General features: G+C 73.4%; 46 protein-coding genes (1 of these 46 running past the window's edge). 6 read left to right on the top strand and 40 right to left on the bottom strand.

The genetic code is table 11. The annotated features are described in order from the left end of the window. The 25 genes from ppdK to dnaK all read right to left on the bottom strand — a co-directional run. Window positions 1-1,467: the 5' portion of a pyruvate, phosphate dikinase gene (gene ppdK, locus ACFZBU_RS17435; protein ID WP_391584457.1), read on the bottom strand. 1,224 nt of this gene lie to the left of the window's left edge; the window shows 1,467 of its 2,691 coding nt (coding positions 1-1,467); its start codon is at window positions 1,465-1,467; its stop codon lies off the left edge, out of view. A gap of 316 nt (window positions 1,468-1,783) precedes the next feature. After that, a complete protein-coding gene (locus ACFZBU_RS17430; protein WP_391584456.1) occupies window positions 1,784-2,938 on the bottom strand; it encodes a hypothetical protein in 1,155 nt (384 codons plus the stop codon). 118 nt (window positions 2,939-3,056) lie between these two features. Beyond that, window positions 3,057-5,015: a hypothetical protein gene (locus ACFZBU_RS17425; RefSeq protein WP_391584455.1), complete on the bottom strand. Its 1,959-nt coding sequence runs from the start codon at window positions 5,013-5,015 to the stop codon at window positions 3,057-3,059. A gap of 6 nt (window positions 5,016-5,021) precedes the next feature. Further along, entirely contained in the window at window positions 5,022-6,953 is a 1,932-nt protein-coding gene (locus ACFZBU_RS17420) for a hypothetical protein (RefSeq protein ID WP_391584454.1), read from the bottom strand. Continuing rightward, entirely contained in the window at window positions 6,950-7,918 is a 969-nt protein-coding gene (locus ACFZBU_RS17415) for a hypothetical protein (protein WP_391584453.1), read from the bottom strand. Before ACFZBU_RS17415 ends, ACFZBU_RS17420 begins: the two co-directional genes overlap by 4 nt. A gap of 115 nt (window positions 7,919-8,033) precedes the next feature. Continuing rightward, on the bottom strand, window positions 8,034-8,978 hold the full coding sequence (locus tag ACFZBU_RS17410) for a hypothetical protein (RefSeq protein WP_391584452.1): 945 nt from the start codon (window positions 8,976-8,978) through the stop codon (window positions 8,034-8,036). A 229-nt stretch (window positions 8,979-9,207) separates the two neighbouring features. Next, on the bottom strand, window positions 9,208-11,475 hold the full coding sequence (locus ACFZBU_RS17405; protein ID WP_391584451.1) for a hypothetical protein: 2,268 nt from the start codon (window positions 11,473-11,475) through the stop codon (window positions 9,208-9,210). A gap of 3 nt (window positions 11,476-11,478) precedes the next feature. Next, a complete protein-coding gene (locus ACFZBU_RS17400) occupies window positions 11,479-15,759 on the bottom strand; it encodes a hypothetical protein (protein ID WP_391584450.1) in 4,281 nt (1,426 codons plus the stop codon). Beyond that, window positions 15,756-16,208 carry a GPW/gp25 family protein gene (locus ACFZBU_RS17395; protein WP_391584449.1) on the bottom strand — a complete coding sequence of 151 codons (453 nt, stop codon included), beginning with the start codon at window positions 16,206-16,208 and terminating at the stop codon, window positions 15,756-15,758. Before ACFZBU_RS17395 ends, ACFZBU_RS17400 begins: the two co-directional genes overlap by 4 nt. A gap of 2 nt (window positions 16,209-16,210) precedes the next feature. Beyond that, window positions 16,211-16,489 carry a PAAR domain-containing protein gene (locus tag ACFZBU_RS17390; protein ID WP_391584448.1) on the bottom strand — a complete coding sequence of 93 codons (279 nt, stop codon included), beginning with the start codon at window positions 16,487-16,489 and terminating at the stop codon, window positions 16,211-16,213. Window positions 16,490-16,571: 82 nt separating this feature from the next. Continuing rightward, entirely contained in the window at window positions 16,572-17,225 is a 654-nt protein-coding gene (locus ACFZBU_RS17385) for a phage baseplate assembly protein V (RefSeq protein WP_391584447.1), read from the bottom strand. A gap of 98 nt (window positions 17,226-17,323) precedes the next feature. Further along, window positions 17,324-18,559: a phage late control D family protein gene (locus tag ACFZBU_RS17380; protein WP_391584446.1), complete on the bottom strand. Its 1,236-nt coding sequence runs from the start codon at window positions 18,557-18,559 to the stop codon at window positions 17,324-17,326. Further along, window positions 18,556-19,254 (bottom strand): peptigoglycan-binding protein LysM, encoded by a 699-nt coding sequence (locus ACFZBU_RS17375; protein ID WP_391584445.1) that lies wholly within the window; start codon window positions 19,252-19,254, stop codon window positions 18,556-18,558. Before ACFZBU_RS17375 ends, ACFZBU_RS17380 begins: the two co-directional genes overlap by 4 nt. Beyond that, window positions 19,251-20,015 (bottom strand): hypothetical protein, encoded by a 765-nt coding sequence (locus ACFZBU_RS17370; protein ID WP_391584444.1) that lies wholly within the window; start codon window positions 20,013-20,015, stop codon window positions 19,251-19,253. Before ACFZBU_RS17370 ends, ACFZBU_RS17375 begins: the two co-directional genes overlap by 4 nt. A 235-nt stretch (window positions 20,016-20,250) precedes the next feature. Further along, the gene (locus ACFZBU_RS17365) at window positions 20,251-20,334 is read right to left on the bottom strand and encodes a hypothetical protein (RefSeq protein ID WP_391584742.1); all 84 of its coding nucleotides are present in this window, start codon (window positions 20,332-20,334) and stop codon (window positions 20,251-20,253) included. A gap of 50 nt (window positions 20,335-20,384) precedes the next feature. Then, window positions 20,385-20,777 (bottom strand): hypothetical protein, encoded by a 393-nt coding sequence (locus tag ACFZBU_RS17360; protein ID WP_391584443.1) that lies wholly within the window; start codon window positions 20,775-20,777, stop codon window positions 20,385-20,387. A 2-nt stretch (window positions 20,778-20,779) separates the two neighbouring features. Then, window positions 20,780-21,217: a phage tail protein gene (locus tag ACFZBU_RS17355; protein WP_391584442.1), complete on the bottom strand. Its 438-nt coding sequence runs from the start codon at window positions 21,215-21,217 to the stop codon at window positions 20,780-20,782. Between the two features lie 91 nt (window positions 21,218-21,308). After that, window positions 21,309-23,276, bottom strand: a complete 1,968-nt coding sequence (locus ACFZBU_RS17350; protein ID WP_391584441.1) for a phage tail sheath family protein — start codon at window positions 23,274-23,276, stop codon at window positions 21,309-21,311. A 13-nt stretch (window positions 23,277-23,289) separates the two neighbouring features. Next, window positions 23,290-24,240 (bottom strand): Pvc16 family protein, encoded by a 951-nt coding sequence (locus ACFZBU_RS17345; protein ID WP_391584440.1) that lies wholly within the window; start codon window positions 24,238-24,240, stop codon window positions 23,290-23,292. Continuing rightward, window positions 24,237-27,032, bottom strand: a complete 2,796-nt coding sequence (locus ACFZBU_RS17340) for a DUF4157 domain-containing protein (protein ID WP_391584439.1) — start codon at window positions 27,030-27,032, stop codon at window positions 24,237-24,239. The genes ACFZBU_RS17345 and ACFZBU_RS17340 overlap by 4 nt, the downstream gene beginning before the upstream one ends. After that, window positions 27,032-29,074: an AAA family ATPase gene (locus ACFZBU_RS17335; protein ID WP_391584438.1), complete on the bottom strand. Its 2,043-nt coding sequence runs from the start codon at window positions 29,072-29,074 to the stop codon at window positions 27,032-27,034. Before ACFZBU_RS17335 ends, ACFZBU_RS17340 begins: the two co-directional genes overlap by 1 nt. Before the next feature lie 358 nt (window positions 29,075-29,432). Next, window positions 29,433-30,119 (bottom strand): LuxR C-terminal-related transcriptional regulator, encoded by a 687-nt coding sequence (locus tag ACFZBU_RS17330; RefSeq protein ID WP_391584437.1) that lies wholly within the window; start codon window positions 30,117-30,119, stop codon window positions 29,433-29,435. A 277-nt stretch (window positions 30,120-30,396) separates the two neighbouring features. Next, on the bottom strand, window positions 30,397-30,663 hold the full coding sequence (locus tag ACFZBU_RS17325) for a DUF1876 domain-containing protein (protein ID WP_040876035.1): 267 nt from the start codon (window positions 30,661-30,663) through the stop codon (window positions 30,397-30,399). A gap of 98 nt (window positions 30,664-30,761) precedes the next feature. Next, complete coding sequence (gene grpE, locus ACFZBU_RS17320; RefSeq protein WP_391584436.1) at window positions 30,762-31,349, bottom strand: nucleotide exchange factor GrpE; 588 nt, start codon at window positions 31,347-31,349, stop codon at window positions 30,762-30,764. Continuing rightward, window positions 31,346-33,208 (bottom strand): molecular chaperone DnaK, encoded by a 1,863-nt coding sequence (dnaK, locus tag ACFZBU_RS17315; protein WP_391584435.1) that lies wholly within the window; start codon window positions 33,206-33,208, stop codon window positions 31,346-31,348. Before dnaK ends, grpE begins: the two co-directional genes overlap by 4 nt. An 801-nt stretch (window positions 33,209-34,009) precedes the next feature. Here dnaK and ACFZBU_RS17310 point away from each other — a divergent pair. Further along, window positions 34,010-34,837 (top strand): inositol monophosphatase family protein, encoded by an 828-nt coding sequence (locus tag ACFZBU_RS17310; RefSeq protein ID WP_391584434.1) that lies wholly within the window; start codon window positions 34,010-34,012, stop codon window positions 34,835-34,837. Window positions 34,838-34,909: 72 nt separating this feature from the next. Here ACFZBU_RS17310 and iolD read toward each other — a convergent pair whose 3' ends face one another. The 9 genes from iolD to ACFZBU_RS17265 form a co-directional block, all read right to left on the bottom strand. Next, complete coding sequence (iolD, locus tag ACFZBU_RS17305; RefSeq protein WP_391584433.1) at window positions 34,910-36,811, bottom strand: 3D-(3,5/4)-trihydroxycyclohexane-1,2-dione acylhydrolase (decyclizing); 1,902 nt, start codon at window positions 36,809-36,811, stop codon at window positions 34,910-34,912. Beyond that, the gene (iolB, locus tag ACFZBU_RS17300; protein WP_391584432.1) at window positions 36,808-37,710 is read right to left on the bottom strand and encodes a 5-deoxy-glucuronate isomerase; all 903 of its coding nucleotides are present in this window, start codon (window positions 37,708-37,710) and stop codon (window positions 36,808-36,810) included. The genes iolD and iolB overlap by 4 nt, the downstream gene beginning before the upstream one ends. Beyond that, window positions 37,707-38,624, bottom strand: coding sequence for an aldolase (locus ACFZBU_RS17295; protein ID WP_391584431.1), 918 nt, complete (start codon window positions 38,622-38,624; stop codon window positions 37,707-37,709). Before ACFZBU_RS17295 ends, iolB begins: the two co-directional genes overlap by 4 nt. Continuing rightward, window positions 38,621-39,652: a 5-dehydro-2-deoxygluconokinase gene (gene iolC / locus ACFZBU_RS17290; protein WP_391584430.1), complete on the bottom strand. Its 1,032-nt coding sequence runs from the start codon at window positions 39,650-39,652 to the stop codon at window positions 38,621-38,623. The genes ACFZBU_RS17295 and iolC overlap by 4 nt, the downstream gene beginning before the upstream one ends. Continuing rightward, window positions 39,649-40,539 carry an ATP-binding cassette domain-containing protein gene (locus ACFZBU_RS17285; protein WP_391584429.1) on the bottom strand — a complete coding sequence of 297 codons (891 nt, stop codon included), beginning with the start codon at window positions 40,537-40,539 and terminating at the stop codon, window positions 39,649-39,651. Before ACFZBU_RS17285 ends, iolC begins: the two co-directional genes overlap by 4 nt. Beyond that, on the bottom strand, window positions 40,536-41,648 hold the full coding sequence (locus tag ACFZBU_RS17280) for an ABC transporter permease (RefSeq protein ID WP_391584428.1): 1,113 nt from the start codon (window positions 41,646-41,648) through the stop codon (window positions 40,536-40,538). The genes ACFZBU_RS17285 and ACFZBU_RS17280 overlap by 4 nt, the downstream gene beginning before the upstream one ends. Beyond that, the gene (locus tag ACFZBU_RS17275; RefSeq protein WP_391584427.1) at window positions 41,645-42,640 is read right to left on the bottom strand and encodes a sugar ABC transporter substrate-binding protein; all 996 of its coding nucleotides are present in this window, start codon (window positions 42,638-42,640) and stop codon (window positions 41,645-41,647) included. The genes ACFZBU_RS17280 and ACFZBU_RS17275 overlap by 4 nt, the downstream gene beginning before the upstream one ends. Window positions 42,641-42,838: 198 nt before the next feature. Beyond that, the gene (locus tag ACFZBU_RS17270; protein ID WP_391584426.1) at window positions 42,839-43,834 is read right to left on the bottom strand and encodes a TIM barrel protein; all 996 of its coding nucleotides are present in this window, start codon (window positions 43,832-43,834) and stop codon (window positions 42,839-42,841) included. Then, on the bottom strand, window positions 43,834-44,880 hold the full coding sequence (locus ACFZBU_RS17265) for a Gfo/Idh/MocA family oxidoreductase (RefSeq protein WP_391584425.1): 1,047 nt from the start codon (window positions 44,878-44,880) through the stop codon (window positions 43,834-43,836). The genes ACFZBU_RS17270 and ACFZBU_RS17265 overlap by 1 nt, the downstream gene beginning before the upstream one ends. A gap of 663 nt (window positions 44,881-45,543) precedes the next feature. On the opposite strand from ACFZBU_RS17265, the gene ACFZBU_RS17260 reads away from it, so the two are divergent. Both ACFZBU_RS17260 and ACFZBU_RS17255 read left to right on the top strand, forming a co-directional pair. Continuing rightward, window positions 45,544-46,545 (top strand): LacI family DNA-binding transcriptional regulator, encoded by a 1,002-nt coding sequence (locus tag ACFZBU_RS17260; RefSeq protein WP_391584424.1) that lies wholly within the window; start codon window positions 45,544-45,546, stop codon window positions 46,543-46,545. Between the two features lie 693 nt (window positions 46,546-47,238). Next, the gene (locus ACFZBU_RS17255) at window positions 47,239-47,916 is read left to right on the top strand and encodes a transglycosylase family protein (RefSeq protein ID WP_391584423.1); all 678 of its coding nucleotides are present in this window, start codon (window positions 47,239-47,241) and stop codon (window positions 47,914-47,916) included. Between the two features lie 122 nt (window positions 47,917-48,038). On the opposite strand, the gene ACFZBU_RS17250 is transcribed toward ACFZBU_RS17255, so the two are convergent. From ACFZBU_RS17250 to ACFZBU_RS17240, 3 genes are read right to left on the bottom strand one after another with little or no spacing between them, the layout of a single operon-like run. Beyond that, window positions 48,039-48,824, bottom strand: a complete 786-nt coding sequence (locus ACFZBU_RS17250; protein WP_391584422.1) for a 3-oxoacyl-ACP reductase — start codon at window positions 48,822-48,824, stop codon at window positions 48,039-48,041. Beyond that, window positions 48,825-50,282: an aldehyde dehydrogenase family protein gene (locus tag ACFZBU_RS17245; protein WP_391584421.1), complete on the bottom strand. Its 1,458-nt coding sequence runs from the start codon at window positions 50,280-50,282 to the stop codon at window positions 48,825-48,827. A gap of 11 nt (window positions 50,283-50,293) precedes the next feature. Further along, complete coding sequence (locus ACFZBU_RS17240; RefSeq protein WP_391584420.1) at window positions 50,294-51,661, bottom strand: glutamine synthetase family protein; 1,368 nt, start codon at window positions 51,659-51,661, stop codon at window positions 50,294-50,296. An 83-nt stretch (window positions 51,662-51,744) separates the two neighbouring features. Between ACFZBU_RS17240 and ACFZBU_RS17235 the strand changes: the two genes are divergently transcribed. The 3 genes from ACFZBU_RS17235 to ACFZBU_RS17225 all read left to right on the top strand — a co-directional run bounded on the left by ACFZBU_RS17235 (window position 51,745) and on the right by ACFZBU_RS17225 (window position 55,018). After that, on the top strand, window positions 51,745-52,488 hold the full coding sequence (locus ACFZBU_RS17235) for a FadR/GntR family transcriptional regulator (protein ID WP_391584419.1): 744 nt from the start codon (window positions 51,745-51,747) through the stop codon (window positions 52,486-52,488). A gap of 232 nt (window positions 52,489-52,720) precedes the next feature. Next, on the top strand, window positions 52,721-54,184 hold the full coding sequence (gene eat / locus ACFZBU_RS17230; protein WP_391584418.1) for an ethanolamine permease: 1,464 nt from the start codon (window positions 52,721-52,723) through the stop codon (window positions 54,182-54,184). A gap of 105 nt (window positions 54,185-54,289) precedes the next feature. Continuing rightward, window positions 54,290-55,018 (top strand): gamma-glutamyl-gamma-aminobutyrate hydrolase family protein, encoded by a 729-nt coding sequence (locus ACFZBU_RS17225; protein WP_391584417.1) that lies wholly within the window; start codon window positions 54,290-54,292, stop codon window positions 55,016-55,018. A 66-nt stretch (window positions 55,019-55,084) separates the two neighbouring features. On the opposite strand, the gene hypE is transcribed toward ACFZBU_RS17225, so the two are convergent. Genes hypE through ACFZBU_RS17210 form a run of 3 tightly spaced genes read right to left on the bottom strand, consistent with a single transcriptional unit; the run spans window position 55,085 to window position 57,640 of the window. Then, window positions 55,085-56,176 (bottom strand): hydrogenase expression/formation protein HypE, encoded by a 1,092-nt coding sequence (gene hypE / locus ACFZBU_RS17220; protein WP_391584416.1) that lies wholly within the window; start codon window positions 56,174-56,176, stop codon window positions 55,085-55,087. Beyond that, window positions 56,169-57,296, bottom strand: a complete 1,128-nt coding sequence (gene hypD, locus ACFZBU_RS17215; protein WP_391584415.1) for a hydrogenase formation protein HypD — start codon at window positions 57,294-57,296, stop codon at window positions 56,169-56,171. The genes hypE and hypD overlap by 8 nt, the downstream gene beginning before the upstream one ends. Then, on the bottom strand, window positions 57,293-57,640 hold the full coding sequence (locus ACFZBU_RS17210) for a HypC/HybG/HupF family hydrogenase formation chaperone (RefSeq protein ID WP_391584414.1): 348 nt from the start codon (window positions 57,638-57,640) through the stop codon (window positions 57,293-57,295). The genes hypD and ACFZBU_RS17210 overlap by 4 nt, the downstream gene beginning before the upstream one ends. Window positions 57,641-57,671 lie beyond the last annotated feature (31 nt).

Raw genomic sequence — 57,671 nt, 5'->3', positions numbered from 1 at the left:
TTCGAGCACTCTCCCGTCGGCGCCGGTGCAGCGTCCGCCCTCGACGTCGATGTCCAGGTCGGCCGCGCCGCACACGCAGACCTTGCCCATGCCCCGGGCCACCACCGCCGCGTGGCTGGTCTTGCCGCCCCGACCGGTCACCACGGCCTCGGCGGCGATCATCCCGGGCAGGTCGTCCGGGCTGGTCTCCGGGCGCACCAGCACGACCCGTTCGCCGCTCGCGGCCCGCCGGGTGGCCTCGGCCATGTCGAACACCGCCGCGCCGACCGCGGCACCGGGGGAGGCGGGAACCCCGTGCGCCAGCGGTGCGGCGTCCGCGTCCGCGTCGAAGCGCGGGAACGTCAGCTGGTCCAGTTGTCGGCCGTCCACCCGGGACAGCGCCTGCGGCCAGGTGATCGTGCCCTCGTCCACGAGTGCACAGGCGATCCGGAAGGCGGCCTCGGCGGTCCGTTTGCCGACCCGGGTCTGCAGGATCCACAACCGGCCGCGCTCGATGGTGAACTCGACGTCGCAGAGGTCGCGATAGTGCCCTTCGAGCAGCCGCAGCACCTCGGTCAGACTCGCGTACGAGCCCGGATCCAGCTCCTCGAGGTCCTGGAGCGGCAGCGCGTCCCGGACCCCGGAGACCACGTCCTCGCCCTGCGCGTCGGGCAGGTAGTCGCCGTACACGCCCGCCCGCCCCGTGCCGGGGTCGCGGGTGAAGGCGACGCCGGTCCCCGAGTCCGGTCCCGAGTTGCCGAACACCATCGCCTGCACGGTCACCGCCGTGCCCAGGTCGTCCGGGATGTGCTCGCGCCGGCGATAGACCCGGGCCCGCTCGCCGTTCCACGATCGAAAGACCGCCAGGACGGCGCCGGCGAGTTGTTCGCGCGGGTCCTGCGGAAACTCCTCGCCCGCCTCCTCGCGCACGATGCCCCGGAACTCCCGGACGATCTCCGTCAACTCGCCCACGCCCAGCCCGAGATCGTCGGCCACTCCCGCGCGCAGCCGATACCGGGTGAGCACCTCCTCGAAGCGCGCCGCGGGCACGCCCAGCACGGTGGCCCCGTACATCTGCACCAGTCGGCGATAGGAATCCCACGCGAAGCGCTCCCGGCCGCTCGCCGCGGCCAGGCCGAGCACCGAGGCGTCGTTGAGGCCGACGTCGAGGATCGTGTCCATCATGCCGGGCATGGAGAACCGGGCGCCGGAGCGCACCGAGACCAGCAGCGGGTCGTCGGCCCCGCCCAGTCGCCGCCCGATCGAGTGTTCCAGGCGGGCGAGGTGTTCGGTGATCTCCTCGGGCAGTCCGCTCGGCGGCGCGCCCGTGCGCAGGAAGGCCCGGCACGCGTCCGTGCCGATCGTGAATCCCGGCGGCACGGGCAGCCCCAACCGGGTCATCTCGGCGAGGTTCGCGCCTTTGCCGCCGAGCAGGTCGGCCTGATCCCGGGAACCTTCGCCGAACTCGTACACGTACGCGGTCGCCATGGGGCATCCCTTCCCGCGCGGTGGGCCCGCGACGAACGGCCCGTACCGACGCGTGCCGCCGGGCGCGACCGGCGCGGCTGCCCGTCCGGTCCGCCGAGAAGGTCCGCCGGCATCCGGGCCGGGCTCGGGACGCGCCCGTCCGCGGCCGACCCGTCGCGATCGTCACGACGTCGACACCGGCTGTCTTTCAGGGTAACGCCGTGTCGGATCGACGCCGAGCCGTCCCGTCCCGGCGGCCGTCCGGGACGATCCGCGACGGGCGGCGGGCGCCGCGCGGCGGGATTCCCGGCCCGGCCGGGGACCGTGCCGACGTCGGTCAGCCGGCGGTCAGTCGCAGCACCAGGTCGGCCCGGTCGACGACCTCGCGGACCGGGTCGGGCGCGACCTCGGCGGCGCGGGCGGCCTCGGCCAGGTCGTCGGGATCGCTCCGGGCGAGGTCGGCCACCGTACGATCGCCGAGCAGGTCGGCCAGTCGCGCGGTGCGGGAGACGCCGAGGAGGTGCCGCGCGGGCATGGCCCGGACCTCCTCCGGCCCGCCGGCGGCCAGGATCTCCCGGGTGTGGGTCGAGGCGAAGGCGTGCGCGATGGCCTGCCGGGTGACGTCGGTCCAGCCGGCGGCTCCCCGCGAGTCGGTGGGCTGCCCGCAGTAGAACCCGAATCCGCCGAACGAGGCGGTGAAGCGGCGGTTGCGCAGTTGGTCGACGCTCAACGTGCCGTCGGCGGCGGCGGTGAAGTCGGCCAGCACGACCCAGGGTTGGGTGGGGCACGGCGGGCACGGGCGGGTGCCGGTCTCCGAGATCCGGGACGAACAACCGGTGGTCTCCTGACGGGGGTCGTCCTCCCCCTCCACGTACACGTCGGGCAGGGTGTCCAGCACACCGAGCGTGAAGCCCTCGCGGACCCGGCTGTACTCGCACGCGGTGTCCTCGCAGCCGCAGCCGGCCGCCGCCACGGGCGCGGTGAGGCACTCGTCGTAGCGCACCGCGAGGTAATACGTACGCCCGGGTTCGCGGCGCCCGCGCACCGGCGCGCACCACGGGTCGGTCGGCGGCGGGCAGCCGTCGGTGCCGCCCGGCAGCGCGTCGCGCACGTCCACCCTGATCCGGTGGTCGACCACGATCTCGTCCCCGTACGGGCCCAGCACGTAGCCGGGCGAGACGTCCAGCAGCCAGGGCAACCGACCCCCGTCGCCGTAGCGCACGGTACGCACCCCCACCCCGCACACCACACCCCACCCGTGCAGCAACCGGTTGTGCCGGCGCATGCGCTCCAGCAGCCAGACACCGGTCTGGGCGAGATCCTCCGGGCCGACGAGTTGGCCGCCGAACCAGCGCGGGCGCAGCCGCCCGGCCGCGTTCCCGGCCAGGCAGTCACCGCATCCGCAGGACGAGGTGCCCCCGCCGCCTCCCCCTCCGCAGCCGCAGCCGCCCTGCCCGGCGACCGCGATGGGCCGGATCGTTTGCTCGTGCACGCTCAACGTCCCTCAGCTCCTCGATATGCGTCGTCTCGATGGCGCCCCGCGCCCCATTCCCCCGGCCGACACCCTCCGGGCGATCGCGCACGCCGGCGCCGCGCGCCCGGGTCGGCGCTCACTCGGGCGCCACCTCGAACGCGAGGTGCACGAACCCGCCGGGGTCGCCGTCGAACAGTTCGACATCGACGCTCGACCGGGCACCGAGCGCGGTGATCGGCGGCGCCGGCAGCAGGCTCTGCTGCCCCGACCAGATCGAGAACAGCGTCTGGTTGTCCAACCCCGTCCCCGGGAAGTCCGCGTCCAGCGGCAGGGCCGGCTCGTCGGCGCCCACCGCGGGCACCGCGATCGCGGCCGACGAGCGCACCTGGAGCAGGAACGCGGCAGCCGGTTCGCCCGCGACCGGGAGCCGTGCCCCCGCTGCCTCGAACACGTACGTCACCGACTCCGGATGCTCCTCGGACCGCTTCGCCGTACCGGGCCCCAGAGCCAGCCGGCGGAACCCGGCGAGCCGGTCCCCCTCGCGCACCGCCTGGAACAACCGGACCCAGCCGTCCGGTTCGGCCGTCGCGGCGTCGGCGAGCGCCCGGTCCACGGTGAGTTCGACGTGCGGGGTGCGCACGAAACGGGCCCGGTCCCGGCGCAGCGGCCCGTCGGCGCCCAGACGCGATCCGCCATGCGGCCACACCCGCACCAGTCGCGGCGCGACCGCGGCCTTCGCGGTCGGCGGGGGCGGCGGCGTGAACACGTGCAACTCGCCGCCCTGCGTGCCGTTTCCGGACGGGAACGGCGGCACCGCCGGGAGCGGGGCCCGGTCCACCAGGGCGGCCAGGCCGGTGTCCTTGGCGTTGCCGGGGACCAGCGCCCACAGCGCGTCGCGGTCGGCCGCGGTGAGCGCGGTGCCCACCAGGTCCGGGTCCAGGGCCAGACCGTCCGGGTCCTGCGCCTTCGGCGGCCCGGCGACGGGCACCCGGGCGCCGACCACGAACACGGTCGAGGTGAGCAGGCCGTTCCCCTCCACCTCGACCGCGTACGCCACCCCCTCGCCACCGGACGGCACGGTGACCCGGGTGAGGGCGCCGCCGGTACGGGTCAACCGCAGCCGCCGCACGCCGGTGTGGTCGAGCTGCCACAGGCCCAGCCACGGATTCGGCGCGTCGAACGCCGCGTCGGCGAGCGGCCGGTCGAAGGCGATCTCCAGGCGCTTGTCGGCCACGAACGCCCGCCACGTGGCAGCCGTCGCGGCGGCGCCGACCTGCGGCCACAGTGCGGTGATCCGGGGCGGGAGGGTGGGCCCGGCGCAGCACCGGTCCACCCGCTCGGCCAGGCACATCAGCAGGTCGAACAACACCCGGTTGGAGTACACGACCGGCCGCGCGGTCACCGCGTCCAGGTCCGGCGCGCGTTCCGGCTCGTAGGTCACGGTCGCCAGGACCAGACAGTCGTCCTCGCACCCGCATTCGTGCTCGACCGTGTCGGCGACCGACTCGCGTCGATCGAAGTCCGCGCCGTGCCGGGCGGGGAAGATCGCCGCGCACTGCTCCTCGGTCAGCCCGACCGGATCCGGCTCCCCCGCGGTGATCCGGATCCGGAAGCGCTCCAGGGTGAGCGAGGGCACGCACTCCTCGCGCACCTCGCAGTCCACCACCGGCATCCGGACGAACTCGGTCCCGCATTCGTGCCGGCACAGCCGCACCGCGACGATGCCGTCCCGGACCGGTTCGCCGTGCGGTGCGCCGGCGCAGTCGGTGGGTTGGTACGGCTCGTCGATGCGCACCGGGCGGTCCACCACGACCAGCCGGCCGTGCCCATCCACCGCGACGCCGGGGAAGACGGTCAACGCGCCGTCGTCGTGCAACTCCGCGTCCAGCCCGCACAACACGCCGGGGCCCAGGCCCAGCCGGGCCGACGTGGCGGCGATCCGTCGGTGGTAGTCCTGTTCGAGCTTCCAGTGCCGGACGTCCATCAGCTTGCCCGGGTGGAAGCGGTTGCGTACCGGCGGCGCGGGCGCCGCGTCCGCGCCCCCGTCGCAGCCGCATCCCGTGTCCGCCGCGTGGTCCTGACGGTGCTGACTCACTTGTGCTCAACCCCTCGGAGATGGTCCGGTGGTCGACCCGCGACCGCCTGGTGTGGGAAGCGTCGTGTCGAGGCGTGCCCCGAGCGGACCGCCGACGTGCGCCGCGGCCGGTCCGGGCAACCGGATCCCGGTGCCGAGCGCGGTGCCGGCGCCCGCGGCCCGGGCCGGCGGCGAGCCGGCGACCCGGGTGTCGATGCCGACCAACCCCGGGATGGCGCCGGGCCGTTCGACCCGCACCCGGGCGAACACGTGGGCCGGGCGCTCCCGTTCGACCACATGGGCGATCTCGGGCAGCGCGTCGGCGTGCTCCGGCGGGACGTGCACGCACACCCGGTGGGCGAACGCTGCGTACAGCGGCAGTCCGCGCTCCTGCGCCGAAACCAGGTGGGCGCCGTCGAGCACGGCGGTGGCGTCCAGGACCGGCGGGCCCGGATCCGCGACGTGCACCGCGGTGTCCCGGCCGAGTCCGCCGCTGCCCAACCGCCAGATCCCGGCCTCGAGCAACGGTTCGGACAGCCGCACGCGGACGCCGGTCTCCCGGGCGACCGCCGCGATCAGCCCGGCGGGTGTGCCGCGGCGGCCGTGCGCGGCGTACGCCCCGGCGACGTCCGCACGGCGCGTGGCCGGATCGGCGGAGCGGGACGGCGCGGCGTCCACCCAGCCGGCGAGCCGCTCCAGCCACGGGTCGTCCGGGCGGTCCGGGGCCGAGCCCGGGTCGAGCGAGGCGGGCAGTTCCTCCAACGCGCGCACCGACGCCTCGTGTGCGCCGGCCAGCAGGCCCAGCAGCCGGCCCAGCGTGCCCGAACCGTCGTCGTCGCCGGTGTACGCGGCGGGCAGCGCGTCCAGCAGACCCCGACCCACGTGTTCGACGCGCACGTCGTCCACGCGTGGTGTACCGCTCCCGTCGCCGAGCAGTTCGACCGCGATCCACAACCGGGCCCCGGGCGCGGCCGGAGCGCTCAGCACGCGCACGTCGAGGCCGTCGAGCGGGCCGGCCCGCCAGCGGCCCGGGGCGGTCGGCACGGGCGCGTCGTCCGCGTCGGCGCTCGCCGCATCGGGCGGCTCGGGTGGCTCGGGCGGGCCGCCGGTCGGTGCGCGCATCGTCCACAGCCGTACGTGCGTGCCGGGCGGCGCGGGCTCCGCGAGCAACACCCGGACCCGATCCCAGTGTTCGATGCCGGGCGGCTCGATCGGCGCGGGCAGCACGACGATGCCGCGGGTACCGGTGCGCCGGGCACCCAGGCGGGCGATCCCGCCCGGGCCCGCCACGAACACGCGCCCGCATCGGTCGACGGCGATCCCGGCGAGGTCGCCGACGGCCAGGACCCGGGCCGGTGAGCCGTCGTCCGGAACCAGGACGAGCCCCGGTCCCGGCCGCTGCCCGGCGCCGCCGACCACGAGCACCCCTTCGGGCCCCCGGATTGCCGCCGACCCGCCGATCCGCTCGCGGGCCGCGCGCAGCGCCGGGTCCTCGGCGGGCGGCGGATCGGTCCACGGGGCGAGGTACTCGCCGGTGTCGGCACGCACGACCATGCCCCGCGCTCGCCCCGCCCGGACCGGCCGCCCGTCCCCGGGCTCGTCCCCCACCACCAGCAGCCGGCCGCCGTCGAGCAGCCACAGCCCACGCGGCCTGCGCAGCGCCGCGGGGTCGCCGGTCGCCACGTCCAGGCAACCCAGTACGCACACCGTGTGATCGCAGCCGTCCACCCGCAGCACCCGGCCGTGCCCCGGATCGGCGACCAGGACCGTGCCGTCGCCCGAGACGACCAGTCCCAGCGGCCCGCCGGCGGGATCGAGGTCGGCGACGGCGAGCGGTTCGAGGGCCGCCGTGCCCGGACCCAGCACCACCCGCTCGCCGTCCGCGCGCACCCCCTCGAAGCGGGCTCCTGGCCAGCGCCCCAGCGCATTGACCCAGCGGTAGCCGGTCGCGCCGCTCACGACCCCTCCACCCCCATCCACGCGATGTGCCAGCCCAGTTCGGTGCGCACCAGGTTCGGCGTCTCCGGATCCGCGAGCACCTGCGCCGGATTCAGCGGCAACGTCGTGGTGCCGCCGGCGGCACCGCCGATCCGCCCGGCGGGCAGCGGCACCACCACGGTCAGCCGTCCCGGTTCCGCGCCGTCCACGTACGGCGTCCCGTCGAGCACACACGCCTGGCCCCCGGGTGCGGCGGACCCGCTCAACTCCCGGTCGCCGTCGAGCCGGACCGTGTAGGCGGGCGTGTCCTCGAAGCCCGCCGCGCCGGTGTCCACCACGGTGCGCAGCCCGATCACCACGCCCGAGGCCGGGTCCTGGACGGCCGACCACACGGTGCCGAACGCACTCGTCGCGCCGCCGGCCACGTACGGCGTCGGGAGCACCGCCAGGATCCGGCGCCCGGCCGAGTCCGGCGGCGCGGTCAGCGCGCAGCCGCGCACGGCCACCGTCGCAAGCAACACGTCCAGCCCTTCGCGCAGTTCGGCCGGGGTACGCCAGCCGACCGTCGGCCCGTCGGCGAACCGCACCGCCCCGACCACGCCGCAGGCCCCGGCCCGGGTGCGCACGTCCGCCTCGTCGTCCTCGGTCCAGCGCAGCGTCAGGCAGAACGGCACGTCGCCGCCGTCCGGCCCGGCGGCCACCGCCGGCACGTCCAACTCGGCGCCGTCCGGCAGGATCAGGTCGCGCCCGAACGCGTCCAGCGCGTAGCCCGCACCGATCCCGACGCGCTTGGCGCCGCGGGCACCGGTGACCTCCAGGCCGAGCGCCACGCCCCACCCGTGCAGGACCCGGTTGTGCAGCCAGCGCCGCGAACGCTCCACCGTGACCGTGTCGTTCAGGTCGGCGGCGGAAAGCACCTGACCGCCGAAGAAGCTCGGTCGATACGTCGGCGGCAACGCCGCCCCACTCGTGGTCGGGCCGCTCATCCGGACTCCCCCCTCACTCGCCGACCCGGCCGAACACCGACCGCGCCACCGGCCACACCAACGGCGTCGAGCCCGGCACGGCCTTCGGCCACCGCCCCGCTCGCAGTCGGGCCGCTCATCCGGGCTCTCCTCTCTCTCGCCGACCCGGCCCGACACCGGGCGAATCGGCGGCCGTGGCAACGGGGCCGGGTGTGGGCGCGTCTCGGCCTTCGGATGAGGCCGCGGCCTGCAGGTCGCGCGGCACGTGGATCACCGGTCGTGTGCACGGCACCGGGCACGGTGGGTCGGCCGGCCCGGACAGCGCCGGCACCGGTCGCGCGCCCAGCACTGCCGTCCAGGCGAGCGCCATCGGCACGGCCGACACCCTCGGCTGCTCGTCGACGTCGCCGGACTCGGGCAGCGGGTGCCGCACGGTGATCCGGAACCCGGCCGGGTCGACCTCCGCGACCTGCACGGTGGTGCCGGCGGTCCCGGCCGGCGGCGGCCCCTCGGCGCCCACGAAGACCTGCGGCACGTCAGCGAACGCACGCACGAAGTCGACCCGCGCCGACCACCGCACACGCGAACCCTCCGCGGCGACGGCACCCCGGGCCAGCCGACCCGCGAGCAGCACGGTCGGGCCGGGCCGGCGCGCGCTGCGCCGGGCCCCGTCGCCGACGTCCAGCCCGCGCACGTCGGTCCGGTAGACCGCGAGCGGCACATCACCCGGCCCGGCGAGCTCGCCGGCCGCCAGCAGACGCGGTCGGCCACGCGGCCCGCCGCACTCGCGGCGCAGCACCACCGACAGCGAGCCGGTGGCGGCGTCCGGCACCGCGAGCACGTCGTCGCCGCCGAGCACGATCAGGTCGCCGTCGCGGGTGAGGGCCACCCCCGGTTCGACCAGGAGGCGCCCGCCGCCGAGCGTCCACACCGCAAGGCCCACCGCCACGCCCCACGTGCGATGCGCGGCGCGGGTGTGCCGGGCCGACTGCCCGGCCTCGTTCGCGGTGAGGTCGCGCAGATCGGCCGCGGCCAACCGCACGCCGGCTTCCTCCACCACCCGGTCGGGGATCGCGGTCATCGGGGTGCCTCCGCTCGGACACCGGCTTCCGAACCACCCGGCCCCGACCACGAGGCCGCGGTCACGCCCACCGCGCAGCCCCTCGCCGAACCGCACGCACGACATGCCCTCCCGGCGACGCTCACCGCGCAGCCCCCGCCCGAACCGCACGCACGACATGCCCTCCCGGCGACGCTCACCGCGCAGCCCCCGCCCGAACCACACGCACCACATGCCCTCCCGGCGACGCTCACCGCGCAGCCCCCGCCCGAACCGCGCGCACGACGTGCTCGCCCGGCACCACCAGTGCCGTCGGCGGCACGCACAGACCGCCGCAGCCCGCCGGGCCGCCGTCGGCCCGCAGCGCGAGCGCGGTGACGTGGTCCACGCCGGCGGCCTCGTCCACCACGCGCAGCACCTCGCTGCGGTGCACGTCACGGCCGAACGGCCAACCGGTGCCGCGTGGTCCGCCGGTGATCGGATGCAGGAACGTCTCCAGCGCGGCCCGTACCGCCGCGGCCGTCACGCTCGGGTCGGCGCCCGGGAGCAGCGCCACGGTCACCTCGGCCGCGACCACGACGTAGCGCGGCCCGGTGACGAACAGCCGGGTGCCGGTCGTACGCAGCCCGGCCAGGTGCCGGCGCACCGCGCGCAGCAGGCCCGCGGTGGGCTCGGGTCGGCCCCGCGGGAGCGACGGCACCACGACCACGCTCACACAGCCCGCGGCGACCAGGCCCGGCAGTCGCGGGTCGGTGTCGGCGAATGCGCGGACCCGGGCGATCCGGGTGCCGGGGGTGGCCAGGGCGCAGCGCTCGACACCGGCCAGGGTCACCGCGCGTTCGGGCGCGGCGAGCCGGAGCACCGCCGCGCGGGGCAGTTCGTCGAGGGAGTGTGCGTCGGCCGCGGCGAGGGCGTCCACGAGGCGTTCGTGCGCCCACAACCCGCGTTCGGCCCGGGCCGCGGCGGCGGCCGTGTCCTCGGCGTCGGTGCCGCCCGTCGCCGGGCCGACCAGGGTGACGGTGAGCGCGCCGGGGGCGGGTGGCCCGGCCGGCAGCACGCGGGTGCGCGCGTCGGGCGCTACCCGCACGGGTGCGGGTGGGGCCAGGGCCGCGCCGCGGGCTCCGGAGGTGGTGCGGTAGGCGGCGAGCACGGTGCGACCCGACTCGGGCACCCGGCCGGCACGGCCGTCGCCGAAGGTGAGCGTGCCGGTCGCGGCGTCGAGCACGGCATGCAGGTCGGTACGGCCGGCGGCGTCCAGGTCCGGGACGAGCCGGACCGGTTCGACGCCGCCCGCCGGATCGGCCAGCCACACCCGGTGCGGGCCGGGCGTCGGGCCGTCCGGCGCGATCGCGCCGCCGGGCAGGGTGAAGGTCTGCTCCGGGGCGCCGTCGCCGACGCCTGCCGCGACGAGTTCGGCCACCAGCCGTCCGTGCGCGGCCGGGGTGGGTGCGATCCAGCGCAGGATGCGCACCACCGGCGCCGCCGGGTCGTCGGTGCGCAGGGTCCGCACCACGCGCGCGCCGTCCACGGTGATCGCCAGCGCCATCCGGGCGCCCTCGACCGGGGTCGCCGCACCGGCCGGCACGGCCGTCGAGGCGACCTCGTAGGCGCCGACGGCCGCCGTGGCCTGGACCGCCTCGACCGCGTCGGCCAGCACCCGGCGCACCCGCGGCGGCGCGTCGTGCCGGCCCCGGTCGAGCCGGCAGCGCAGCCACGCCCGGGTCCCGGCCGCGCCGAGCGGCTCGACCGGCAGCGCCGCCGGCCCGATCCGCAGTCGCACCGCGGCGGATCGGGTCAATGCCCCGGTCCGGTCCACGACGTCGGCGAGCGGCTGCCAGGCACCGCCCGCGCGGGCCTCCCAGACGGTGCGTGCGTCGTGGTGCGGCCCCGTGTCGGCGGCCTCGCCCGGGTCCGGTCCGCCGGTGGTGGCGGTGTCGGCGTCCAGGTACAGCGCGAGCACGGTGCCCGCGGGCAGCGCCCGATCCAGGCCCAGGACCAGCGCGGCGCCCGCCCGCGGGTCGGGGCCGAGCGCGTCCACCGCGGTGCCGGCGAGCAGCGTGGGGGTGTGATCGGTCCAGCCCAGGGTGTGGCCGAACCGTTCGGCTGTGCCGTCGTCGGTGCCCGCCGCGACCACCGACGCGCCGGTCAGCGGCACCGCCTCCGACGTCTCCAGGCCGATCGGGGCGTCTGCTCCGTGCGCGACGAAGCCCAGCCGGGCGGGCAGTTCGGGCGGCGCGCCCGGGCCGGTCCGGACCGCGAGCACCACCCGCGCCGCGCTCGGCGGGGCGGGGTGCACGCCGAGCAGGGCGAGCAGTTTGCGCCGGTGCCGGTCGGTGACCCGCGAGGCCCGGTAGACGTCGGTGTCCACGAGCCACGCCAGCATCTCGAGCACCGCGATGCCGGGATCGGAGTGATTGTGGTCGGTCCACTGCGGGCTCTCCAGCGGCAACAACGCCCGCGCCTCGGCGACCAGATCCGGCCAGCGTCGAGTGTCCAGGCTCGGAGGGAACAGGGGCATGGTTCACAACTCCCTTCGGGGTGATCCCGGCGACCGGGACGACCCCGATTCCGCCGCGCCGGCGAGCCGCACCACGAGCGGGCCCGCGCACACCACCGCGTCCGCGGCCACCGGCACCGCGTCGCCGGCCGGCACCCCGTCCACGGTCAGGTCGAGCGCGGTCACCACGTCCACCCCGGGCACCGCCTCCAGCCGCCGGGCCAGATCGGACAGGTACACACCGCGGCCGAACGGCCAACCGGTCCCGTGCGGGCCGCCGTCGAGCGGATGCAGGAAGCGGCCCAGATCGGCGAGCACCGCGCCGCGTACCCGCCCGGCGTCGCCGGCCCGGGTCGGTCGCACGGTGGCGGCGACCCCGACCGGGAAGTAGCGCGCGCCCTCGACCACCAGCCGGGCCGCCGCCGGCATCCGCGCGCGGACCGCGTCGCGCACCCGGCGCAGCAGTTCGCCGCCGGCCTGCGGCCGGTCACTGCCGTCCCGCGGCACCACGACCAACCGGACCACGCCCGGCAGTACGCGCCCGTGCCGGTCGCGCGCACCCAGCGCGCGGGCCGCCGCGATCGCCGGGACGGTCTCCCGGGCCAGCGCGGCCACGTCGGCCTCGGTCAGCGCCAGCCGGCGGTGCCGCAGCAGCGTGGGGCCGCGGCGCAGCACGTCCGGAAAGCGCTCGGCGTCGGTGCCGCCGCTCGCGCCGCGCGGGTTGCTCACCCCGCCCACGGCCACCGCGCCGACCGCCTGGGTGATCGCCCCGGCGGGCACGTTGCCGGCCGCGCCGCCGCCGGAGCGGTACACCCGCAACCGCACGTTGTCCGGGCCCACCGCGGGCACCCGCCCGTGTCCGTTCCCGCCGAACACCACCCGTCCGCTCGCGTGGTCGCACACGTAGACCCGGTCGGCCGGGCCGGCCAGGCCCAGCGAGGTCACTTCGTCCCAGCGCACCCACACCTCGGTGACCCGGCCGGTGCGCGGATCGGCCACGGTGCGCAGCGCCGCGTCCGCCCGCTCGGCCAACTCCCGTCGCAGCAGGGGCAGGTCGACCGACGCGCGGTCGCCGTCGAGTTCGCGCACCTCCAGCACGGCGCCCTCCAGCACCGGCGTGCGCAGCGCCCGGAAGACCTGGCCGGCGCTGCCGTCGGCGGAGCCGAGCAGTTCGTCGGTGATCGTCTCCACCTGCCGCACCCGTGCCGCGTTGGGCACCAGTGCGTTCAGAGTCGGCCGCGGGGGGTCGGCCTCGGCCGGGAAGCGGGCCCGGATCCAGGTGCGCGGTGTGCCGAACCGGGCGGGTGGCGCGTCGCGCAGTTCACCGCCGGCGTAGGCGCGGGAGAGCCGGTCGCGCACGGTGAGCCTCTCGCCGTCGGCGGCGGCCACGATCACCGCTTCACCGCCGCGCAGGTCGGTGAGCAACAGCCGGTCGCCGGGCGCGAATCGCGCGGCGGCACCGCGGCCGAGCAGGGTGACCGTGCGGTCGGCGGCGCCGGTGACCGGCGCCCCGGGCGGGCCGCCCGCCCCGGGCCAGATCAGGCCGATCACGCCGGCGCGGGTCAAGCCCTCGGTGCCGTCGTCGGTGGCCAGCGCGACCCAGCCGGTGCCGTCGTGGCCCTCCCAGACGGGCCGCGCCGGTACCGCGTCGGGGTCCTCGTCGGCGGGCTCGACGTACAGGCCCAGGCGGTCGGCGGGCAGTTCGCCGTCGAAACCCAGGTACAGCGTCGGGGCGGTCTCGGCCATCGGCCGGAATGGGGTCGCGCCGGTTCCCGGGAAGGCGAGGGCGGCGGTCAGGTCGGCCCACGCGTGGTCGTCGAGTGCGAGGGTGTGCCGCGGGTCCTCCGGCCCGGCGACGTGGCGGTAGAACACCTCGAACCGGTCCAGCACCGGCGGCCGGGGTTCCACCACGGGCAGGAAGTTGAGCACGCCGGACTTGTCGGTCCAGCTCACCTGGCGCAGGAACGAGAAGCTGCCGCGTTCCAGGCGGGCCCGCAACCAGCGGCGTTCGTCGCCGGTGACCGACGCCGGCGCCCAGTCGTCCGGCACGGTGAAGTGCAGGGCTCCCGAGCGTTGCAGGGCCAGGACGGCGGGGGCGCCGGCCGCGCCGATCGCCCGCCAGCGGGTGCCGTCGAAGTACTCCCAGGTCACCTCCGGGGCGGTGAGCTGGTTCGGGGTCTGCGCCCCGGCCACGGCCTTGAGCAGGTCCTCCGGGGCCAGGTTCTCCAGCGCCCCGGCGATCGCGCGGGCCTTCGCCACCTGGGTGTCCACCGCGGCCTTGGCCGCGTCGATGCGCGCGGTGACGTCGGTGACGAACACCTGCGGGTCGGCGTCGAGGAAGGACGGCAGCGGAGTGTCCGCCAGGTAGGGGGTGGGCGTGGCCAGGACGGTGCCCAGTGCGGAGGCGAGCGCGCCGTGCGCGGCGACCACCTGCGCGTCGGTGCCGCCCGCGAGAGCCTGGGCCAGCGCGGCCCGGGGCGCGGTCAACGTGCCCGCGCCGGCCGAGAGTTGCCCGGCCACGTCGGCGGTGGCCAGCAGCAGTGCGGCGCTCGCGCGCGGGGCGCCGCCGAGTGCGGCCAGCGCGGCGGCCAGGTCGGCGGCCGGATCGGCGGCGGTCTGCGCGGACTTGACGTGGTCGCGGGCGGAGCCGACGTCGGTGAACAGGCCCGGTTCGGCCTGCGCGGCGCCGCGCAACGAGGTCAGTGCGTCCCGCAGATGCGCCTTGACCTGGGTGTACCACGTGGTGGGGTCCTCGCCGGACAGCGGCGAGACCACCGCTCGTCCCAGGTCTCCGCTGACCGCGGTCAGTGCGGCCAGCCTGGTCGCCACGGTGCGGATGTCGGCGACCGTCTTGTCCCGGAACTCCTTGGCGTTCTGCACCCCCCCGGTCAGTTCGCCGGTGCGCTGGTCGGCTTCCTCCGCCGCGGTGCGCGGCCGGCCGACCACCACGGTCACCCGGGCACCGGGCTTGGCGAACGCGGCATCGCAGGCCACGTGGAAGGTGCTGCCGCGGACCGGAGCCGGGCCCAGCGGGGTGAACGCCCGGGTGAGGTCCACCGCTTGGGCGTCGGCGACCGCCTTGTCCGGCACCAGGCCGGTCCGCAGGGTCAGGTCCAGGTGCGCGGGTGCGTCCAGGGCCGACGGCGCGGTCAGGTCGTCGGGGTCGTCCAGCGGGAAGTAGTCCACGCCCGGCTGCGGGGCGCCCGTGCCCGCGGTGAAGGTGTCGGCGGCGGTGGGCGGCACGGTGACGCCGAACCGTACGGTGTGGCCCAGGTGTTCGGCCGCGAGCGCGATCGGGGTGCCGGGCTTCGCGGCCTGGTTCTCCTTGCCGCCGGCGGTGGTGTCCACGACGTGCACGGTGGCTGCGGCCGGCGCGGTCGTACCGTGCGCGGCGTGCAGGGTGAGGGTCGTGTCCGTGCCGGTCGGCGGGCCCGCGAACAGGGCCAGCCGGGCATGCGTGCCGACCACCGCCAGCCGCAGGTGCGCCACTTCGGGCACCACGAAGTCCGGTCGGCCGCCGAGTTCCGAGTCCAGCCGGGCGCGCAGCCAGTACGACTCGATGCCCGAGACGGTGGTGGCCACCGCCGTCGCACAGGGCGCGACCAGCCGCACGGTGCCGGAGCGGGTCAGTCCCGCGGTCCCGTCCCGGGAGGTGTCGTCGCCGTCGCCCCAGGGTGCGAACGGCCGCCAGGCCGCGCCGTCCCACCACGTCCAGGTGATCTGCAGCGGAGCCGACGCGGACCGGCGCAGGGCCACGGTGACCCGCACGTCGGCCCGCCCGGCGAACGCCAGGAGCGTGTCGTGTGCGAGGTACAACTCCCGTACCGCGGGCCGCAGTCCGGTGAACAGCGTGACCGGTCGGCGGGCCGGCACGTCGGCCGAGTGGTCGGCGGCGGCGTCCGCGCCCGGGTCCAGACTCCACACCTCCACCAGCGGCGCGCCCGCCGGCGCCACCGTCTCGCGGGTCTCGAAGATCAACGGCGCGTCCTGCCCGGGCACGGTGGCGCCGAGCCGCGTTCCGGCACTCACCCGCGCCCCGCCGATCCCGGGCAGCGCCTGGAGCAGCACCGTGCCGACCGCACCCTGGGCGGGCAGCAGCGACACGCCCACCATGTCCAGGAGCGCGGCCAGTTGCCGATCGGGCAGCGCGGCCAGCCGCTCCTCCAACGCGGCCAGCAACGCGCCGAGTCCGTGCGCCACGCCCAGCGACGCTCCGCCCGGGGTGGGATGCCAGTCGGGCACCCAGCCCGTGCGGGCGGCCAGCAGCGCGGCGACCACCTCGGCCCGACTGCGCGGCGCGCTCACGTGGCCGCTCCCTCGTGCAGGTGGAACGGGTAGACGAGGTTGTAGAAGGTGTTGGTGGCCCGGATCCGGTAGTCGATGCGCACGTCGAGCCGACCCGCCGCACGATCGGCCACCGACACGTCCACGGCCAGCACGTCGATCCGCGGCTCCCACGCGGTCAAGCCCTGTTCCACCCGCAGCCGCACCAGCGCGGCGGTGGCCGCGGTGACCGGCTCGAACAACATGTCCTCCAGTCCCGCACCGAAGTCCGGGCGCATCACCCGCTCACCGCGCCGCGTGCCCAGGATCAGCAGTACGGACTGCCGGACCTTCTCCGGCCCGGCCGCCTGCGCCGCCTCGCCGAGGGGGTCGAGCCGGGCCGGCGCGGCCCAGCCGCGACCGAGCACGGCGGCATCGTCGGGGGTGCGCCGCACGGGGTCGGGATCGAGCGGCGCATTCGGTTCGGCCACCGTCAGCCTCCGATCAACACGGTCGGGACGCCCGCCACCACCGGCGCACCGCAACCCGCCGGGTCGCCCTGGCGCAGCGCGCCGCGCCCCCCGACGAGCACCGTCGCGGAGCCCTTGGTGAACGGCGACGGCGGATGCGCGGCGGGCGGCGGGAAGGCGCACGCGTGCATGTCGCCCTGCACCGCGGCGGGCAGCCCACCGATCAACACGGTGGGCACGCCGGGTCCCGCGACCATGCCGGGATGGCCGGTGGGATCGGTGACGCGTGCTGCTGCGGGCACGGCTGCCTCCTTGGCGGGTGGTTCGGTGTACTCGGGATGCGGGAGCACGGGGAGTTCGGCGACGAAAGCAAGGCGGGCGCGGTCAGTTGATCTTCACCAGCGCACCCTGGATGCTGCACGTGGCGGCGGCCCGCACGTCCGCGCGCGTCGCGTTCACCGCCAGGCCGTTGCCGGCCTTGACGCTCACGTCCAGGCCGCTCACGTCCACCGAGCGGGTGCCGGCGACGGTCACCGCGCCGGACGCGGTCAGCGAGATCTTCGCGGCGCCGCCGGCCACGGACAGGGTGATCCCGTCGACCGCGATCTCGATCGAGTGGCCCAGCGCGTGGGACAGGGTGATCGACTGCACGAGGTCGTCGATGACCACCTCGTGACCCACCGGGGTGCGGATGACCCGCTTGCTCACCGAGTCGATGGGCAGATCCACCGGAGGACGCGAGGTCATCGTCCACAACCCGCCCAGCACGTACGGCTCGCGTACGTCGCCGTTGCGAAACGCCACGAGCACCTCGTCGTCCGGCTGTGGCATGAACCACACCCCCGAGCCGTCGCCCGCCACCGTCGCGCACACCCGCGCCCACGGCTCGACCCCCGGCAACCACGCGTACTTGACCTGCACCCGCCCGGCTCCGGTCAGGTCCAGGTTGTCCACCACCGTGGCGGGCGCCACGCCGGTCACCCGCGGACTGTCGGACTCGTGGATGTCGTCGAGGGCGTCGAAGAGCGGTTCGAACATGCCGGTCCTCCCAGGGATCGAGCGGTGCGTCGAAAACGGATCGGGGCAAGGACGAACGGGCCGCTCGGCGCAGGCGACACGCAAGCGGCCCCATCGGCTCACGAGTTGGGCGCCGGGAGCGACAACAGCCCGCCCTGGACCCGCACCGCGCCCTGCGACGCGGGCGGGACGGCGCCGAACCAGATCTCCTTGCGCAGGTCGAACGAGGTGCGATAGCCACCGCCGTCGAGGGTGTGCTGTGCCGACACCACCCGCCACAGGCCGCCGAACGTCTCCCCGACGCCCTCGATCCGCAACACCCGCCCGGCGCTGATCCGCGGGTCGCCCACGCACGAACCACTCGCGGTGGTACGCCGGTTCAGCCTCGGCAGCAGCTTGGACACGATCAGCCGCGGGGCGGTGGCGATGGTCACCGGCTCGTCCACCAGGAGCACCTCGCGGGCCGCCGCCTTGCCCGCGACGGGCAACCCGAATCCCGGGGTCACCTCGATGGTGAGCGCCTGCCGGTCCCAGTCGTAGCCGACCGAGACGGTCAGTTCCAGCCGCACCTCGGGCCGCCACACCCGCACCGACACCCGGGCGACTTGGCCGACCGTACTGATCCGCGGGGTGAACTCCATCAGCGAACGCCCATGACGCAACGTCACATCGGAGGAGAGGTTGCCGGCGGGCGACATCAACCGGAGTACGAAACCGGACGGCTCGCCGTCGTGCTCGACGATCAGCTCCCACGCGTTCTCCAGGGCGATCTTCTTCAGGAAGTCCAGCGTGGTCTCCGACTGTTGCCGACGCACCACGCGCTGACGCATGCTCGGGTCCTCCGCCGAGGCCACCACGTCCACCACACCCAGCGCGGCGGACAGGAACGCGCCCAGCGGATCGAGCAGCGGGATCATGCCGTGCTCGACCGCGAGCACCGGCGCCACCACCGGATCCGGCAACGGAAACACCCCCAGCTTGGGCACCGGCACACCGAACCAGCGCGCGGGCGAGGCGGTGGCGAGCCGGGTGCGCCGGTCCTGCGCGACCACCCGCAACATCGGCATCCCGTCGGACGGGAAGCTCGCCTCGGTGCCGACCACTTCGCCGGTGAACAACCGACGCGGCTCGTCCGGCGCGTAGCCCAGCGCGATGCCCACCTCGGTGTCCAGGCGGAACAGCGGGTCGTCGAGCCAGCGCAGACCCTCGTTGGCAAGCGAGATCTCCAGGCGGTCGGCGTCGCCCATGCCGGTCTGGCACGTCACACCGGTGACCGAGCCGCGCAACGCCGCCGGCGCCGGTCGGCCGGCGAAGCGCAGCCGCATCTCCGGGGCGTACTGCGGAAATGCGCTCATGCCGGCACCTCCCGGGGCGGCGCGTCGAAGACCTCGTTCGTGGCCGGATCCCGATACGGCAGGCGGGGCAGGTGCAGCGTCGCGCCGACCGGCAACACCCGCGGATCGTCCAGGCCGTTGTGCAGCGCGATCGGCCGCCACGCGGACGCCGACCCGTACTCGCGCCAGGCGATCAGTTGCAGACTCTCCCCGGCCACCACGGTATGCGCCTTGGTGTAGTCCGAGGTCTGCCGCTTGACCTCCTTCGCCTCCATGTCCACGTTGCGGAACTCGCCGAAGGAGACCGTCAGTCGGGCCCGCACCGGGGTGCCGTCCGGCTTGAACATCACGAACTTCTGCGCGACCCGGGTCAGCACACACGTGAAGGTCAGACTCGACCACGCGAACACCAGCGGCGGTGGCGCGTGCAGCGTGGGATCGATGTCCATCAGATCCACGATCCGGCGGACCAGGATCCGCACATCGCTGCCCGCACCCGCCTGGTCGTTCGCCTCCAACGCGTCGAGGAACAGCTCCATCTCCAGCGTCTGCGCGTTGCCGTGCACGAACTGCACGACCGGCGCGGACAGTCCCGGCACCGGGAGTTGGGCGTAGGTGGTCTCCCGGTTGACCGTGTAGTCCTCCGGGTTGAACAACACGCGGGTACGCGCACCGGTGACGGTGTTGGTGATCGTCGCGCGTTCCATCACGGTCATCGGCTCCACCCCCGACGTTCCCGGCGGGCGAGCACCCGGCGGTCGATCTCCCGGACCACCCCGTCCACCAGGCGCGGCAGGTCGGCCGAGGTGAGCGCGGGCGCCGCCGTGCCGTGGGCGGATGTCGGCTCGGACCGGCCGCGCACCGATCCGTCGGCCGGCGCGGGCCGCCGCTCGGCCGCGTCCGGGGCCGACAGCGGGCGGCCGGGCAGCACGAACGTCAATCCGCCGCGGGGCCCGCCGATCCGGCCGGGCAGGGCGGCCGGCGCCCCAGCACGCGCCGGCGCGCCGGGATGCCCCGGCTCCTCGATCCGTCGACCGTGGCCGGCCCCCTGCTCGTACAACTCCCGCGTCACGCGCGCACGTTCGGCAACCGCCCGGCCGGTTCCGGCGAAGGCGGTACGCAACACCGGCGCGGGCAACCGGCCCGACCCGCCGGGCGGCGACCCGGACCACCCACCGCCCGGCGGCCCGGCCAGGGCGATCATCCGCGGCACGCTCACCCGCACGTCCAGTCGTACGTGTGCGCAGCGCCGGATGTCCGGAGCGGGCACGGACGCCGGGCGCGGTGCGCGCTGGGGCACCGGGCGCGGCGGCGTGTGCAGCACGAGAGCGATCCCGGGCAACCGGGCCTCGTCCCGGCCCGCCGCACGGCGACCGGCGATCGCCTCGGCCCGGGCCCGGATGCCGGCGAGCATCGACGCCGCGGCCGATCGCACCGGCCAACGGGTCGAGGGTGCGCGCGCTCCCGTGAGGGTCACGGTCCTCTCCTCTCGCGATGTGGTCTCGCGGTGTGCGGTGTGAGTGCTTGGTGGGGGGCTTCGAGTTGCTTGGTTGGGGCGCCTGGTGTGGACGCTCGGTGTGGGCGCTCGGTTGGCGTGCTTGCCGGGATGCCTGATGTGCGGTGCCCGGTGTGCGGTGTGCGGTGTGCGGTGTCGGGTGTCGGGTGTCGGGCGCTCGATGCCCGGCGGGTGCTGCCCCACGCGTTCCGCGCCGCTACGGTGCCTCGTTCAGTCGTTGGTTGATGGCCGACACCCGTTCCACCCACCGCCTGCGTTCGGCGTGGTCGAGGCCCATCAGCTCGGCGTGCGACCAGTGCAGGTGGTAGGCGACGAAGGCGATCTCCTCCCTCAGCCGATCGACCGGATATCCACGGATCCCCCCAGGCGCTCGTGGCCCGTGCGGACCTCCTCGCCGCAGTTCGGACAGCTCCCGTCCGCCGAACCGACCGGCTCGTCCACGGTGTTGATCCGGTTGTAGAGCTCCTGGAGATGCGCCAGGTCGGCGGCGAACAGGGTCTCGATGGTGCGCGGCGTCACCGTCTCGACGCCGCCCACCCGGGTGACGACCCGGCTGAGCAGGATCACCGAGAGGTACGCCGGGTTGCGCTGCACACGCGGGTCGGCCAACGGCAGGATCTCGTCGGCGGCGGTGGCGAGCCGCATCGTGCCGTCGCGATGCAGCGCGCCGTCCTCGCCGAGCAGCCCGATCGGCAGGGTGAAGTCGTGTTCGATCTGAAGCATGCTCACTGCACCCGCACCAGGCCCTCGTGGACCAGTTCGAGGGTCTCGATCGCGATGTCGTCCGACTCGGCGGTCAACGCCGGTGCCATGTACTTGGTCGGCCAGGCCCGGACGAAGTTCCACCGCGACGTGACCACACCGCGCCGGTCCAGCAGCAACACCGCGCCGTTGCGCCGCAGGATGTCGCCCTCGACGATCTGCTGATGCCACTCGTACAACTCGGTGTCGGTGGTCATGCCCCACTTGAGCACGATGTTGGCGTACTTCGCCTGACCGGGGAACTTGTACGGCGTGATGTTCCAACCGCCCTCGCGGTGTTCCAGCACCTCCACCGTCGCGTCGAGGCCGCTCACCTCGTGGAACCCGACCCGGATGATGCCGTCGAGTTCGACCTTGAAGTTGAAATTGACAAAGGGATCCTGAATATCGCCCGTGCTCACGGCGTCCTCCGCTGCCTGTCCGTTGCCGATCGTGGGTCCCCCGGGCGCGCCTGCCCGCGGGCCCGGGTACGCGCCGCCGCGCGGCCTGCCGCTACGGTTCGCTCACCTCCGCACCGCCGTCCCAGATGCCGATCCGGACCACGATGAACTCCGCGGGATACACCGGCTGTACACCGATCTCCAGGTAGAGCAGCCCGAGCTTGCGGGTGCTCGGCGGATTCAACGCCTCGTCGATACGGACGAAGAAGGCGTCCTTGGCCTTGGCCCCGAAGAGCGCGCCGTCCCGCCAGACCCGGGTGAGGAACTCGGTGAGCGTGTGCCTGAGCCGGCCCCACAACTCCAGGTCGTTGGGCTCGAACACGGCGCCGCGCAGGCCCTCCTGGATCGACTCCTCCAGGAACAGGAACAACCGCCGCACGTTGATGTACTGCCAGTTGCGGTCCCCCGTCGTGGTCCGCGCACCCCACACCACCGGCGATCCGCGCCCGGGCAGAATCCGCAGCGCATTGACGCCGTCCGGATTGAGCAGGCCCTGATCGGCGTCCCCGAGCCGGCGTTCGAGCCCGAGCGCACCCGCGATGCCGACATTGGCCGGGGCCTTGTGCACGCCGCGAGTCGCGTCGGTGTGCGCATAGATCCCGGCGATGTGGCCGGACGGCGGCTGAAGCACCACCGCCGCCTTGGCCGGATCGCGAAGCTGGATCCACGGGTAGTACAGCGCCGCGAAACCCTTGTCCAACGCCCCGGTGAGCTGCGCGCGTTGCGCCTTGACGGTGACCACGTCGATGCCCGGCGCACTGTCCAGGATCGCGAACCGGTCGTGGAGCGACTCGCAGTGCTCCACGATCGCCCGCTGCGCGCCGACATCGGTACACCCCGGGGCCAGCACGAGCGAGATCTCGTCGATCGGCCGCAACAGCCTCAGGTGCTCGTCGATCCGGCCCGCCACATCCGCCCAGGACGTGGCCGGATCGTCGGCGACCGCACCCGCCAACACGTACGTCCCGGCCCCGGGCCGCGGATCGCCCGCCGGCGTCGGGGCGTTCGGGGAGAGCACGATCCGCAGGTAGCCCTTGGGCACCACCGGGCCGCCCCACCAGCGCGGATGCGACGGTGTCGTGGACAGGTTCGGGTACGTGGCCGCGCTGCCGTCGCGGTCGGTGACGGTGAGGTCGAACTCGGCCGTGGCCACCCGGGTGGGCGCGGCCAGCTTGTACACCTTGGTGAGCGGCCGGCGCAGGGTCAGCGCGTCGTTGCCGACCGCGGCGACGACGCCCCACTCGGTGTTGGTGCCGTCGCCGATCCGCACCGACGAGCCGACCGGGACCAATGGACGCAACGCGATGCCGGCCGGCACCACCAACCGCAACACCGTGTCCCCGGCGGCCACGTCGTCCGAGGTGATCGTGCCGCCGACGAAGTCGGTCGCGCCGGACAGCCCCGTGTCGAGCACGATCGTGTCCGGCGCCTGCACCGACTTCACCCGCAGCGTCCGAGTCTCCGCGCCCTTGGCCACGATCACCCGTTCACCGGCCGCCAGACCGTCGACCGCGTTCACCGTGAGTACCCGCCGAGTGGCATCCACGGCGGTGATGTTCGCCGTCCCGCGCACCACCGGCAGATCCGTCCCGGCACCCGCCGCCGTCAACGCCGCGGCCAGCGCACTCGAATCCGCGACCCGGACCGAACCACCCGCCCCGTCCGGGCCGTCGAGCAGCGCCACCGCCCGGGCCACGGCCGGCGCACCCGCCGCGCGACCGGGCAGATCGACACCGGCGGGTGTGGCGGTGCCCACCCGCACCACGAAGCACTGGGTGCCGCCGTTGCGGAAGAACCCGTCCACCGCGAGCGGCAGGTAGTAGGGCACGTCGCCGCCGTCCACGGGCGGCCCGAACTGCGCGGTGAACGCATCCGGGCTGGTCACCAGGATGGGTTCGGCGATCGGCCCCTGCGCGCTGATGCCGATGAACGCCGCGACGCTGGTCGACACGCCCTGGATGGGCGCGGCGGGCTCGGTCTCTTCGATGTAGACGCCGGGGTACGAGACCTGCACGGCCATGGCGGGTGTCCTCTCAGGTGAAGCGCAGTTCGATCAGCGCGTCGGGTGATCCGGGGACGTGGACCGCACCCGGTGCGGGCGGCGGCAGTCCGGCGGCGGTGACCCGGGCCAGGTAGGCACCCGGTCGCAGGCCGACGAGCACGAAGCGGCCGTCCTCGCCGCTGCGCACCCGGGCCACCTCCCGACCCGCCGGGTCCTCCAGCACCACGTCCGCGTCGGCCACCGGGACCGCAGGCACCGCAGGCCCCCCGGTGGCGTCGAGAACGAGGCCGCCCACATCGGCGAGTCGCTCGACGGGCCCGACACCGCCTCCGGGCAACCCGACACCGCCTCCGGGCAATCCGCCGGCGTAGGCGTCGTAAGACGCCAGCACCGTGTGCACGACGCCGTCGAGCCGCCGGTCCGGCTCCGGAACCGGCATCGTGACGATCAGATAGACGGCGGGCCGCCAGGACGTGGCCCGGCCGACCGTGCCCCAGAACTCGGCGAGCTTGCCGAAGCCTTCCGGCGGCACCACCTCCACCGGCAGCTCCGCCTCGCGCAACGTCGAAGGCAGCTTGACCAGTTGCTCGGGCGTCAGGATCGCCGACGCGACCAGCGGGTCGGCGTCGAGCAGGACCGCCAGGATCGCACCGAGCACCGTGTGCTCCTGCTCGGTGGCGGGTATCTGGGCGCTGTCCTTGGCCGCGTTCCACGCCGTGATCAGGTAGTGGCAGCGGATCCGCGCCGGTTCGCGGCGCTCCACGATCCCCACGCCGGAGGTGACCCGCCGCCGGATGTTCATCCGCATGTGCCGGTCCTCGCGCAGGTCGACCAGCGCACAGTTGACCCACACCCCGGTGCTCGCACCCACCCGCTGCCGCCAGTCGTCGTCCGGCGGCTGAAACCCGATCCGCGCACTCGTCAGCCCGGGCACACCCGCGACCAGGGTCTCCCGAATGATCAGGTCGAGGACATCGATCACGGCGACGTCTCCCGCACCGCGATGGTCGGTCGGCGCCCGGTCATCCGCTCGAACAGGGCGGCCATGAGCGCGAGGTTGTCGATCGTGTGCGGACCGGCCTTCGGCATGATGATGTGCGCTTCGTCGTATGCGACCAGGTCCCGCCAGACCTGGTCGTACTCCTTCGAGCCCAACTCGGCCACGTTCTTGATCTCGTAGGTGCCGAGGTCGCCGATGCGAGGCCTGTCCCCCGCGTCGTGGCGCTGCCGATGGGTCACACCGCCGAGACCGGCGTCCTCCTTGACGGCCCGTTCGAGGTCGTGCCCTCGCGATTGCGCGGTGGCACCGCTCACGGGAGCGACGCGGCTGCCCAGGGGGTCGTGGAAGACGAACACCCGGGCGTCCGAGTTCGTCACCACACCCGTGTGTCGATCCACCGCCGCGGGCTTGAGGTCCTTCAGGCCGCGCAGCGACGGCCGTCGAGCCTTGGGGTCGAACGGCGCGTTCGGATCCTGCCGGGCGGCCTTCTTGGCGGCCTTGACCGATTTCGGCACGCTGATCGTTCCGGGCACGCCGGAGATTCCGGAGCCACCTGAGCCACCGGGCGCGGTGGCCACAGGCGACTGGACCTTGATCGTCACCGACTTCGTCGCCGCCGTGCCGACCTCCTCGGACACCGTGTTCGAGGCGTCCGTCACCGTCTTCGTCGGCGCGGCGGGCTTGGCGGGCTTGGCGGGCTCGGCGGGCTCGGCCGCCTTCTTCGCTGCCGCGGCCTCCTTGGCAGCCGCCTTCTTGGCAGCCGTAACTTCCTTGGCAGCCGCCCTCTTCTTCGCCGCCGCTTCCTTGGCCGCCGCCCTCTTCTGCGCCGTGGCAACCTTCCTGGCGACCGCCGCGTCGGCCTTCGACTTCGCAGCCGCCTTCTTCGCGGATGTCGAAGTCGGCGTCCCGAGTGCGGGTTCAGTCACCGCCGGCGCGTGGGTGGTCTCCCCGACCGGCGTCTTGTCGGCCGGGGCCTTCATGGCGGCGGTCTTGGGCGTCGTCGCCTTCCCACCCGGACTGGCCTGCCCCGGCGCGGCGTTCACCGAGCCGGTGCCCGCGGTCTCCGGTGTTCCCGCCGCCGGCACGCCCGCACCGACAGTCGTCGTGTTCGGGATCGCCGCCGCGGAGGGCCCCTCGCCGGCGCTCTTCTCGGTCCCGGGCCTCTTGGCGCCGAGCTTCGCGGTCACGACCTTCTTGGTCCCGGGCTTCACGGTCCCGGGCTTCGCGGTCGTGGGCTTCGGCGCGGCGGCCGGCAGGGCGGGGGTCGGCAGGGCGGGGGTCGGCGGCGGGACGACGTGCGCGGTCCCGGGCGGCGCCGGGACCGCCGACGGAGTGTGTGCCGGTTCCGGCGCCCGGCCGGCCTGTGTCCTGCTCCCGGACGGTTGCCCGGCAGTGGTCGAATCCCGCTTGCCCACGCCGGGCCCGTCACCGGGGCCACCCGCCGCCGGCTGCCCGGCGCCGGACCCGGCCCGACGGCTTGCCGCGGCCTGGAGGAGAACCTGGTGCAGGAGGGCCAGAACGGCCTTCGCCAGGTCCTTCGCATCCTGCTTGAGCGCGGCGTCCCGGTCCGCTCCGGGCGCCCGCGCGCGGTCCTGCGCGATCCGCTCCACCAACGGTTCGAGGGTCACCGCCGCCAACGCCAGGTCGATCAGCACCCGGGCGATCTTCTTGTTGGCGCCTCCCGCCCTCATCCCGGCCACGGTGAGCACCGCAGCGACCACGGCCGTCCAGAATTCTCTGGTCGGCGGTCGGCCGTGCGGAATCTTGTCGTAGGCGACCAGGATCGCCCTGACGGCACCGAGGACATTCACCGTGGCAAGCAGGGTCTTGACCGCCTCGACGTCGAGGGCCGTAAGCACGGTCTTCGCGCCGAGTTGCCCGAAGATCTCGTACAACTCGCGGTCCGTGAACAGGTCGTCGTTCACCGGCTTCGTGGTCCCGAGCGTCTCGTCGTACTTCTTCTCGAGCCAGTCGCCGGCCGAGGTCACCAGGGACGAAACGGCGGGCGAACGGGTGGTCGCGTCGTACAGTTCGGCTGCCTTGGCACGGTCGCGCAGCGCGTCGAACACCGGCCTCCCGGTCAGGACGTCGGACGCGGCCCGCAACCGCGCCTTGTTCGCGGGGCTCAGGTCGAGATCCGACGTCAGGTCGTCGACGCCGCGCTGTCCCAGATCGTGCACGCTGTATCCGAACCCGACCAGGGTGTCGACGATCCCGGCGCCCTCGAGCAGGACACCCTCCACCACACCCAGGTTCCGCATGTCCGAGGCACGGTTCTCCGCCTTGAGGCGGGCGATCTCCGGGTCCTCCTCGTCCTTCGGCGCCCGGGACACGCCGGGCGCGGTGCCGCCGCCGACGGACGCGGACAGCCCCGCCGCCGCGCGCGCCCCCGCGCTGTGCGCGGCGCCCTCGGCGGCGCTGCCGGCGGGATGCACGCCGTCCGTCCCCGGCCGCGCGCCACCGCGCCGTTGCTGCACCACGTGCGCCAGTTCGTGGCCGATCAGCGCCCGGCCGGCGTCCGAGTGCGGGTCGTAGCGGCCCGGTCCGAACACGACGTGCCTGCCCACCGCGTACGCCTTCGCGTCCAGTCGCTCGGCGGACGCCGCCGCCTCCGCGTCGGTGTGCACCACCACCTCGCCCAGCGATGTACCGAACGAGCGCTCCATCGCGCCGCGCACCGAAGCGTCCAGCGGCCGGGCCCGCCCGGTGCGCGACTCCAGTGCGGCGGGCAGGTGCGACCCGGTGCCGCCGCCCGCCTTGGTTCCAGGGCTCATCACACCACCCCGAGCGCGGCGGGGGCCTGCGGGGAGGGCCCGATCTTGTCGTACTCGCGCGCCATCGCACGCAGCACCGCGGCCCGGTCCACGACCCGCCCGTCGGCCGCCGCCAGATGTGCCGCCGCGACCGCGACGTTGTGGATGTGGCCACCGGAAAGCGGGTAGTCGTCGGCGAGTTCGACCAGGTCCACGTCCGCGTGGCGGGGCAGCGCGGGCGGCCAGACGCCCTGCCAGATCCGTCGCCGCTCGGCGGCCTCGGGGAACGGGAAGTGCACACAGTAGGTCAGCCGCCGCAGGAACGCGTCGTCCATGTGGTGCAGCAGGTTCGTGGCCAGCACCGCGAGCCCGTCGTGCTCCTCCAACCGCTGGAGCAGGTAGGCCACTTCCAGGTTGGCGTAGCGGTCCCGCGCGTCGTGTACCTCGCTGCGCTTGCCGAACAGCGCGTCGCACTCGTCGAACAGGAGCACCGCGTCGGTGCGCGCGGCGGCGGTGAACACCGCGTCCAGGTTCTGCTCGGTCTCGCCGATGTACTTCGACACCACCGAGGCCAGGTCCACCCGGTACAGCGGCAACCCGAGCCGGCCCGCGACCAGCCGGGCGGCGAGCGTCTTGCCGGTGCCGCTGGGCCCGGCGAACAGCACCGACACCCCGCGTCCCTGGCCCGGCCGCGCGGCGAACCCGTGCCCGTCGAGCACCGTGCGATGGGCCGTCAGATGCGCGCACACGTCGTGCAGCCGCTCGCCGACCTCGGTCGGGACGATCAGCGCCGACCAGTCCTGTGACGTGCCCAACCGCGAGGCGAGTCGGCCCAGTTCGCCGCCGGTGACCTGCGCGGCCACCTCGGCCGCCTCGATCGGGGTGGTGTGCGGGACGCCGTCCGCCCCGGCCCGCCCGCGGGCCCGGGCGGCGACCGCATCCAGGGTGTGCCGCAGCTCGGGGCCGGCGAGGTGGGTCCAGCCGGCCAACGGATCGGCCCCGGCGCCGCCCGTGACGTGCACGCCCCGCTCGGCCAGCGCGGCGGTGAGGCCGCCCGGGCCGCCCGCCGACGGCGTACACCGCACGGGCAGCGAGACCACCCGTTCGGCCGGCACATCGGGCCCGGCCGGCGCGAGCGAGTCGGGGCCACCGATCACGATCGTGTGGGTGAACCGCTCCCACACCGACGCGGGCGGCGTCAGCGCGTGGGCGTCCACCACGAGCACGGCCTCCCGCAGGAGCGCCTCGGCGGCCAGTCCGCGCACCAGGGCCGGGTCGGCCAGGGCCTCCGGCCGAACGGTCAGCGCCCGGCGTCCGGCCCGGGCTGCGCTCCACCAGGCCAGGTCCAGGCAGTGCGCCGGTGCCGCGCCGTACAGGTGGGTGAGCGTCGGGTCCTCCCCCGAGAGCCGGCCGACCAGCACCTCGGCGCTCTCCGGGTCGGCCACGCCCGCCGGTGCGTACGTGTCCAGGCTCGCGAACGGCGCCAGTTCGTCGGCGAGCCGGGCCACCCCGAAGATCCGCCGCAGCAGCACGGCCGAGGGCCGCACCGCGCTCGCATACGAGGGCCCGGAGCCGGTGCCGAGCGTCTCGATCAGCCCGCAGCGCGGCAGTGGTCCGGCCGAGGAGAGCCGGACCGCCACCGCCGCCCGATCCGCACCGCTCTCACAACACAGTCGGGCCAGCAGGTCGAGCGTCGGGTACGGCTGCCCGGGATCGCGGTGCAGCCACCCGATCACCCGACCGAACGCCGGATCCAGATCGGGCGCGAGCACCAGTGCCACGACGGCCAGGTCGAACGCGTCGAATCCGCGGCGGATCAGCGGCAGGGCGAGGTGTGCGGGCAACGGGGGGCCCGTTATCACGACGGCTTCCGGGGGCGGTTTGTCCGACAGCGCGTCGAGCACCTCGCCGTACGAGGGGTAGAGCCGCTCCAGCGAACTCTGCTCGGGCTGCCGGTCGATCGCCGCCACGGCTCGGGACAGCACGTCCGCGATCCACCGCTCCAGGTCGGAGAGGTCGGAAAGCGCGGATGCGCTCGAACCGATCGAAGCGTTGGCGGCCATGTCGTGATCCTTGATCACCGGGCGGGAGTGCGTCATCCACCCGACAGGACGATCTTTGCCGGCCGCAGGAGTAGATCCGCGGTGGACCGCCGGCGCCTCCTCCTCCACCCGAGGTGGAGAGCGACGTCCACCCCGTCGAGGCCGCGCCGCTCCTTGAAACGGCATCGAAGTCGGGTGCCGATCCCTGCAGGACGGGCATCGGCACCCGACTGCGGCACCGCAATCACCAGGCGGTGCAAGGCGGTTCGCACCACCGGCCCGCGAGCGCAGGCATCCGTCGGACACCGGCCGCCCGATGCCGCCGCCGGGCGCGCGGGCGCGCCCGGCGCGCTACCCGGGATCGACCCGGGGAGCGCTTCTACCCACCGTTGACGGGCTGTTCGCGGTCCGGCGCGCGCCGCGCGCGTACCGAGCGCAGCAGCGTCGCCGCCGCCTCGCGGTGCGGCACACCCAACTTGCGCAGTACCGCGTGCACATGGGTCTTGACCGTGGACAGGCCGATGGACAACTGCCGGGCGATCTCGTGGTTGCTCATCCCCTCGGCCATCAGGAAGAGGATCTCCCGCTCGCGCGCCGTCAGCGTCTCCGGCAGTGCGGAGACCCCGCGTTGCGGACCGATGGCCGGCGACTGCACGCGTTGCAGCAACAATGCGGCGATCCGCGGACTGCACGATGCCTCGCCGCGCACCGCGCCGACGATGGCCGCCGCGGTCTCCAACACGGAGTACTCCAGCCCGATGAAGCCCGCCACGCCGGCCTCCGCGGCGGTGATCACGTCGTCGCGCGATTCGTCCACCCCCAGTGCGATCAGTCGAGTCTCCGGCGAGCCGTGCCGGATCGCGCGGATCGCCGCGATGCTGTCGGGCGTCGCGAGGTCGAGCAGCAGTACCGAGGGCCGCAGGCGGCGCGCGCCGGCCACCGCCTCGGAGGCGGAGCCGCCCGAGCCGACCAGGCGCAACGCCGGTTCGTCGGCCAGTGCCCGCACGGTTGCTTCGCGATAGATCCGGACCGGGGTGATCACGACTACCTCGATCGCCGCACTCATCGGCTTCTCTCTGCCCCCCGCCGTCGAACGCTCGCCGGGCGATCGGCGCCACGGTCTCGCGAATCCCTCGCGCGGCGTGCCGCATCCGGCGACTGTGCCCATCGACCGTTGACCACAGACAGTAATCAATCGATCGCGCTAAGCGTAGCGTCGCCATCGACACCTCGCCACAAACCCCGGAACACCGGGCCCCGCGTGCGCAAAAGGCCGGCGCGGCGACGCAGCGCGAAGCCGGTGTCGCCGGCCGCGTCGCGACCGGCGACACCGGCCCACAGGCTCACGCGAGGGACTGCACCGGCCGCCGCGTCGTCGTCTCGATCTCACCCGCCGCCTTGTCCAGCAACTGCCGGGTCAGGTCGGTCAACGCCCGCGCGGCGGCGATCTCCTCGCCGACCTGCGGCTGATCGGGGTCGTCCGGGAACCGGCTCGCGTGCGCATGCGAGCGCAACTCCGTTCCGTCCCGCAGCCGTAGCAGGGCGGCGGCCTCGGTGCGCTTGCCGTCCTCCTTGAACTCCATCTCGATGTGCCATCCGACGATCTGCATGAGTGTCGCCTCCAAGCCCCCGGTCCGGTCGGTGCCGGCCGTGCCCCTCCGCACCGGCGTGGTGCGACCTGCCGCACCACGATGCTCCGCTCCTTCCGTCACCCCGATTCGTGTCCCGGGCCGCCTTCGACCCGGCCGCCCGTGGCCCGATCCCGGTCCGCCCGCTCGTCGACCGGCGGCGGTCCGGTCACCGTGACCCGGGCCGGGCGCAGCAGCCGATCGCCGACGCGGTAGCCCGGTGTGTGCACCACCGAACAGATCGGCGGATCCACTCCGGGCCGGACCCGATACGCCAACGCGTCGTGGAGGTGCGGGTCGAACTCGTCCCCGACCGTGCCGAACCCGCGCAGCCCCAGCGCCGCGAGCGAGTTCTCCAAGGCGTCCACGGCGGCGGCCACTCCCGGCGTCGACTCACCGGCGGCGCGGACCCGGTCGAAGTCGTCGATCGCCGGCAGCAGCGGCGTGAGCACATTGGCCAGCGCGACCTCGCGCACCGCCAGCCGATCCCGCCGTACGTGGGCACGATAGGCGTCGTAGTCGGCCCGGAGCCGCCGCAGTTCGTCCACGCGCTCGCTCACCTGCCCGCGCAGCGCCGCGATCTCGGCCAGCAGGGCGGCCAGGATCGGCGACTGCGGATGCCCGGCGGGGACCGGCAACAGTCCCGGGCCGGACGTGCTCCCGTTCACGCGGTCCCACCTCCCCGCTTGTCGTCGTCGACGATCTCGGCATCGACCACGTCGTCGTCGACGGTGTCACCGGCCGCGCCCGCTCCGGCCGCGCCCTCGGCGCCGGGCTGGGGATTCGCGTACATCGCGCTGCCCAGCTTCTGACTGATCGTGCCGACCTTCTCCGCGGCGTCGCGAATGGCGCTCAGGTCCTCGCCCTTGAGGGCGTCCTTCAGCTCGGTGAGCGAGGTCTCCACCTCGGTCTTCACGTCGGCCGGGACCCTGTCGCCGTTGTCCTTGATGAACTTCTCGGTGGTGTACACCAGTTGCTCGGCCTGGTTGCGGGTCTCCGCGGCCTCGCGGCGCTGATGGTCCTCCTCCGCGTGCGCCTCCGCATCACGCATCATCCGGTCGATGTCGTCCTTCGGCAGGCCGGAGCCGCCGGTGATGGTCATCGACTGCTCCTTGCCCGTACCTGTGTCCTTCGCGGACACGTGCACGATGCCGTTGGCGTCGATGTCGAAGGTGACCTCGATCTGCGGCAGCCCGCGCGGGGCCGGCGGCAGGCCGGTCAGCTCGAACATGCCGAGCTTCTTGTTGTAGGCGGCGATCTCGCGCTCGCCCTGGAACACCTGGATCTGCACCGACGGCTGGTTGTCGTCCGCCGTGGTGAAGATCTCCGAACGCTTGGTCGGGATCGTGGTGTTGCGCTCGATCAGCTTGGTCATGATGCCGCCCTTGGTCTCGATACCGAGAGACAGCGGCGTCACGTCCAGCAGCAGGACGTCCTTGACCTCACCCTTGAGCACACCGGCCTGGAGCGCGGCACCCACCGCGACGACCTCGTCCGGGTTGACGCCCTTGTTGGGCTCCTTGCCGTCGGTGAGCTCGCGGACGAGTTCGGTGACGGCCGGCATCCGGGTCGAGCCGCCCACCAGCACCACCTGGTCGACGTCCGAGACGGAGATGCCGGCGTCCTTGATCGCCGCGTGGAACGGCCCCCGGCAGCGCTCCAGCAAATCGACCGTCAACTGCTGGAACTGGGCACGGGTGAGCTTCTCGTCCAGGTGCAGCGGGCCCTCGGCCGAGGCCGTGATGTAGGGCAGGTTGATCGAGGTCTCGGTCGCGCTGGACAGCTCCACCTTGGCCTTCTCCGAAGCCTCGCGCAGCCGTTGGAGGGCCATCTTGTCCTTGGACAGGTCCACGCCGTGTGCGTTCTTGAACTGCTTGACCAGGTAATCCATCACTCGCTGGTCCCAGTCGTCACCGCCCAGATGGGTATCGCCGTGCGTCGCCTTGACCTCCACGACGCCCTCGCCGATCTCCAACAGCGACACGTCGAACGTGCCGCCGCCCAGGTCGAACACCAGGATCATCTGGTCGCGCGACTTGTCCAGGCCGTAGGCCAGCGCCGCCGCGGTGGGCTCGTTGACGATGCGCAGCACGTTCAGACCGGCGATCTCCCCGGCCTCCTTGGTGGCCTGCCGCTGGGCGTCGTCGAAGTACGCCGGGACCGTGACCACCGCGTCGGTGACCTTCTCGCCGAGGTAGGCCTCGGCGTCGCGCTTGAGTTTCTGCAGAACCCGCGCGGCGATCTCCTGCGCGGTGTACCGCTTGCCGTCGATCTCGCCGACGTCGGGAAAGTGCCACGAGTTGTCGCCCATGTGGCGTTTCACCGATCGTGCGGTGCGCTCGACGTTGGTCACCGCCTGGCGCTTGGCCACCTCACCGACCAGCACCTCGCCGTTCTTCGCGAACGCGACCACCGACGGTGTCGTGCGCGCACCTTCCGCATTCGTGATGACGGTGGGTTCACCGGCTTCGAGAACCGCGACCACCGAATTGGTCGTGCCGAGGTCGATACCGACCGGACGTGCCATGACGACGCTCCTCGTCGAACGTCGAGCGCTCCGGTGGCCGATCCCGCTGCGTGCCCCGGCACCTCCGGCGCCGCGACCGCCCCCGACCCACGGGCCCGCCACCGGGCACTCGTACCTAGCGGCCGTGCGGGTACTACCTCCGGAATATGACCCGCCTGCCCCCATGTCAACCGCAACCGTCCCGATCGCCACTCTCGCCCCACCAACGGTGACCGCACCCGCACGGCCGGTTGCCGAGGACGTCCCCCCTTCCCCGGCTCCGTCGCGCCGGCAGCCGGGGGCCGGCTGCCGCTCCGGGCCGGGTCCGTCGGGACGCGCACACCCATCGGTGAGCACACCGTCACCGTACGGAGGCGTCCTGCCGGGGTTCGGTTCGTCGAGGCGCGTGGGTGCTGCACACGTCGAGTGGAAGTCGTGGATCGTTCATCGCGTTCGGCTGGGCGGCGAGGCCGCCGAGGCGTTCCGCCGGCGGCGCCCGGATGCGGCCGGCTGCCGGGCCACGACCCGCAACTCCCGCGACCACGACGGCGAATGCCCGGGAGTTCGCGCCCGGGCGCAGCCAACTCGGTGGTGGACGGCGGTGGCCCTCGACATAATGCAGGGGCAATCTATTGCACGACGGCGATCCGATGCAGGACGTGTTCTCCATGCCCGCCGGGCACCACGGCCGGGACCGAGGACACGCCCCGGGGACGGCTTTCGCGTGGGGCGAGGGCCGCAGGCCGATCGCGTGGGCCGACCCTCGGCCTCCGATCGATCGGGCATCGGCTTCATCGACCGCCGTAGGCAAGGAGCGACACCGTGGTCTTTCCCCTTCCCCGTACGCTCGCGGCCCTGCGCGTCGCCCGAGAGGCCGCCCAGACCATTCGCAGAGCCGGGCGTCCTCGGCGGATCCGGCTCAAGTCCTCCGCCGCGGACCTGGTCACCGCGACCGATCTGCGGGTGGAGAAACTGGTCCGGGCCTGGCTGGGCAGCCACTATCCGCAGGACGCGGTGGTCGGCGAAGAGGGCGGCGGGCTGGCCGAGTTGGATCTGCGTCGGCCGACCTGGTTCGTGGATCCGCTCGACGGCACCACCAACTTCGCGCACGGACTGCCGCACTACGCGTGCGCGATCGCGTTCTGGGACGGCGAAAAACTCGCGCTCGGCGTGGTCGCCGACGCGACCCGGCGCCGCACCTACTGGGCCGAGGCCGGCCGCGGCGCCTACGAGGGCCGCAAGCGCCTGCGCGTATCCGACACCCGCACGCTGGGCCGTAGTGTGATCGCCACCGGTTTCCCGCCGTCCCGGGCCACCGATCCGGACAACAACCTGGCCGAGTTCCTGTCCGTGGTCAACGACACCCGTGACGTGCGCCGGTTGGGCTGCGCGGGCATCGACCTGTCGTGGGTGGCGGCCGGGCGCCTGGACGCGTACTGGGAACAGCGCTGCGGTCCGTGGGACTGGGCACCCGGCGCGATCCTGGTCCGCGAGGCCGGCGGGCGGGCCACCACGTTCGAGGGTGCCGACTGGAAGCCCGGTGACGGCGAGTTGGTGGCCTCCAACGGCGCCATCCACGACCGGCTGCTGCGCTCGTTCGCCCAGGCCAGGGCCGGCGCCGGGTTGCCCGCCCGGCCGATCGCGGCCTGACCCGGCGGCACGTCGGGACACCGCGGGGCCCGCGACCGGTGGTCGAGCACCGTTCGCGGGCCGCTCGCGGCCTCAGCCCTTGCGTACCCGCTCGGCCCGAGCCAGGTCCATGCGCTCGCGCGCCGCGGCCACCTCCGGCCGCGTCGACACCTCGGGCACGCCCACCTCCCACCACGCGCCGGCCTCGGTCCACCGATCCGGCCGGGTGCGCACGACCACCACGGCCGGCCGACGCGCCGCCCGCGCCGCCGCGTACGCCTTCGCCAACTCCTCCACCGTGTCCGCGGTGAACACCTCGGCGCCCAACGCCGCGGCGTGTGCGGCGAAATCGACCCGGTGGTCGGCTGCGGCACCCGGACCCCGGCAGTCGGTGATCATGTTGTTGAACGGTGCCGCGCCCTGGCCCTCCTGGAGTCGGGCGATCACCGCGTATCCACCGTTGTCGCAGACCACCGCGACGAACCGGTGTCCGGACAGGACCGCCGAGTACAGCTCCGAGTTGAGCATCAGGTAGGAACCGTCGCCCAGCAGGGTGGTGACCACGCCCGCCGGCCGCGCCATCGCCGCGCCCCACGCGCCCGCGATCTCGTAGCCCATGCAGGAGAACCCGTACTCGACGTCCATCGTCGCCGCGCCGACCGGACCGCAGGACCGCCAGCCGCCGACCAGTTCGCCGGGCAGCCCGCCCGCGGCGGTGAGCACGTAGTCGTCGGGCCCCGAGATCGTGTTGACCACGCCCACCACCTGCGCGTACGTCGGCGGCACGGCCGGCTCGCCCGCCTCGCGCAGCCGATCGACCACGCCGTCCCAGGCCCGTCGTTCGCGCTCGGCCCGCGCGCTCCAGGCCGGGTCCGCCCGCCATTCGCCCAGCAGCGGCCCGAGTTCGCGCAGCGCCTCACGGGCGTCCGCGGTCACCGGGGCGGCGCGCCGCTTGACCGCGTCGAACCGGGCCGCGTTGATCGACACCAGGCGAGCGTCGGCGGCGAACACGCTCCACGACGCGGTGGTGAAGTCCTGGAGGCGGGTGCCGACGGCCAGGATCAGGTCGGCGTCGGCGGCGAGCGCATTGGCCGAGGCGGAGCCGGTCACCCCGAGCGGTCCGGCGTGCAGCGGGTGGTCGTGCGGGAGCAGCGTGCGTCCCGCGACCGTCTCGGCGAACGGGACACCGTGCGCCTGCGCCACCGCCGACACCTCGCGTGCCGCGCCCGAGTAGCGCACCCCGCCGCCGACCACCAGCAGCGGACGCCTCGCCTCGCGCAACAGCTCCGCCGCGTCCGCGAGTTCGCGCAGGTCGGCGCGCGGTCGCGGCGGCCGGTGCAGGCGCGGCGCGAACAGGCTCACCGGGAAGTCGTACGCCTCGGCCTGGACGTCCTGCGGCAGCGCGAGGGTGACCGGCCCGCAGTCGGCCGGGTCGGTCAGCACCCGGGCCACGTGCGGGAGGGTGGCGATCAGCTGTTCCGGCCGGGTGATCCGGTCCCAGTAGCGGCTCACCGCACGGAAGGCGTCGTTGACGGTCGTGCTCGGGTCGTGGAAGTGCTCGACCTGTTGCAGCACCGGATCCGGGGCGCGGCTCGCGAACGTGTCGCCGACCAGCAGCAGCAGCGGCAGCCGGTTGGCGTGCGCGACGCCCGCGGCGGTGACCATGTTCAGCGCGCCGGGCCCGATCGAGGAGGTGGCCGTGAGCACCTGGCGGCGCTGGGTGGCGCGGGCGTAGCCGATGGCGGCCAGCGCCATGCCCTGTTCGTTCTGGCCGCGCCAGACCGGCATCGCCGCGCCGGCCTCGTGCAACGCGTCGCCCAGACCGAGCACGTTGCCGTGGCCGAAGATGGCGAACACGCCGGGGAAGAGCCTGGCCCGGCTCCCGTCGAAAAGTTCGCTCTCCTGGGCCACCAGCCAGCGCACCAGGGCCTGCGCGGTGGTCAGCCGCACGGTCGCCCCGGGCGTCGGGCCGGCCGCGGGCGTCGGTGTGCTCATCGGTTTCCTCCATCCGGCGTCGGCAGCGGGGTCATCGGGCACCTGGGATCGGGCGTCTGTTCGGCCCAACTCTCCCGGACCCAGTGGTGGGCGGGGTCGTCGCAGGCGAGCATCGCCCGCTCGTCGCCCGGGCCGGCCATCACGTTGAGGTAGTAGAGGTGGTGTCCGGGGCAGGCCACGCAGGGACCGTGGTAGCCGCGCGGGACGAGGAACACGTCGCCGTCGCGGACGGTCACCGTCTCGTCGATCGCGCCGTCGGTGGTGTAGGTGCGGTGCAGGCCGAAGCCGGTCCGGTCGGGGGTGCGCCCGTCCCGCCCGGCCACCCGGAAGAAGTAGATCTCCTCGTTGACGCTCTCGTGCGCGCTCGCCGTGTCGTGCTTGTGCGGCGGGTACGAGGACCAGTTGCCGTCCGGGGTGAGGATCTCGCAGACGATCAGCCGGTCCGCCTCGAACGCGTCGGGGGTCATCAGGTTGTTCGCCTGCCGGGTCGCGCGCCCGGCGCCGCGCACCTCGACCGGCACGCCGGTCGCCGGGCCGTACGCCGGGTCCAGCCGTCGGCGGGCCCGCGCCGAGGCGAGCGCGAGTTGGCAGCCGTGCTCGCTGGACAGCCGCAGTTCGGCGTCGCGTGGTACGTACGCGAAGTCCGGCACCGCGGTGAACACGCTCTCGCGTCCGCCGAGTTCGAAGCGGCGGCCCTCGGTCTGCACGGTCGCCGAGCCGGCCAGCGGGATCACCGCGACCTCGTGCTCGCCGGTCGCCAGGTCCCGTCGGCCGCCGGGGGGCAGGTGGATCACTCGCAGGCCGCTGTGCCGCCAGCCGGCGAGTTCGGGAGTGATCAGCAGCGGATCCTCGGCGCCGGTGGCGGTGCCCCAGGGGTGGAACAGGGTCGGGTCGTTCACACGATCACCTCGATCGCTCGCGGGTCGGCGGCGCGCAGCACCCGCGCGGCGGCGGCCACCGCTCCGCGCACGTCCCCGTCCGCCGGGTACAGCAGCGCACGGCCCACCACCAGGCCGCGCACGGCCGGTTGGGCCAGGGCGCGCCCCCACGAGGACAGGTCGGCCTGCGGGTCGGCCGAGGGCACGCCGCCCAGTACGACGGTCGGCAGGGTGGTCGCGCCGGCCACCCGGTCCGGTTCCTCGGTGGCGGGCAGCTTGAGCCACGTGTAGGCGGAGGTGGTGCCCAGCGCCGAGGCGACGGTGACCGCGCGCACGTTGGCGGCGGTGCCGCGGTCGAGGACCAGTCGTCCGCAGGCGTCGCGCCGGTAGGGCAGCGGTTCGATCATCGCCCGGATCCCGTGCTCGGCCAGTTCGCTCACCGCGCGGGCGCAGCCCTCCAGCGTGGGTATCGTGCCCGCGTCCTCGTCGACGATGCGCAGCAGCATCTTGCCGCCGTCGAGCCGGTATCGGCGGATCGCGTCCGCGTCGTAGCCGGTGAAGCGGTCGTCGATCTCCCAGGACGCGCCGGACAGGCCGCCCCGGTTCATCGAACCGATCACCACCTTGTCCTCCAGCACGCCCAGGAGCAGCAGTTCCTCGATCACGTCGGGGGTGCCCAGGACCCCGTCCACGTCCGGGTGTGCCAGGGCGTCGACCAGTCGGCCGAGCAGGTCGCGGCGGTCGGCCATGGCGAGCGGGTCGGTGCCCACCCCGAGCGAGCCGCGCCCGGGGTGGTCGGCGGCGACCAGGAAGAGGGTGCCGTGCGCGGAGAGCAGGCGCGGCCGGCGCCGGCGCTCGGCATAGGCGGTGCGTACCGCGTCGGGCCGGGTCGCCCGGGTCGCCAGCAGGTTGGTCCAGTCGCGGTCGCTGATCACGTTCGGTTCTCCAGCATCGGGTGGTTCACGAGTTCCTCGATGTCCGCGTCGGTGGGCATCGCGTCGGCGCACGCGAGTCGGGCGGCGACCAGCGCCCCGGCGGCGTTGGCGTATTCGGCGATGCGTTCCGGGTCCCAGCCGGCGAGCAGGCCGTGCACGAGGGCACCGCCGAAGGCATCGCCCGCGCCGAGCCCGCACACCGCCTCGACCCGGCGGGGGGCGATGGTGGTGCTGCCCTCGGGCGTGGCCACCAGGACACCTTCGCCGCCCTTCTTGACCAGGACCAGCCGCACGCCGCGGTCGAGCAGTCGGCGGGCCGCCTCGTCCGGGTCCGCGGTGCCGACCGCGATCGCCACCTCGGTCCGGTTGCCCACCACGACCGTGGCCTCGTCCACGAGTTCGCCGATGTGTCGGGTGGCGGCTGCCGGGTCGGACCAGAACATCGGCCGGTAGTCGAGGTCGAGCACGGTGTGCGCGCGTCGGCCCCGCGCGGCGAGCATCCGCCGATGGGTGCCGCGCGAGGGCTCGGTGCTCACGCCGGTGCCGGTCACCCACAACACCGGCACGTCGCGAATCAGGCCCCACGGCACGTCCTCGTCGGTGAGCGTGAGGTCGGGGGCCACCGGGAGCCGATAGAACAGCAGCGGCGGGTCCTCGGGCGGGTCGAGGGCGCAGAACACCACCGGGGTGAGCAGCCGTTCGTGGGTGGCCACCCACGTGGGGTCGACGCCGAAGTCGGTCAGCGCGGTGCGCACGTAGGTGCCGAACGGGTCGGCGCCGACCTTGGTCAGCACCGCGGAGCGGCGGCCCAGCCGGGCGGCGGCGACCGCCACGTTGGTGGCGGTGCCGCCGAGCGACCTGGCGAAGGTCTCGACCCGCTCAAGCGGGACGCCGCTCTGTTGCGGGTACAGGTCCACCCCCACGCGCCCGACCGTGAGCACGTCCGGGGCCGGCCCCGAGTCCGGCCCGAGCGGGGGCCGCGCACCGTCGGCCGCCCGCTCCGGTCCGGCCGCCGTCGGGTCCGTCATGTCTTCACCTCCGCACCCAACTCGTGTGCGAGTGCCTCGAGTTCGGCGCCGCCGGCCATCTGTCGGGTGAGTTCGGCCACGGTGATCTCGGATTTGCCGAAGCAACCCTGGCTGCGGCCGCGGTTGAGCAACAGGAAGCGGTCACCCACCGGGTAGGCGTGGTGCGGATTGTGGGTGATGAACACGACGCCCAGGCCCCGATCCCTGGCCCGCGCGATGTAGCGGAGCACGACGCCCGCCTGTTTCACGCCGAGCGCGGCGGTCGGCTCGTCCAGGATCAGCACCTTGGCGCCGAAGTGCACGGCCCGCGCGATCGCCACGCACTGCCGCTCGCCGCCGGAGAGTGTGCCCACGGGCTGCTCGACGTCGCGCAGGTCGATGCCCATGTCCGACAGCGCCCGGCGCGCGGTCTCGCGTGCCGTGCCGATGTCCAGCCGGGAGAACGGGCCGCGGCCCTTGCGCGGTTCGGAGCCGAGGAAGAAGTTGCGCCACACGCTCATCAGCGGCACCACGGCCAGGTCCTGGTAGACCGTGGCGATGCCCCGGTCGAGGGCCTGCCGGGGCGAGGAGAACCGGACCGGCGTGCCCTCCACGAGGTAGGCGCCGCTGTCGTTGGCGTGTACGCCCGCCAGGATCTTGATGAAGGTCGACTTGCCCGCGCCGTTGTCGCCCAGGACGCACGTCACCTCGCCGGCGTCGACCGACGTGGAGACGTCGTCGAGGGCGATCACGCTGCCGAACCGCTTGCCGATGCCGCGCAGTTCGAGCAGATGCGCACCGGAGCCGGGGCCGTTCGCCCTGGCCTTGGTCGCGCCCGCCCGCACGCCGGCGGCGCTCTCGCCGGTGGTCGGCTCCTCGGCCGGCGGCCGAGCTGGTGGATTCGTCATCGACGGGACCTCTCCGCGCGGCGCCGGAAGGAGTTGTTGACCAGGACGGCCGCCAGCAGCATCACGCCGAGGAAGAGCTGGAACCAGTCGCTGTTCCACTTCGCGTAGACGATGCCCTGGCGGGCCATGCCGAAGATCAGCGCACCCACGGCGGCGCCGATCGCCGAGCCGTAGCCGCCGGTGAGCAGGCAACCCCCGATCACTGCGGCGATGATGTACTGGAATTCCAGGCCGATGCCCTGATTGGCCTGGACCGAGGTGTAGCGCAGGATGTTGATCGAGCCGACCAGCCAGCCGGCGCCCGCGGTGGTCATGAACAACACGATCTTGGTGCGGTCCACCGGCACGCCGACGTTGCGCGCGCTGACCGGTGCGCCGCCGACGGCGTAGATCCAGTTGCCGAACCGGGTCCGCGCGAGCAACCAGGTCGCCAGCGCGGCCAGTACCAGCCACCACAACACCGAGACCTGGATCTCGGTGCCGGCGACGGCCATGGTCGAGGCGAAGAACCGGCCGGCCGACTCGTAGCCGTCGGTCGAGCGCATCCCGCTGACCTGGACGCTGTTCGTCACATGTCGGGTGACCCCGAGGTTGAGGCCCTGCAGGGCCAGGAACGTGCCCAGCGTGATGATGAAGCTGGGCAGTCCGGTACGCACCACGAGCCAGCCGTTGAGCGCGCCGACCGCGAGTGCGAACACCAGCGACACCGCGAGCGCGGGCCACACCGACCAGCCCGCCCTGGTCGCCAGCATCGCCGTGATGAGCGCGGTCGAGGCGGTCATCACCCCGGCGGACAGGTCGAATTCGCCGCCGATCATCAGCAGCGCCACGGCCACCGCCATGATGCCCAGGGTGGCCGAGTCGTCCAGCCAGGTGGCGGCTCCGGAGGCGGTGAAGAAGCCGTCCGCGACGATCGCGAAGAAGCACATGACCAGCACGGCGCCGATCAGCGAGCCCAGTTCGGGCCGGATCAGCAGCCGGTGCGCGAGTCGGGCCGGCGCGAGCCGTTCGTCCGGCCCGGGATCGCCGGCGGTGGTGCCGGCCGCGGCACGATCCGAGCCGCCGGCCGCCGCGGCGGGCGCCGAGGGGGTCGAGGGACTCGTGCTCACCTGGTCCCCCGCTGCGCGTACTCGGCCACCGCGCCGACGTTGTTCTTGTCCACGAAGCCGGGGCCGGTCAGTACGGGCTTGCCGCCGCCGACCGTGTTGGCGTTGTCCCGGTAGAGCTTGATCATCATCACCGGCAGGTAGCCCTGCAGGTATTGCTGCTGGTCCACCGCGAAGACGATCCTGCCGTCCTTGATCCCGGTGACGACGTCCGGGTTGAGGTCGAAGGTGGCGATCTGCGCCTTGGAGTTCGCGTCGCCCACGGCGCCCACCGCGACCGCGGCCACCTGCGGGTTGAGCGCGAGCACGGCGTCGATCGAGGAGTCCGACTGGAGCGCGCCGCGAATGCGGGCCTGGATGTCGGTGGGGTTGCCGATGTCCACCTGGAGCGTCTGGGTCTGGCCGCCGAAGCCGGCCTTGGCGCCGTCGCAGCGCTGGTTCAGGCCGATGTTGCCCGCCTCGTGGATGACGCACAACATCTTGGTCCGGCCGGCCTGCTTGAGCTTGGCGCCGGCCGCCTCGCCGGCGATCGACTCGTCCTGGCCGACGTGCGCTATCGCACCGAACTCGGTGGACCTGCTCTGCCCCGAGTTGATGGTGATCACCGGAATGCCCTTGGCGGTGGCCGCCTTGATCGAATTCGCCAGCGCGTCCGGGTTGGCCATCGAGACCACGATGCCGCCCACGCCCTGGGTGACCGCGTTGTCGATCAGCCGGGCCTGCCCGGCCGGGTCGCCGTTGCCCTGGTACTGGACGTCCACGCCCAGCTTCTTGCCCGCGTCCTGCGCGCCGTTCTGCACGACGCTCCAGAACGCGTCCCCCGCCGAGCCGTGGGTGATCACGGACACGGTGTTGTTGCCCTTGGCCGCGGCGGTGGGAGCGCCCTTGGGGGTCTTCTCGGCATCCGGGTCGTCGCCGGACGGGCTGCTGCATGCGGCGAGGACGAGCGCGGATACGCCTAGGGCGGCGGCGAATCCGAGGGAACGTCGGGGCATCGATTACTCCTCGTTCGGGACGTTCGGGGCGGTCGGGACGAACGGGTGGGTCGGGAGTCGGTCCGCGGTCGGTGCGGATCCGCGTCGATGGGCGGGCGGCGGGCGGCGGTACGGGCGCGCGGCCCGGTACCGATGTCGTACCCGGCCGGGCGGCCGGCAAGGGCGCGCCGACCCGTCGGCCGTGCGCGGGCGTCGGCGTCAGTTGCCGCGCAGGTGCGCCAGACTGCGCGCGGTGTCGTGCCGGGGCAGGGCCGCGTCGTCCGGGTCGCCGGTCAGCCGGGTGTCCTGTTCCAGCACGTACCAGTCGCGGTATCCGGCCGCCCGCAGGGTCGCCACTATCTCGGCGACCGGGACGTCGCCCTCGCCGAGCGGGCGATAGAGACCGTGCCCGACGGCCTCGGCGTAGGTCAGCGCGCCGGATCGCACGAGGGCGGCGGTGTCGGCGTGCACGTCCTTGAGGTGCACGTGCCCGATCCGGTCGGGGTGCCGGCGGACCAGGTCCAACGGGTCGGTCCCGCCGATCAGCAGGTGGCCGGTGTCCAGGCACAGCGGCAGGGTGCTGTCGCCGAGAAAACGCTCCACCTCCGCCGAGGTTTCCACGTGCGTGCCCACGTGCGGGTGCAGGGTGGTTCGCAGGCCGTATCCCCGCGCGATCCGCGCGACCTCGTCGGCCGTGTCGATCAGGCACCGCCACTGCTCGTCGGACAGTTCGGGTCGGGTGTCGTAGCCGTCCAGGCCGGTGGCGGCGGCCAGCACGAGCACCTCGCCACCGGCCGCGGCGATCAACGCGGCCGTGCGCTCCGCCGCGTCGGTCGCCGGTGCGACCCGGTCCCGCTCGTGCAGCGCGAGCGCGGCGAACGCGCCGACCAGGGTCAGGCCGTGCCCCGCCAACACGCCCTTGAGCACGGTGGGATCGTCCGGCAGGTAGCCGGGCGGACCGGCCTCGGTCGCGGTCAGGCCGAGATCGGCCATCTCGCCGAGCACCGTGTCCACCGGCAACATCGGCCCCCACCCGGGCACTTCGCACACGCCCCAGGAGATCGGCGCGCCCGCGAGCCGGATGTCCGACGAAGCCGGGCCGGTCGAAGTCGAGGACGCGGCCAGGGGCGTCCCGGTGATCGACGGATCCGCGGCGGCGGGCGTGGTCGGCGCAGTCGGGTCACCGGGCGTCGTCGGAGGAAGCGGTGTGCTCATCAGGCCACCTCCGTGGTCGGCGGCACCGCCGCGCCCGCCGCGGCGAGTACGGCCGCCGGCTCGATCGGTCGGCCCTCGCGGCGCGACCGTTCGCAGGCGTCCGCGAGCACCAGGCTGGCCAGCGAGTCGCGAACCGGGGACGGGTTGGCCATCCGGCCGGCGACCACCTCGACGAACACCCGCATCTCGTTGCCGTAGGCGAGCGCGAATCGTTCCGGGAAGCCGGGATAGGCGTCGAGGCCGGCCTGCGGCCCGTCCGCCTCCAGCGAGGTCAGCGGGGTCCGGGGATCCAGGCCCACCGCAAGCGACTGGGTCGAGCCCAGCACCTCGATCCGGTGGTCGTACCCCGCCGGGTCGTGTCGCCCGCCGGTGAGCACCGCGTGCGCCCCGCTCGCGAACCGCAGCACCACGACCGCGTTGTCCACGTCGTCCGCCTTCGCGAACGCCTCGTCCACCAGCACCGATCCGCTCGCGAACACCTCGACGACCGGTTCGCCGAGCAGCCACGGCACCGCGTCCAGATCGTGGATGAGCAGGTCGCGGAAGATCCCGCCGGACGCGGGCAGGTAGCCGAGGTCCGGCGGTGCGGCGTCCTGGCCGACCGCGCGGACCAGATAGGGCGTACCCATCTCGCCCGCGTCCAGGCGGCGCTTCAACTCCACCACGGCCGGGTCGAATCGGCGTTGGAAGCCGACCAGGACCGGCACGCCGCTCGCCTCCACGTCCGCGATCAGGGCGATCATCGCGGCGATGTCCGAGGCGATCGGCTTCTCGCACAGCGTCGGTACGCCGGCTGCCACGGTCCGCCGCACCATCTGCGGGTGGGTGTCGGTGGGGGTCGCCACCACGACGCCGTCGACCGTGCCGAGCAGGGTCTCCGGGTCGCCGACCGCCTCGACGCCGAGTTCCCGCGCGAGGGCGTCCGCCCGACCCGGCAGCGGGTCGAACAGGACCAGTTCGTCGACCGTCTCCAGGCTCGTGAGGTTCCGCGCGTGCATGGCGCCGATCCGCCCCACGCCTGCGACTCCGATACGCATCAGATTCATTTCTCCAGTGGACGGGTGGGCAATCGGTTGATCGGACAACCGGTGATTGGGCGACCGGCCGACCGGGCAGGTGGGCAACGGGACTTCGGCGGCCGACCGTCCGACTGCCGTGCTCGGGGCGCCGCCGAATCGGCACGCTCCACATTTTGGAGCGCTCCAATCCGGGAACGCCCCAAGACTGATACCCGCCGTCCGAGCGTGTCAAGACTCACTCGCCAGGTTCGCTCGGCGGTGCCGACACACCAGAGACGGTAGGCATTACAGCCATTCGTCGGACCGTTCGGCAGGTGTTTCGGGTCGTTCCGGGTGGAGCGCTCCATTCTTTGGAGCGCTCCAAGCGTGTAATCTTCGTTCCACGGCCGTCGGCCGTCGGCCGTCGGATCGCCGGGATCACCGGCGTCGCCGGGGAGCCGATCGTGCGGGGCGGCGCTCCGGCATCGGGTGGCGCGGGGTGGGATCGCGGTTGTGCGGGTCGCGGGCCCACCGGATGGTCGCAAGCGTCGAATCGGTGGACGTCGAACCCCGGGTCGGCACGTTTTCGACCGTCGGAGCCCCGACCGTCGCAGCCCCGCCGGCCGGAGCCTCGACGACCGAGGCATCGGTCGTCGGATCCGCCCGACCGACCCGGCCGCCGGCTCCACATCGGGAGAAAGGTGAGCATCAGTGTCCGGTCCCACCCTCGAGGACGTCGCCGCCCGCGCCGGGGTTTCCCGCTCGCTCGTGTCGCTGGTGATGCGTGACTCGCCCAAGGTCGGCGAGGTGCGCCGACAGGCCGTCCTGGCCGCCGCCCGCGAGTTGGGCTACCGCCCCAACCTCAACGCCCGCACCCTGGCCACCGGCAGCAGCAGCACGCTGGGCGTGATGATCTCCGACCTGCACAACCCGTACTTCGCCGAGGTGGTCGACGGCATCGAGGCCGCCGCGCACGCCTGCGGCATGGACATCATCCTGGGCACCGGCGGACGCCGTCCGGCGCACGAGCGCCGCAGCCTGGAACGCCTGCTCCAGTTCCACCCCGCAGGCCTGATCCTGCTGGGCCCGGTCGTGGAGACCTCCGCGATCGAGGATGCCGCCGCCCAGGTGCCCACCGTGCTGGTGGCCCGCAGCGTACGGGCCGCCCGGGTGGACTCCGTCAACGACGACGGCGCCACCGGCTCGGCGCTGGCCGTCGAGCACCTGGCCGCGCTCGGCCATCGCGACATCGTGCACGTGGACGGCGGCGCCGGCTCGCAGTCCGCGGTCCGCCGCCGCGGCTACGAACAGGCCATGACGCGCCTGGCGTTGAGCCGCCACATGTCCGTCGTGCCGAGCGAGTACACCGACACGGGCGGCGCCCGGGCCGCGCGCGCCCTGCTGGACCGCGACACCCTCCCGACGGCCATCGTCGCGGCCAACGACTTCAACGCGGTCGGCATCATCGGCGAGTTGTCCGCGTCCGGGGTACGGGTGCCCGGGGACGTCTCCGTGGTCGGCTACGACAACACCCACCTGGCCGGACTGCGGCACATCGGCCTGACCACGATCAACCAGCCGCGCGAGGAGATGGGCCGACTGGCCACCGAAACGCTCCTCCAACGCCTACGCGGCGAACGCGGCAAAGCCGCCCGCCACCTCCTCCACCCGGAACTGGTCATCCGCACCAGCACCGCACCCCCGAGGAGCTAGTACCGCGCACGGGATCCCGTGGGCGGTGGTGATGGGAAACTCCGCGACCCGGCGGCATTAAATTACTATTATGTGTGGTCGGCTGATCCGAAACCGACTGTTGCCAATCCCTTCGAATCGCCGATCGCGCGCGGATGGTACCGCTGTGCGAAACACCACCCGGAAGAGCCGGGCCGCCGTCGCAAGGAAATCTTCGAGAGACCCTCCGAGGTTTATTGCCGAGCCCCGCATTGTTCGGCTCACGACAAAGTCGCTTTCATCGAAATCCCTGCTCCGGAGTGGGAGCGACATCCTCGGGAGTGGGGTCGGGGGCGGGGTACCGGTCACGGTCGACACCCCTGCGGCGCAATAAGTTCACCCGTACGGTCGCCCACCGAACGGTGCCGCAGCAGCGAATTTGCCGGCCCATGGGAAAGCCTCGACACCTGTCCGACACACGCGGGAAATGCCGCTGTGGCCTGCGAAAACGTAGTCGGTCGTTGATATCGACGACGCGGGTTGTCTAGCGTCTGCGCCAAGTGCAGACCGCACCCCCGTTTTTCGCCGTGCAGACGCGGCCGAACTCGCGACCGAGTCGCGAGGTGGAGGCAACGAAACGCTCGTCACAAGCATCCGGGCGATTCGGATGACCGGAACGGATTCCTCGCGGATCGCCGCCGGTCGAGCCCCACAGGGGAATTCCGAAGGGAATCCATGCTTTCTCACAGCACCTCGCACCGTGACGAATCGCACCGAGCCGGCGGCCGACGCCGGCTGCGCGCCTCGGCCGTCGTCGGCGTCGTCGCGACCTCACTCGTCGGCTTCGTCGCGGTGGGCCAGGCCCGGGCCGCGGACGATGCCACCTGGGACCGGGTCGCGCACTGCGAGAGCGGCGGCAACTGGACCACCGACACCGGCAACGGCTACCACGGTGGACTGCAGTTCAAAGAGAGCACGTGGAAGGCCAACGGCGGCAAGGGCCGCGCGCAGGACGCGCCCAAGGCGGAGCAGATCCGCGTCGCCGAGAACGTACTGCGATCACAGGGGGCGGGCGCCTGGCCCGTCTGCGGACGCAAGGCCGGTCTGGCTGGCGCCGGCCCCGCCCGGCGCGCCGAACGCTCCACGAACGACCGGTCCGAGCGACCCGCGAAGGCCGCCGCACCCGATCGGCCGGCTTCCGACTCCCGCGAGCAACCCGCCTCCTCCCCCGAACAGTTCCCGTTGCCCCCGAACGCCGACGAGATCGTCGTCCGGCCCGGCGACACCCTGTCCGGCATCGCCGCCGCACACCACCTCCCCGACGGTTGGCCGGCCCTGTACGCCAAGAACCAGGCGACGGTGGGCCCGAACCCCGACCTGATCCACCCCGGCCAACGCCTGTCGCTGCGCTGACCCGCGACACCGCGCGGGGGAGGTCGGGGCCGGCCCCGACCTCCCCGCCGCCGGACGAGCACCGATACCGACCCATCCGGGTTCGGGCCGGGCCCACGGCGCACCGACGGGCGCGGCACCGGCTACATCGGGGTGACGTACGCCCCGGCGATACCGCCGTCCACCAGGAATTCGGCGGCGTTGACGAACGACGAGTCGTCGCTGGCCAGGAAGGCGACCGCGGCCGCGAGTTCCTCGGGTTCGGCGAAGCGGCCGACCGGGATGTGCACGAGCCGGCGGGCCGCCCGCTCCGGGTCCTTGGCGAACAGTTCCTTGAGCAGCGGCGTGTTCACCGGGCCCGGGCACAGCGCGTTGACCCGGATGCCCTCGCGGGCGAACTGCACGCCCAGTTCCCGTGACATCGCGAGCACGCCGCCCTTGGACGCGGTGTAGGAGATCTGCGAGGTCGCCGCGCCCATCACCGCCACGAACGACGCGGTGTTGATGATCGAGCCCCTGCCCTGTCGCTGCATGTACGGCAACGCGGCCTTGCAGCACAGGAACACCGAGGTGAGGTTGACCTCCTGGACCCGGCGCCACGCGTCCAGACCGGTGGTCAGGATCGAGTCGTCGTCGGGCGGCGAGATGCCCGCGTTGTTGAACGCGACGTCGACCGACCCGTAGGTGTCGAACGCGGTCTTGAACAGCGCCTCGACCTGCTCGGCGTCGGTGACGTCGACGCGCACGAAGAGTCCGCCGACCTCTTCGGCGGCGGCCTTCCCGGATGCCTCGTCGATGTCGGCGCACACCACGTTCGCGCCTTCGGAGGCCAGTCGCCGGGCGGAGGCCAGGCCGATACCGCTGCCCGCTCCCGTGACGACGGCGGTACGGCCGACCAGGCGGCGGCACACGGGGGTCTGCTCGGTCACTTAACTCTCCTCGGTGCTGATGGTCTCGGTGCTGATGGTCTCGGTGCTGGTGGACTCGGTGCTGATGAACACGTTCTTGATCTCGGTGAAGGCCGCCAGTGCGTCCGGCCCCAACTCGCGCCCCAGCCCGGACTGCCCGAAACCGCCGAACGGGGTCGAATAGCGCACGCTGCTGTGCGAGTTGACGGACAGGTTCCCGGCCCGCACCGCCCGCGAGACGCGCAGCGCGCGACCCACGTCCCGGGTCCACAACGACCCGGACAGGCCGTACGCGGTGGCGTTGGCCAGCCGGATCGCATCGGCTTCGTCGTCGAACGGCAGGACCACCGCGACGGGGCCGAAGATCTCCTCCACGGCCGTGCGGTCCTCGGCGGAGTCGGGCGTGAGGACCGTCGCCGGATACCAGAAGCCCTTGCCGGTGGGCGCGTCCCCGCGGATCGCGGCGGGCGCGTCCTGCGGTACGTAGGAGCGCACCCGCTCGCGATGCGCGGCGGAGATCAGCGGGCCCATCTGCGTGTCGGGATCCCTGGGGTCACCGACCCGGAAGGCCCGCACCGCCGGTTCGAGCAGGTCCATGAAGCGGTGGTAGACGCCGCGCTGCACCAGGATGCGGGTCCGCGCGCAGCAGTCCTGTCCGGTGTTGTCCAGGAACGCGCCCGGCGCGGCGGCCGCGGCGGCCTCGATGTCGGCGTCGGCGAAGACGATGTTCGCGCTCTTCCCGCCCAGTTCGAGGGTCACCCGCTTCACCCCGGCGGCACACCTGGCCATGATGTCCCTGCCCACGGCGGTGGAGCCGGTGAAGACCACCTTGGCCACGCCGGGGTGTTCCACCAGGGCCCGTCCGGCGACCGGGCCGGCGCCCGGCAGTACCTGGAACAGCCCCTCGGGCAGCCCGGCGGCCAGGCCCAGTTCGGCCAGGCGCAGTGCGGTCAGCGGGGTGGTCTCGGCAGGCTTGAGCAGAACCGCGTTGCCGGCCGCGAGCGCGGGCGCCAGGCCCCACGCGGCGATCGGCATCGGGAAGTTCCAGGGCGCGATCACCGCGACCACGCCGAGCGGTTCGTGGAAGGTGATGTCCAGGCCGCCGGCCACCGGGATCTGCCGGCCGGTCAGCCGCTCGACGCCGCCGGCGGCGTAGTCGAGCAGGTCGCGGACGTTGCCCGCCTCCCAGCGGGCGTTGCCGATCGGGTGGCCAGCCTCGCGCACCTCCAGGCGGGCGAGTTCCTCCAGGTGCTCGTCCACGACGACCGCGAAGCGGCGCAGGATGCGGGCCCGGTCGCCGGGGGCGCAGGCCGCCCAGTGCGCGGCGGCGCGGCCGGCCCGGGCCACCGCGGCGTCGACGTCGTGCGCCGAACTCGCCCGGACGGTCGCGACGACCTCCTCGGTGGTGGGGTCGAGGATGTCGTGCTCGTGCGGGCCGTCCGGGTCGGGTCGGTCGTGTTGTTCGTGCTGCTGGGACAACGCCTTGATCCTTACATGCGCTCGAAGGAGCGGAAGCGCTCCCAGTCGGTGACTGCCGTGTCGTACGCGTCCTGCTCGACCTGCGCCATGTGCAGGTAGTGGGCCACCACCTCGGCGCCGAAGGCGTCCTCGGCGATCTTCGAGGCGGCCCACAGTCCGGCGGCCTCGCGCAGCGTGCCGGGCACGTGCGGCGCGTCGCCGGTGTAGGCGTTGCCGGTGCAGGCGTCGCCGGGTTCGAGTTCGTGCTCGATCCCGTACAGGCCGGCCGCGATCATCCCGGCGACCGCGAGGTAGGGGTTCACGTCGCCGCCGGGGAGGCGGTTCTCGAAGCGGTGCGAGTGGCCGTGTCCGATCACCCGCAGCGCACAGGTCCGGTTGTCCGGACCCCAGGCGACCGCGGTCGGCGCGAACGATCCGGGCCGAAAGCGCTTGTACGAGTTGATGTTGGGCGCGTACAGCAGGGTGAACTCGCGCATCGCGGCGAGTTGCCCCGCCAGGAAGTGCCGCATCGTCTTCGACATCCCGTACACACCGCTGTCGTCGGCCAGCACCGGCCGGCCGTCGGCGTCGCGCAGGGACAGGTGGATGTGGCACGAGTTGCCCTCGCGCTCGTCGTACTTGGCCATGAAGGTGAGCGACATGCCCTCCTGCGCGGCGATCTCCTTGGCTCCGGTCTTGTAGACGGTGTGCTGGTCGCACGTGGTCAGCGCGTCGTCGTAGCGGAAGGCGATCTCGTGTTGGCCGAGGTTGCACTCGCCCTTGGCCGACTCCACCGTCATCCCGGCCGCACCCATCTCGTTGCGGATCCGGCGCAGCAGCGGTTCGACCCGGCCGGTGCCCAGCACCGAGTAGTCGACGTTGTACTGGTTGGCGGGTGTCATGCCGCGGTAGGCGCGGTCCCAGCCGGCCTCGTAGGTGTCCTTGAAGACGATGAACTCGAGTTCGGTGCCGGCGTAAGCGGTCCAGCCGTGCTCGGCGAGTCGGTCGAGTTGGCGGCGCAGGATCTGTCGCGGCGAGGCCGCGACCGGGGAGCCGTCGTGCCACAGCAGGTCCGCGTTGAGCTGCGCGGTGCCGGGATGCCAGGGGGTGCGACGCAGGGTGGCCGGGTCGGGGCGCATCACGAAGTCACCGTATCCGCGTTCCCAGGACGACATCGCGTAGCCGGCCACGGTGTTCATGTCGGTGTCCACGGCGAGCAGGTAGTTGCAGCCCTCGGTGCCGTGGGCGAGCGTGTCGTCCAGGAAGAAGCGGGCGGCGAAGCGTTTGCCCTGGAGCCTGCCCTGCATGTCGGTGAAGGCCAGGACTACCGTGTCGATCTCCCCGGAGTCGACGAGTGCGCGCAGCTCGTCGACGGACAGCGGGGGCGTTCGGTCTGCCAAGGGAATGCCTCCTGTCGGTCCAACCGGAAGCCATAAGGTATGGCCACGAACCATTGATTGGGAAGAGCCGGAGGGGAGGGATCGTGGACGAGCGATCCGGGCCGGAGCCGAGGGACAGGCTGTCGCCGCTGCTGCGGCCGGTGCGGGCGGGCAACGGCTTCGAGGAGGCGTTGGAGCAGATCCTCCAGGTCATCCGGCTGGGGCTGGTCTCCGACGGCGGCCGATTGCCCGCCGAACGCGATCTCGCCGATCGGCTGGGGGTCAGCCGGGTGACCCTGCGCGAGGTGCTCAAGGTGTTGGCCGATCAGGGCATCGTGGAGAGCCGCCGGGGTCGCTATGGCGGCACGTTCGTGCGCGAGCGCCCGGGGCCGGCGGGCGACGGCTCGGCCGCCGAGCTGCGCCGCCGGATCGCGAAGGTGGACGTGGAGGACACGCTGCGCTTTCGCGAGGTACTGGAGGTCGGCGCGGCGGGGCTGTGTGCGGCCCAGGGCCTGGACGAGGCCCAGGCCGCACGGTTGCGGGCGGCGCTGGCGCAGACCCGGGACGCGCCGCTGGCCGAGTACCGGCGCCGGGACACGCTGCTGCATCTGACGTTGGCGCAGTTGTGCGGCTCGCCGACCCTGGCCGGCCAGTACGCGGCGGTCCGGGCCACGGTGAACGACCTGCTGGACTGCATTCCGCTGCTGGTGCGCAACCTGGAGCACTCGCAGCACCAGCACACCGCGCTGGTCGAGGCGATCCTGGACGGTGATCCGGATGCGGCGGCCGAGGTGATGCGCGAGCACTGCGCCGGAACCGCCGCGCTGCTGCGCGGATTTCTCGCCTGAGCCTCCCGCGCGCCCCCGGCGCCGGCCACGCGGATCCCCCCGCCCGGCCGGCGCCGTTTTCCGGTCCGAGCCGCGTCGTTTCCGGCCCGGGCCGCGCCGTTTTCGCGCCCGCCTCGACCCGCCCGCCGAAAAGACATCCGCGCCGGGGCCTTGCGCTGCATCGACTCGAAGGGCAAAGGTATGCGCTCGAACCAATAATTCCCCCTCCCCTCCCTCCCGTCAGGAGTGGCTCGTGGCCGACGACATCCAAGCGCGCACGAAGCAGGGCAGCGGCGGCGCGTCCGCCGAGGCGGAGGACTATCTGGAGAAGCGGGCCCTGCGCCGGGGCAGCGCGGGCTGGTTGCTGCTGACCGGTCTGGGCGTGGCCTACGTCGTCTCGGGCGACTTCTCCGGCTGGAACTTCGGCCTGGCCGAGGCCGGCTTCGGCGGTCTGGCGATCGCGGCCGCGCTGATGGGCCTGATGTACACGTGCATGGTGTTCTCGCTCGCGGAACTGTCCTCGATCCTGCCCGCCGCCGGCGGCGGCTACGGCTTCGCCCGTCGGGCGCTGGGCACCTGGGGCGGCTTCCTGACCGGCACCGCGATCCTGATCGAGTACGTGCTCGCGCCCGCCGCGATCGTCATCTTCATCGGCGACTACGTCGAATCGCTGAACCTGTTCGGCCTGACCTCGTCCTGGCCGGTCTACCTCGCCTGTTTCGTCGTCTTCATCGGCATCCACCTGTGGGGTGTCGGCGAGGCGCTGCGGTTCAGCTTCGTGGTCACCGGCATCGCGGTCGCCGCACTGCTGATCTTCGCGATCGGCGCGTTCACCGAGTTCGACGGCGGCGGGCTGAACGACATCCCGGTGGACCACGACGCGCTCGGCGCCAACTCCTGGCTTCCGTTCGGCCTGCTGGGCATCTGGTCCGCCTTCCCGTTCGGGATGTGGTTCTTCCTGGGCGTGGAGGGGGTGCCGCTGGCCGCCGAGGAGACCAGGGATCCGGCCCGCACACTGCCCAAGGCGATGGGCCTGTCGATCGGCGTGCTGCTGCTCCTGGCCGTGCTCACCTTCCTGGCCGCGACCGGCGCACACGGCTCGAACGCGGTACAGGACGCGGGCAATCCGCTGGTGACCGCGCTCCAGGGCGACGGCGACCCGACCCCGCTGAGCCGCTTCGTGAACTACGCGGGCCTGGCCGGGTTGGTCGCCTCGTTCTTCTCGCTGATCTATGCCGGATCCCGGCAGCTCTTCGCCCTGTCCCGAGCCGGCTACCTGCCCCGCTTCCTGTCCCTGACCAGCCGCCGCAAGGCCCCCTACCTCGGTCTGTTGGTGCCCGGCGCGCTCGGCTTCGCACTGGCCGCGTGGAGCGGCGACGGCGCCCGGATGCTGAACATCGCGGTGTTCGGCGCGACCATCTCCTACGCGCTGATGTCGCTGTCGCACATCGTGCTGCGCCGCCGCGAGCCCGACCTGCCCCGGCCGTACCGCACCCCGGGCGGCATCGCCACCTCCTCGGTGGCCTTCGTGCTGGCCTGCTCCGCGCTGGCCGCGACGTTCCTGGTGGACAAGCGGGCCGCGTTCATCGCGCTGGGCGTGTACGCCGTCGCCCTGGCTTATTTCGCCCTGTACAGCCGGCATCATCTGGTGGCCAACGCACCCGAGGAGGAATTCGCCGCACTGGCCGCGGCCGAGGCCGAACTCGCCCGGGACTGACCACCCGCGCCGGCCGTCACCACACTCCGTCCCGCCGCCATCCCGAGGCTGCGATCCCGAGGCAGCAGATCCGAAGCCGAAATCCCAGGAACCGAGCGACCCTTCATGCCCAAACCACTGATCGGCATCAGCACCTACCACGAGGAATCCGCGCAGTGGGGAGTGTGGCATCTGCCCGCCGTACTGCTCCCCCTCGACTATCCGACCCACATCCAACGCGCCGGCGGTCTGGCGGTGCTGTTGCCTCCGGACGCTCCGGAGGCGGCGGCCGAGACGGTCGCCCGGGTGGACGCCGTGGTCATCGCGGGCGGTCCGGACGTACGGCCCGCCCGCTACGGCGCCGAGCCGCACGCCCGGACCGGGCCCCCGAACGAGGCCCGGGACGCGTGGGAGAGTGCGTTGATCGAGGCGGCGCTGGCCTCCGACACACCGCTCCTGGCGATCTGCCGCGGCATGCAACTGCTGAACGTGGTGCTGGGCGGCACGCTGATCCAGCACGTGCCGGACGTGGTCGGCCACGGCGGGCACACCGGCCCGGCCGGAAGTCTGGCCGCGCACGTCGTCGCGCCGATCCCCGGCACGCTGTTCGCCTCGCTCGGCGCCGAGCCGTACGAGGTGCCGACCTACCACCACCAGGCGGTGGACCGGCTCGGTCGCGGCCTGGTGCCGAGCGCCCGGGCCGAGGACGGCCTCATCGAGGCGGTGGAACTGCCCGGCGAGACCTTCGCGCTGGGGGTCCAATGGCACCCCGAGGCCGGCACCGACCAGCGGCTGGCGCACGCGTTGATCGCCGCGGCCCGCCGCCCGCGGCTGGTACCGGCCCCGTCCGCCTGAGGTCCGTGCGCGACGGCCGCGGCCGGCCCCGATCGCGGCCGTCGCGCGACGATCCCACGGCACCGCTCAGCAGATCCTGGGCAGTTGCTCGCCGATCGGCATGTCCAACACGCGGGTGCCGCCCAGCCCGGTGCGCGCCACCACCATCCCCGGATGCGCCGCGACGCACTCTCCGATCACCGCCGCCCCGACGCCCAGCGGATGCGCACGCATCGCCGCGAGCACCGCGTCGGCGTGCTCGCGCGGCACGAACGCGACCAGCTTGCCCTCGTTGGCCACATACAGCGGATCCAGGCCCAGGATCGCGCAGGCGTTGGCCACCTGGGGCGGCACCGGGACGTCGCGTTCGGCGATCGTCACGCCGACCCCGGCCGCGGTGGCGATCTCGTTGAGCGCGGCGCCCAGGCCGCCCCGGGTGGGATCCCGCAGCACGTGCAGGTCCGGCGTGACCGCCAACATGGCCTCGACCAGCCCACCCAGCGCGGCGCAGTCGCTGCGGATCTCGACGTCGAATTCGAGGCCCTCACGCACACTCATCACGGCCACGCCGTGGACGCCGATGTCGCCGCTGACGATCACCACGTCGCCCGGGGCGGCGCGCTGGGGCCGGATGTCGACGCCGGCCGGGATCAGACCGATCCCGGCGGTGTTGAGGTAGATGCCGTCCCCGTGCCCGGCCTCGACCACCTTGGTGTCGCCGGTGGCGATCTCGACGCCGGCGGCACGGGCCGCGTCGCCGAGCGCCCCGGCGACCCGGGCGACGATCGACATCTCGACGCCCTCCTCCAGGATGAAGCCGACGGACAGATACGCCGCCCTGGCGCCGCTCATGGCCAGGTCGTTCACCGTCCCGTTGACCGCGAGCTCGCCGATGCCGCCCCCGGGGAAGAACAGTGGACGGACCACGAACGAGTCGGTGGAGAAGGCCAGTCGAACCCCGCCGAGGGTGACCACCGCGGAGTCGGCGAGACCGGCCAGCAGGGGTCCCCCGAACGCGGGCGCGAAGACGTGCTCGACGAGTTCGGCGGACAGCGCGCCGCCCCCGCCGTGCCCGGTCACGATCCGCGGATGGTCGCGCAACGGGGCCGGGCAGGTCCACCCGGAGAAGTCCGGCGCGGCGGGCACGGTGACCGGAGCCGGGTCGGTGAGCTCAGACAACGGGGGTCGCCTCCCGGGGCGCGGTGGGAGCGGCGTCGAGCCGGCGGTAGAGGTAGTAGGCGGCGCACGCGCCCTCGCTGGAGACCATCGTGGCGCCGAGCGGATTGCGCGGGGTGCAGGTGGTGCCGAACGCCGCGCACTCGTTGGGCTTGAGCAGGCCCTGCAACACCTCGCCGCTGCGGCACTCGGCCGGTTCCAGGGTGGTGATCCCGGTTACGTCGAAGCGGTACTCGGCGTCGTGGTCGCGGTAGCGCGGAGACAACCGCCACCCGCTGTCCGGAATGACCCCGATGCCGCGCCAGGCCCGGTCGGTCACCTCGAACACATCGGCCAGCATGGCCTTGGCCGCGGGATTGCCCTCGGTCCGGACCGCCCGCGCGTACGCGTTGTCGACGGTGTGCTCGCCACGCTCCAACTGCCCGACCGTGCGCCGAATGCCCTCCAGGATGTCCAACGGCTCGAACCCGGTGACCACGATCGGCACCCGATGGCGCTCGGCCAGGTCCGGATACTCGTCCACACCCATCACGCTGCACACGTGGCCGGCCGCCAGGAAGCCCTGCACCCGGCAGTCCGGCGACTGCATGATCGCCTCGATCGCCGGCGGTACCCGCACGTGCGACACCAGCAGGCTGAAGTTGCGGATGCCCTGCCGCCTGGCCTGATACACCGTCATCGCGTTGGGCGGCGCGGTGGTTTCGAAGCCGATACCGAAGAACACCACCTCGCGGTCCGGGTTGTCCCGGGCGATCGCGAGCGCGTCCAACGGGGAGTAGACCACCCGTACATCGCCGCCCTCGCTGCGCACCCGGAACAGGTCGCGGTCGGTGCCCGGCACCCGCAACATGTCACCGAACGAACAGAAGATCACCCCGGGTCGTGCCGCGATCGCCAACGCCTTGTCGATCACCTCCAACGGGGTCACGCACACCGGGCAGCCCGGCCCGTGGATCAACTCCACCCCGGAAGGCAGCAGTTGGTCGATGCCGTGCCGGATGATGGTGTGCGTCTGCCCGCCGCAGACCTCCATGATCGACCAGGGCCGGGTCACCGTGGCCCGGATCTCGTCCAGCAGTCGGAGACCGATCTCCGGATTGCGGAACTCCTCCAGGTACTTCACCGCCGGGCCTCCTTCGAAACGCCGTTGTGATTCGGGTCGGGGACGACCACCGGCTCCGGCCGGACGAACTCCCCGGCGGCCGCGCCGGCTGCCTCCCAGGGGTCTCCGAACTCCTCCTGGAGCAACCCCATTTCGTCGAACAGAGCGAGCGTGCGCAGGGCCGACTCCTCGTCCAGTCGTTGCAGCGCGAAACCCACGTGCACGATGGCGTACTCGCCGACGCTCAGGTCGGGGACGTACTCCAGGCACACCTCCTTGACCACGCCGCCGAAGTCGACGAGGCCCATCCGGGTTCCGTCCCGATCCTCGATGTGCGTCACTCTGCCGGGCACCGCCAGGCACATGGCTCTCTCCTCGTCATCCGACGACGACCGC

Source organism: Embleya sp. NPDC008237 (genome assembly GCF_042956465.1).
In the GTDB taxonomy this organism is placed as follows: Bacteria; Actinomycetota; Actinomycetes; order Streptomycetales; family Streptomycetaceae; genus Embleya.
This window is presented reverse-complemented; position numbering and strand designations above follow the sequence as displayed.

What these genes read in the sequence shown, in the direction of transcription:
- ACFZBU_RS17210 (WP_391584414.1), bottom strand. Translation starts at nt 57,640, where the DNA reads ATGTGCCTGGCGGTGCCCGGCAGAGTGACGCACATCGAGGATCGGGAC.
- ACFZBU_RS17270 (WP_391584426.1), bottom strand. Translation starts at nt 43,834, where the DNA reads ATGAGCACACCGCTTCCTCCGACGACGCCCGGTGACCCGACTGCGCCG.
- ACFZBU_RS17415 (WP_391584453.1), bottom strand. Translation starts at nt 7,918, where the DNA reads ATGAGCGGCCCGACCACGAGTGGGGCGGCGTTGCCGCCGACGTATCGA.
- ACFZBU_RS17340 (WP_391584439.1), bottom strand. Translation starts at nt 27,032, where the DNA reads ATGAGCCCTGGAACCAAGGCGGGCGGCGGCACCGGGTCGCACCTGCCC.
- dnaK (WP_391584435.1), bottom strand. Translation starts at nt 33,208, where the DNA reads ATGGCACGTCCGGTCGGTATCGACCTCGGCACGACCAATTCGGTGGTC.
- ACFZBU_RS17265 (WP_391584425.1), bottom strand. Translation starts at nt 44,880, where the DNA reads ATGAATCTGATGCGTATCGGAGTCGCAGGCGTGGGGCGGATCGGCGCC.
- ACFZBU_RS17225 (WP_391584417.1), top strand. Translation starts at nt 54,290, where the DNA reads ATGCCCAAACCACTGATCGGCATCAGCACCTACCACGAGGAATCCGCG.
- iolC (WP_391584430.1), bottom strand. Translation starts at nt 39,652, where the DNA reads ATGACGGACCCGACGGCGGCCGGACCGGAGCGGGCGGCCGACGGTGCG.
- ACFZBU_RS17375 (WP_391584445.1), bottom strand. Translation starts at nt 19,254, where the DNA reads ATGACCGTGATGGAACGCGCGACGATCACCAACACCGTCACCGGTGCG.
- ACFZBU_RS17275 (WP_391584427.1), bottom strand. Translation starts at nt 42,640, where the DNA reads ATGCCCCGACGTTCCCTCGGATTCGCCGCCGCCCTAGGCGTATCCGCG.
- ACFZBU_RS17385 (WP_391584447.1), bottom strand. Translation starts at nt 17,225, where the DNA reads ATGTTCGAACCGCTCTTCGACGCCCTCGACGACATCCACGAGTCCGAC.
- ACFZBU_RS17255 (WP_391584423.1), top strand. Translation starts at nt 47,239, where the DNA reads ATGCTTTCTCACAGCACCTCGCACCGTGACGAATCGCACCGAGCCGGC.
- ACFZBU_RS17350 (WP_391584441.1), bottom strand. Translation starts at nt 23,276, where the DNA reads ATGGCCGTGCAGGTCTCGTACCCCGGCGTCTACATCGAAGAGACCGAG.
- ACFZBU_RS17285 (WP_391584429.1), bottom strand. Translation starts at nt 40,539, where the DNA reads ATGACGAATCCACCAGCTCGGCCGCCGGCCGAGGAGCCGACCACCGGC.
- ACFZBU_RS17360 (WP_391584443.1), bottom strand. Translation starts at nt 20,777, where the DNA reads ATGCTTCAGATCGAACACGACTTCACCCTGCCGATCGGGCTGCTCGGC.
- ACFZBU_RS17335 (WP_391584438.1), bottom strand. Translation starts at nt 29,074, where the DNA reads ATGGCCGCCAACGCTTCGATCGGTTCGAGCGCATCCGCGCTTTCCGAC.
- iolD (WP_391584433.1), bottom strand. Translation starts at nt 36,811, where the DNA reads ATGAGCACACCGACGCCCGCGGCCGGCCCGACGCCCGGGGCGACCGTG.
- ACFZBU_RS17410 (WP_391584452.1), bottom strand. Translation starts at nt 8,978, where the DNA reads ATGACCGCGATCCCCGACCGGGTGGTGGAGGAAGCCGGCGTGCGGTTG.
- ACFZBU_RS17405 (WP_391584451.1), bottom strand. Translation starts at nt 11,475, where the DNA reads ATGCCCCTGTTCCCTCCGAGCCTGGACACTCGACGCTGGCCGGATCTG.
- ACFZBU_RS17330 (WP_391584437.1), bottom strand. Translation starts at nt 30,119, where the DNA reads ATGAGTGCGGCGATCGAGGTAGTCGTGATCACCCCGGTCCGGATCTAT.
- ACFZBU_RS17325 (WP_040876035.1), bottom strand. Translation starts at nt 30,663, where the DNA reads ATGCAGATCGTCGGATGGCACATCGAGATGGAGTTCAAGGAGGACGGC.
- ACFZBU_RS17380 (WP_391584446.1), bottom strand. Translation starts at nt 18,559, where the DNA reads ATGAGCGCATTTCCGCAGTACGCCCCGGAGATGCGGCTGCGCTTCGCC.